The organism is Arthrobacter sp. P1_B11 (assembly GCF_056406715.1).
The window spans coordinates 1-57,527 of record NZ_JBFTZQ010000029.1; the positions used below are offsets into that span (position 1 = coordinate 1).

Consider the following 57,527-nt stretch of genomic DNA (forward strand, 5'->3'; position numbering starts at 1 on the left):
CTCGAATACAAGCTGGAGGTCTGGGACTCGCCCAACTCCGCCGGCGTGATCATCGACGCCATCCGCGCCGCCAAGATCGGCTTGGACCGCGGTATCGGCGGGCCGCTCCTGTCGGCTTCGAGCTACTTCATGAAGTCCCCGCCGGAGCAGTTCAATGACGACCTCGCCCGTGAAAAGGTCGAGGCCTTCATCCGCGGCGACCTCGAGCGCTAAACCCCGGACCCTCCGTCAGTTCCTGCAGGTCTTGACCCGACGCTCCCTCAGATCCTGCGGGCTTCATCCGGACGCTCCATCAGCTTTTGCAGGTTTCCACGCGACGCTCCCTCACTTTCGGTGGGGGAGCGTCGGTGCTTAGGCGGGATGCGGACCAGCAGAGGAAGCAACTGCCGGCGGCGAGCTGCGGAGGTTACCCCGCCAAGGCTTGGAGCCGGGCAGGGCGTTGTTCCGCGGCGGCGTGGTAGCTTTCCAGCGTGATGGCGGCGGTCCGCTGCCAGCCGGAGTTTTCGGCGCGGATGGAGGCGGCGCGGCCAATGTGGTCGCGGGTGGCGGGGTCGTCGTAGAGGGCTTCCAGCGCGTCGGCCCAGTCGGCGGCGCGGTGGCCGTCCACCAGCAGCCCGGTCCGTTCGTGGCTGACGGCGCGGGTCAGCCCGCCAACGCGGGTGGCGACCACGGGGGTGCCGCAGGCCTGCGCTTCGAGGGCGACGAGGCCGAAGGATTCGCTGTAAGAGGGCATGACGACGACGTCGGCGGCGCGGTACCAGGCGGCCAGTTCGGACGCGCCGACCGGCGGGTGGTGGGTGACGACGTCGTCCAGTCCGGCGGCGCTGACGAGGGATTTGAGGTTGAAGTCCTTGGCGCCGCTGAGCTCGCCGAGGACGGTGAGTTTCAGGTCGATGTCTGGGCGGCGCTGGCGGAGCAGGGCGGCGGCCTTGAGCAGGATCTGCGGGCCTTTGAGCCGCTGGATCCGGCCGGCGAAGAGCAGGTGGAACGTGCCCGGCCCGATGCCGTGGGCGGTGCGGGAGCGGGCGCGGAACGCCGGCGTGAAGACGGACAGGTCGACGCCGGGGGGTGCGACGTCGATGTGGTCGAAGTCGGCTCCGTAGTGGGAGACGAGTTCGGCGGCTTCGGCGGTGGTGTTGGCAATCAGCCGGGTGGCGCCGTCCACGATCCGGTGTTCGCCGTCCTCCCGGCGGCGGGGTTCGGGTTCCTCACCGGACTGCAGCAGGAGGTTTTTGACCTTGGCCATGGTGTGCATGGTGTGCACCAGCGGCACGTTCCACAGTGCGGAAAGTTCCAGGCCGGCGCTACCGGAGACCCAGTAGTGGGAGTGTATGAGGTCGTAGCGGCCGTGGGGCTGCCGGGCGCGGATGCGTTCGATTTCGGCGACCATGGCGTGCAGCAGTTCGGGGAGTTCCTCTTTGGGGAGTTTGCGGGGCGGACCGGCCAGGACGTTGTGGACGCAGACGCCGGGATCGGGGTGTTCGACGGCGGGCTGGCCGGCGGCGGTGGACCGGGTGAAGATTTCCACTTCGATGCCGGATTCGGCCAGGGCCGAGGCGAGGCCCCGGACGTAGACGTTCATGCCGCCGGCGTCCCCGGAACCGGGCTGTTCCATGGGGGAGGTGTGCAGCGACAGGAAAGCCACGCGCTTGATCAAGGACATGTCCCTCCTTTCTGCTTTGCGAAGTACCGCTTTATGAAGTGGTACACGAACGGCCCCCATCTACAGGACGGGGGCCGTTCGGCTGTTTTGCCCAGTCTTACTGGGATACCTTGGCGAGGTTTTCGCGTTCGGCGGCGATGGTGGTGCTGTCGCCGTGGCCGGTCCGGACCACCGTTTCCGCGGGGAGGGTGAGGAGCCGTTCGCGTATGGAGGTCAGGATGGTCGGGTAGTCGCTGTAGGAGCGGCCGGTGGCACCGGGGCCGCCGTTGAACAGGGTGTCCCCGGTGAACACCGTTCCCTCCTGTTCGAGGAGGAAGCAAGTGGAGCCCGGCGAGTGGCCGGGCGTGTGGATCGCCTTCAGGGTGGCCCCGCCCACGGTAAATTCGTCCCCATCGCTGATGCTGCGGTCGGGGGTGGTCCCGGGGTAGACCTGTTCCCAGAGGACTTGGTCCTCCGGGTTCAGCCAGATGGGTGCGGCGACGGCGCCGGCGACGTCGCGGGCGGCGCCGATGTGGTCGTTGTGCGCGTGCGTGAGCAGGATGGCCAGGACCTTCCGGCCACGCACCTGGCTGATGATCGCAGCGGCGTCGTGCGGGGAATCAATGATCACGCACTCGTTCTCGTTGCCCACGATCCAGACGTTGTTGTTCACGTCCCATGTCCCGCCGTCGAGCGAGAAGGTCCCCGAGGTGACCAGGTTTTCGATCGTGACACTCATGCGGAGGCACCTGCCGTCTGGATGCCTTCGACAGTCTGGATGTCCTGGGCGGGCTGGATTTCGACGACGGAGCGCAGGACCTTGCCTTCGTGCATTTTGTCGAAGGCATCCTCGACCTGGTCGATGGTGATGCGTTCGGAGACGAACGCGTCCAGGTCCAGGTTGCCCTGCTTGTAATGGGAGACGAGCATGGGGAAGTCGCGAGAGGGCAGGCAGTCCCCGTACCAGGAGGACTTCAGCGACCCGCCCCGGCCAAAGACATCCAGCAGCGGCAACTCCAGCTGCATGTCCGGCGTCGGGACGCCGACAAGGACCACTCTGCCGGCCAGGTCCCGGGCGTAGAACGCCTGCTTATAGGTTTCGGGGCGTCCGACGGCCTCGATCACGACGTCGGCCCCGTTCCCGCCGGTCAGCGCCCGGATCGCCTCCACTGGGTCGGAGGTGCGGGAGTTCACGCCATGGGTCGCGCCCAGGGATCTGGCCATCTCGATCTTGTTCTCATCGATGTCCACTGCGATGATCGTGGTGGCCCCGGCCAGCTTCGCGCCGGCGATCGCGGCAATGCCCACGCCGCCGCAGCCGATCACGGCCACCGATTCGCCGCGCTTGACCTCCCCGGTGTTGATCGCCGCCCCGATGCCGGCCATCACCCCGCAGCCCAGCAAACCCACCGCGGCCGGGTCGACGTCCTCATCGACCTTGGTGCACTGCCCGGCAGCGACCAGTGTCTTCTCCGCGAACGCCCCGATCCCCAGGGCCGGGGACAGTTCGGTTCCGTCCTCCAGCGTCATCTTCTGGGTGGCGTTGGCGGTGTTGAAACAATACTGCGGCTGGCCCTTCGAACACGCCCGGCACTGCCCGCACACCGCACGCCAGTTCAGGATCACCCGGTCACCCGGGGCCACCTCGGTCACACCTTCACCCACGGCGGAGACCACGCCGGTGGCCTCGTGGCCCAGCAGGTACGGGAACTCGTCCCCAATGCCGCCCAGCTTGTAATGCAGGTCCGTGTGGCACACCCCGCACGTTAAGACATCCACCAGGGCCTCCCCTGGCCCCGGATCCGGGACCAGGATCGTTTCCACCGACACCGGAGCGTTCTTCTCCCTGACAACAACTGCCTTCACTTTATGAACCATGATCTGGGTGTTCCTTTCGAGTGTTCTGCGGCTGGCACAGTTGACACATCGCTTTTTCGCAGGCGCCTGGCGCTGTCTATGCGGGGGAGCGGGTGGTGGCCGGAGGTCTTCTGATTCGGCGTCAGCGGCTTTTTGGGAGCGACTGATTTACCTGATATTTGTGAGTTATATAACTAATATATAAGTGATCGTATGCGCCCGAACTTGGCTGCGTCAACGTGCTCGAGGCAATCGGGAAAGCCGGACGCAGCCGTCAGTCGGTCTCGGGGCCGGAACAGAAAAAGCAGCCGTGGTAGTCGCAGTCATCAACGGAGGAAGCTTCATCTGATTCCGTTTCAACCTTTGCCACTGTGGACGCCGATGGTGCCATGTGAGTGCCTTTCCTAGTTTGGGACGCGCTCGTAGACGCGGAGAGTTAGCCGCCCGCAAAGGGCGGGAGAACGTCAAGGACGTCCTCCGAATTCAGGGCTGTTGACCGGTCGCGGACAGCCACTTCGTTACGGAGGAAGCTGCTCCTGGACAGAACCCCGTCAAGTTGCGGAGCGCCGGCAGTGGGCTGCGGGCGGTCTGCCGCAAGTATGGCGGACAGGAGTTCGTCCAGCGTTGACCCCGGCGCGAGGTCGAAGTGTTCCTCCGCCATGCCGGCCGCCGCTGCCGCAGCGGCAAAGTAACGGACCAGTACTGCCAAATTAGCCTCCTATGGCGCTCATGGTTCGGTCCGGCTGGACAAAGTCTTGCGCCCCCAAGCCTGTGTGTTCCATGCCGTGGGCTTTGGGCTTGATCCACATGGCGTCCTCCCACCGCCGCACAAGCTCGTCCTCGGGTGCACCTTCCCGCAGGAGGCCCAGGAGGTCGAACTCCTGGCGCGAGAAGAGGCAGCTCATGATCGTGCCCTCGGCCGTCATGCGGGTCCGCCGGCAGTCCGAGCAGAACGGCTCCGTGACGGAGGCGATGATTCCCACCGTGCCCAGCACCGGACCGGCGGGTCCGCCGGTGGCCGGGTCCCGACGTCGGACGCGGAAGCGTTCGGCGGGCGCGCCGTCACGATCCCCGGGATCGGAAGCCAGCACGAACACTGTTCCCAGGATTTCCCGGATTTCCGTTGCTGTGATCATGTCGCGCCGGGACCAGCCATGGTCGGCGTCCAGCGGCATTTGCTCGATAAACCTCAGCTCATGACCGAATTCAAGGGCCCAAGCCAGCAGCGCTGGTGCTTCGGCGTCGTTGATGCCGCGCATGAGTACGGCATTGATCTTGATTGGGCCGAGGCCGGCGGACGAGGCTGCCTGGACCCCGGCCAGCACCCTGCCCAGGTAAGGGCGCCGGGTAATTTTGGTGAAGGTCTCTTGGTGCAGGGAGTCCAGGGAGATATTGACCCGTGTGAGGCCGGCGTCCCTCAGCAACTCGGCTTTCTTGTCCAGTCCCAGACCATTGGTTGTCATGGAGATCGGAAGGTCAGGGTGGCGGCAGCGGAGCGCGCTGACAATGTCCACGAGGTCCCCGCGGACCAGAGGTTCGCCGCCCGTCAGGCGCAGCTCCCTGACTCCGAGCCGATCGACGCCGATCCCCACGATCCGCACGATCTCTTCGGCGGTCATGACCGCCGGCTTGGGAAGCCATTCCAGGCCTTCCGCAGGCATACAGTACGTGCATCGGAGATTGCACTTGTCCGTCACGGACAGTCTCATGTCGGTGGCCCGGCGGCCAAAACGGTCGAACAGTCCCGAAGGCTGCCCTTGCGGCCGCCGCGGCGGGATCTTCATCCGGTTGTAGGGGGCCTCTTGGCGCAACACCGGCAAGCCAAGTTGAACGGTCATCAGTGGTGGCTTCGAGCTGATGACCGGGTGGTTACCGCGGCGACTGTGCCGATTGTTGCGGACATTGCGCTTTCCCTTTCTGGGTCCGACGTTCTTGCAGGGGCGCGTCAGTGCGGCCGGATCCCGATCCGAGGTGGTACCGGGATCCGGCCGCGTTGTACTTAGCGCCGCTTGTCCCCGGCAGGATCAAGCTCACTCTTGGAGCACCGTTCATCACATTCATGCTTGGTCACCAGATCGAACTGGACGCCGCCATGCTGTTCGACTCCACTGCGGATGGAGCGCTCGACGACGGATGTGACCAGCCGCCTGCGCAGTGACAGCGGGTCCCTGCGCAGATCCCTTGTCAGGGCAAAACACATCAGGAACATCACAAGCACGAAGGGCAGCGCTGAGACGATGGTGATCCGTTGCAGTCCGGCAAGCGCCTCGGCAGGCTTGTCGCCGCCGGCAAGGAGCATCACAGATGCGACGGCGCCGGTGAGGGCACCCCAGAAGATAACGACTCCCCGGCGTGGCTCTTCAGCGCCGTCGGAGCTCAGTGAACCCATCACGATGGAGGCCGCGTCGGCACCCGTGACGAAGAAGATCGCCACCAGGACCATCGCCAGGATGGAGACCGCGGCGGCAATGGCGTTGGGCAAGGGCAGGTGGTGGAGCAGATCGAACAGCGCACCATCGAAGGAAATCGTGGGAGTTCCGTCGACGATCTTGGCCAGGCCATCGCCGGTGTCCGGTGTGGCATCAGCTGTGGACTGGATATGGATGGCGGCGCCGCCGAAGATGCCGAACCAGATCACGCTGACGACGCTGGGGACCAGCAGGACACCAGTGACGAACTGGCGGATGGTGCGGCCGCGGCTGATGCGGGCGATGAACAGGCCCACGAAGGGAGTCCAGGAGACCCACCAGGCCCAGTAGAAGATGGTCCAGCCGGACATCCATGTGCGCAGGGCATCGTCGCCGACGGCCTCGGTCCGGGAGGCCATCTCGGCCAGGTCCCGGGCATAGTCGCCGACGGCCGCCGGAATCAGGTTCAGGATGAAAAGCGTTGGCCCGGCCACGAAGACGATGACCGCAAGGAGTGCGGCCAGGACCATGTTGATGTTGGACAGCCACTGGATTCCGCGGCTGATGCCGGAGACTGCCGAGGCCACGAAGCAGGCTGTGAGAATGGCAACGATCACCACGAGCACGGGGGTGGCAAGTTGGCCGCCGATCCAGCCGTTGGACGCCATGCCGCTGCCGATCTGCAGCGCTCCGAGTCCGAGCGATGCTGCCGTTCCGAAGAGTGTGGCGAAGATGGCCAGCATGTTGATGAGCTTGCCGATGGGACCTTCCACCCTGCGGATGCCGAACAGGGACGTGAAGACGGAGGAAATGAGTTGCTTGCGGCCGAGGCGGTAGGACCCGTAGGCCATGGCAACGCCCACCACCGCGTACATGGCCCACGGGTGCAGGGTCCAGTGGAAGATCGAAGTTGCCATTGCCGTTTGGACCGCCGCGGGAGTCTGGCCGTCAACGGTGCCCGGTGGCGGGGAGATGTAGTGGTACAGCGGCTCGGCCACGCCGTAGAACATGAGCCCGATGCCCATGCCTGCCGCGAACATCATCGAGACCCACGAGACCATGGAGTACTCGGGCTTTTCCGCGTCTTTCCCCAGCGGAATGTTCCCGAAGCGGCTGACCGCCAGCCACAGCACATAGACCACGAATAGGGACGAGAGGGAAACGAACATCCAGCCGGTGTTTTCCATGACCCAGTCAAGGACCACCTGGGAAGTGGCGGCCAGGTTCTCCCTGCCGGCAAATCCCCAGATGACAAAGGCCAGTGTGAGCAGTCCGGCGACGCCGAAGACTACCTTGTCGATGCCTCCCTTCCGGAACAGCTGGCTGCTGCGCCGCGCTTCTTCGTGTTCTGATTCGGTTTCCCGCAGGGCCTGAAGGATTTGCAGGTCTTCCTGGGGAGGTTCAGGCTCTCGTTCCAACGCCGGGTCCACCCCGGAGTCCCGACTGTCTTCGCTGCTTTCATCGATAGTGACGTCACTATTGATTGTCATGAGGTTCCTTAATTGAATAAGTGGGACGGCGGCCGTGGCCGCCGGCGGTTAGCCCGGCGGCAGGTCCGGCTCGTCCTCGGATTCGATTGTCGCCGTCGACAATCTTGATTTCGTGAATGCGGACCAGCAGTTCCGCCGGGGGAGGGGCGACGGATCCTCTGCTCGTTTAGTTCCGCAGTAATCAACACGCATCGTCTTCAGCAACAGAGTGCGCTAGCTCACACGCAATTGTCAAGGAATTCCTTGGCCTGGCGTCATCCTTGACAGTCGACATGTCACACATCACGCTGTTGCTTATCGCGGTTGTTGTTGCGCATAAAGCAGTTAGGAAGCGAGTGGGTTATGCAGACACTTGCGATCGTGGGCGCCTCACTGGCCGGCCTTTCGGCGGTCAGGGCAGCCCGCGCTCAGGGCTTCTCCGGACGGTTGGTCACCCTTGGCGATGAGCATCACCGCCCCTATGACAGGCCGCCCCTGTCCAAGGAATTCCTCCTCGGCACCATCACGGCCGAAGATCTGTTTCTCGAGACGGACGACCACGGACTGAACGCTGAGTGGCTTCTTGGCGGCGGCGCTAGCGGTGCAGGCGCTGCTGGATAGCGATGCTCAACCACCGGTCCGGGTCATCGGCGCGTGTAGCCCATGTTGGCACTGATCCGCAGGCCAGCCTGCCCGAGGCCCTCGACGAGGCCCGGCGTTTTCTCCGGATCGAAGCGGAATGCGGGGCCGGAGATGCTGACCGCGCCGATCACCGTCCCCAAGTGGTTGTAGACCGGAACCGCCATGGAGTTCAGACCGATTTCAAACTCTTCCCTGACCACCGCATGGCCGTGGTGGGCGACGTCCAGAAGTTGCTTTTCAAGCTTGTCGCGGCTGGTGATGGTCCGCGGGGTGCGGGCCGGCAGTCCGGTCTCAGTCAGGATCCTTTCCCGTTCTTCCACCGGCAGTGCCGCCAGCAGAACTTTCCCGCTCGATGTCGCGTGCAAGGGGGTCAGGCTCCCCACCCAGTCATAGGTAGCCAGAGTTGACGGTCCCATGGCCTGGTCCACGTTCACCGCGTAATTGGACCGGAGCACGGCAAGGTTCACCGTCTCCTTGAACTCCTCGGCCAGGCTTTCGAGCACAGGGCGTGCCTCGCGGACCAGGCTCAGCCGGCCGGGAATGGAACTGGCCAGGCGCAGGATGCCAAAGCCCAGCTGATACTTGCCCCGTTCGCTGTTCTGGTGGACCATCTCCCTGCCCACCAGGGAGCCGAGCAGCCTGGAGGCAGTGGACTTGTGAATGCCCATTTCCTCGGCGATCTCACTCACGCCAGCATGGCCTTCGCGGGCCAGGATCTCCAGGACAACGAGGGCCCTGTCTACAGACTGGACACCGCCATGCTGGCCGCCCTCGCCCTCGCTGTCGGCATCGGATTCAGGGTCATTGTTCGAAGCCATGATCCATACTCTCAAAGTAGTGTCGGCGGTCTGCTTTCCAGGGAGACCGCGGGGACAGGCCTCTCGGCCAATCCCCCGTTTTGATCCTATGCCGGGAAGTGTGACGAAGCCGACATTGCGTTGAGGCGGTTAACGCTCAGCGCAGGTCAAGGCGCATAAGCACCCGCGGGAAGCCATTGAGGACGGAGCCGGTGTCGGCGGCCTTGGTGAAACCTGCATCCTCGAAGAGTTTGCGTGTACCGACATAGGCCATGGTGAGGTCCACCTTCCTGCCCTGGTTGTCCACCGGATAGCCCTCGATGGCGGGCGCGCCGAACGAGCGTGCGAATTCGACGGCACCCTGCAGCAGCACATGGGAAATTCCCCACCCGCGGTACCCCGGGCGCACCCGGATACACCACACGGCCCACACGTCGAGGTCGTCCACGTGAGGGATCCGGCGGTTGCGTGCGAAGCTGGTGTCGGCGCGCGGATGGACACCGGCCCATCCAACTGCCTCCCCGCCGTCGTACGCCAGCACCCCGGGCGGCGGGTCCTGCGCCACCAGTTCCTGCACGAGCTCCCCGCGGGCAGTGCCCCGCAGCTCAACGTTTTGCTTTGACGGAATGCGGTAGCTCAGGCACCAGCACACGGTTGCGTCGGGCCGCTTGGGCCCCACCACCGCTTTCACGTCCTCGAACTGCGTCGCCGGACGGACCTCGATCGCCATGCGGCCACCTTGCCACCGCTCTCGGGTGGAGGCAAGCGCGGAAAGACGACTTAGCGCAGGCCGTTGCTGTGCGCCAAGGCGATCGCTTCAGTGCGCGAAGTGGCGCCGAGCTTGCGGTAGATGTTGCGGAGGTGGAACTTCACGGTGTTTTCGCTGACGTGCAGCTTGGCCGCGATCGCCCGGTTCCGTTGCCCGGCGGCCAGCAGCTGCAGGACCTCCAGCTCCCGGTCACCCAGGTTCCAGGCGGCGACGTCGGGCAGTTTGCGGCCGGGCGGGTCCAGCGGAAGGGTGACAGCGACGTCGGCACCCCAGCCCTGCATCAGGTCGATCGTCATCTGGCCGTCCAGGACCTCCACCCGTTGCGTCAGGCGGGCGATGCTGGGAGCCTCTGCGGAGAGGCTGCCCAGGCCGTCATCGCGGACGTTGATGAGCAGGTTCTCGCCGTCGCAATCCCACTGGGTACGGATGCGGCGCACATCCGGCTGTTCAACCATGGCGAGCACGAGGCCACGGACGATGGCCCGGGCGGCATGCGCCACTTCCCCGGGAAGGGCGCGGCCGTTGACTGGGGGCTCGATGAACTGGACGTCGATGCCGCTGAAATGCATCAGCGGGCGGAGATCTTCGCGGAGGCGCTGGAAGGCCGTGGCAACAGGTTCTTCGACCTGTTCCGTGGTGCGGTCATTGAGCGTCCGCAGTTCCACCAGGGCCTTGGCGGCGACATCTGTGGCGGACTTCCGGGCTGCACCGTCCGCGAGGGCGGGGGAGCGCAGGGCGGCAAGCAATGTCTCCAGCGTGGTTGAGTGCCGGTCAACCAGTTCCGCCGTCACCCTGACCCGTTCGGCGGACGCCGCACGGGACTCGATAAGGTACGACGGCGGTGCATCCGCCACCTTTTCGCGGATACGCTCGGCCGCGAGATCCCACAGGTAACGGACCAGCCACGGCACCGTAAGCTCCTGCCCGGGAAGCCCCGCACCGCTTTCTCCTGTGGCGGACTGGGGATCGGTCAGAACCAGCAACGCGTTTGTGGGCGACGGCAGGGCAAGGATGGGACGTTCCCGGCCCCCGATCGGTGCCCGGCCCTGCCAAGTTTCGCCCCCGTCCAGCGACGCTCTGACGGCATCCAGTTCGGCGATGGAGACCTGGCTGATGACGGACTCGTCACCGGACTTTTTCTGTGGCCGGCCTGTGCAGTCTTCCGTAAAGATCACGAGGGCACTGCTCCGCAGGTACGGGAGGGTGGCCCGGTGGAGTTTCTGCGCGATCTGGGCCAGCGGCGCCGAGGACAGGGACGCGATCGCCTCAAGCAGGGGTTTCACGCCTTCGGACGTCTCAGGCGTTGGGGGAGGGGTGGCGGCTTCGGTAGTGACTGGCACCCGTCCATTGTATAGAAATCCGCGGCGCCGCCTATCCCTTTGGGTGGGAAAGACCGTCCGATCATGCCGTAGTGCCCGCCCGTTTAGCAATCGAAGATGGAAGGGCAAGAACGTCCCGAAGGAGATAACCCATGAGTGTCATGACGGGCACCGATCCCGCCACGCTGGCAGGAACGTCCACCGCAGTTCCGGCAGCATCGGTCACCAGGAACCAGCTCCTGGTCCTGGACGAGATCCAGCGGACAGCTGCCCGCGTGGATCCGGAGCAGGTTGCCGCCCTGGCATCTGAGATCCGGCGCGGCCAGCGGATCTTCGTCACCGGCGCCGGGCGAAGCGGCCTCGTCCTGAAGATGGCGGCCATGCGGCTCATGCACCTGGGACTGACAGTGCACGTGGTGGGCGAGACCACAGCACCCGCCGTCCGCTCCGGAGACGTGCTGCTCGCCGCCTCCGGTTCCGGCACCACATCGAGCGTCGTCAAGGCAGCACAGACCGCTGCCGCCCAGGGCGCGCGGGTGGCTGTCTACACCACGAACCCGGGTTCCCCACTCGCGGAGGCGGCCTCCGCCGTCGTCGTAATCCCGGGGGTGCAGAAGACGGACCACGGATCAGCAGTCTCGCGCCAGTACTCCGGCAGCCTGTTCGAGCAGGTGCTGTTCACCACGACGGAAGCGGTGTTCCAGAGTCTTTGGGATGAAGACGCCGCTGCTCCGGAAGACCTCTGGCTGCGCCACGCAAACCTCGAGTAACCCCCGAAACGCCAACAAACCACCTGAACCACTCAACAAACCAAGGAAGAACACATGAAACTGCAAGTCGCCATCGACCTCCTCACCACCGAAGCCGCCCTCGAACTGGCCGGCAAGGTTGCCGAACACGTGGACATCATCGAACTCGGCACGCCCTTGGTGAAGAGCGAAGGGCTTTCCGCCGTTACCGCCATCAAGAACGCCCACCCGGACAAGATCGTCTTCGCGGACCTGAAGACCATGGACGCCGGAGAACTCGAAGCCGACATCGCCTTCAAGGCCGGCGCTGACCTGATCACCGTGCTCGGCGCCGCCGACGACTCCACCATTGCCGGTGCCGTCAAGGCAGCCAAGGCCCACAACAAGGGCGTCGTCGTCGACCTGATCGGCGTGGCGGACAAGGTCACCCGTGCCAAGGAAGTCCGCGCGCTGGGTGCGAAATTCGTAGAGATGCACGCCGGCCTGGATGAGCAGGCCAAGCCCGGCTACAACCTGAACGTGCTGCTGAGCGCCGGGGAGGAAGCACGCGTGCCGTTCTCCGTGGCCGGCGGAGTGAACCTCTCCACCATCGAGGCCGTCCAGCGGGCGGGCGCCGACGTGGCCGTCGCCGGCGGTGCCATCTACAGCGCCGCGGACCCCGAGCTGGCCGCGAAGGAACTGCGCGCAGCGATCATCTAGCAGGAGCTTCCGGGAAACCCCGACGGCGGTCCGCATCTCTTCGGTGCCGGCCGCCGTTCTGGTGTTGGCCGAGGTTCTGGTGCCGACTGCCGGCCTCCGGGTGCCGTTCCTTCCCGGGCGGCGCCGTGGCACACTGTATGAACTATCGAATGGCTGGGGGATCCAAGTCAGGAGATTGTCATGCGCAGTCTGATCCAACCCTGCACTTCAGGCCTTCGGCTGGCGGTGAGCAACTCATGATGATCGGCTGGGCGTACCTCGCAGCGGCAATCATGACCGTGGACTCGCTGTTGCTGGGATTGCTGCTGATGAACGTGAAATGGCCGAAACGCCGGAAGTGATCCGGTGAGAGCTAGGTCCCGGAATCCTGATCAGCTGCATGGACTCCTCCAGGTGCGCGGACGGACTGCATGAAGGCGACCGGCGAGGTTGGGGAAAGCCTCCGCTGTTGTTCAGTTCCGACGCTGAGGGACATGGATGCCGACGGCGACAGTTACGTGGCCGCCGACCCCCTGCGCATCGTCGGTTGCACTCACAGCTTCCTGACAGTTTCCGAACAGCGGTGCCATATCCCGCTGCCGCATCTTTGTATGAGGGGGCTGAACCTGACGCCGCCCTTAGCCACAAGCCGTTTCGCGCGGCGGATCGAGGAGACACCACATGTCACGAACCAAAAGAATCACGCTCGGCGTTGCGGCCGGAGCCCTGGCACTGTTTGCCGGACGCTCTCTCACTTCCTGCCGCGTCAGCTGAAACGCTCTCTCACTCGTGAGAGAGCGTTTCGGTTTTTATGGCGGTAAGTGAGAGAGCGTCTGGCGGGGTGATGCTGCCTAGAGGACCTTGCGGATGGTCTCCTCGAAGCTCGTGACGTGGTGCAAAGCGAGTTCACCGGCCTTGTCCGCGTCCCCTTCGGCCACCGCATTGAGGAGCTCCACGTGCTCGGTGATGTGGCCGCTCACTGAGGGGACCTTGTCCAGGACCAGGCACCAGATGCGGGTTGCCAGGTTGTCGTAGCGGATCAGGGTGTCTTCGAGGTGCGGGTTCGCGGCCGCCTTGTAGATCAGGCGGTGCACCGTGAGGTCGTACTTCATAAGCTCACGGGATTCTGCAGGGCTCGGATCCAGTTCCGCGATTGTTGTGGCCACGCGCAGTAATTCGCGGCGCATCGCGGCGTTTGCCCTCTTCGCGGCGCGGCGGGCCGCCAGCGGCTCCAGCAGTTCCCGAATTTCCGAGACGTCGGCCAACTCCGTGAAGTCCACAGTGGTGGCAAATGTTCCCCGCCGCGGATAGGACACCACAAGGTGGTCCACCTCCAGCCGCTTGATCGCCTCGCGCACGGGCGTGCGGCCGAAGCCGAGCTCCGCGGCCAACTGCCCGTCGTTGATGGGTTCGCCGGGCCGGATTTCAAGCATGATCAGCTTGTCGCGCAACTGCCGGTACGCTGCCTCGGCCTGGGACAGTACTTCGTCCTCGGCGGACGGCAAAGCGGGAAGTGCATTCACGGCGCGGCTCCGTTCCTCGGTGCTGGGGTCCTCTTACCTACTGCGGCCCGAGATTCAAATGGAAGCTCAGTGCCACTTTGCTTCCGGCTATTGACTCTCTTGTGATCTCAATCATACCATTGTCATCACACTGATATATCAGTTATAGACGAAATGGTATTTCAAAGGAGCATCCGTGGTTGAGCAGTTGAATGAGCGACTTTCCGCAGTCGATCCAGAGGTCGAGCAGGCCGTTGCCCGCGAGCTGGTCCGCCAGCAGTCCACCCTCGAGATGATCGCCTCGGAGAACTTTGCTCCGGCGGCCGTCATGGAGGCGCAGGGCTCGGTCCTGACCAACAAGTACGCCGAGGGCTACCCCGGGAAGCGCTACTACGGCGGCTGCGAGCACGTTGACGTGATCGAGCAGCTCGCCATTGACCGGGTCAAGGCCCTGTTCGGTGCCGAGTTCGCCAACGTCCAGCCGCACTCGGGCGCCCAGGCCAATGCCGCGGCAATGTTCGCCCTGCTGAACCCGGGCGACACCATCATGGGTCTGGATCTTGCACACGGCGGCCACCTCACCCACGGCATGCGCATCAACTTCTCCGGCAAGCTCTATAACGTGGTCCCCTACCACGTGCGCGAATCCGACTTCCGCGTGGACATGGCCGAAGTCGAAGCCCTGGCCCTGCAGCACCGCCCGCGGCTCATCGTCGCAGGTTGGTCGGCCTACTCCCGCCAGCTCGACTTCGCCGAGTTCCGCCGGATCGCTGACCTGGTGGACGCGTACCTGATGGTGGACATGGCGCACTTCGCCGGCCTCGTGGCGGCAGGGCTGCACCCGAACCCGGTGCCGTACGCCGACGTCGTCACCACCACTACGCACAAGACCCTGGGCGGCCCGCGCGGCGGAGTCATCCTCGCCAAGGAGGAGTACGCCCGCAAGATCAACAGCGCCGTGTTCCCCGGCCAGCAGGGCGGCCCGCTGGAGCACGTCATCGCCGCCAAGGCAGTGGCCTTCAAGCTGGCCGCAACCCCCGAATTCAAGGAACGCCAGGAACGCGTCCTCGAGGGAGCCAAGCTGCTGGCAGCCCGGCTCCTCCAGGAGGACGTCGCCGCCGCCGGCATCTCGGTGGTCAACGGCGGCACCGATGTCCACTTGGTCCTCGTGGACCTGCGCAACTCGGAACTGGACGGCCAGCAGGCCGAAGACGCCCTGCACCGGATCGGCATCACTGTCAACCGCAACGCCGTCCCGTTCGACCCCCGCCCGCCGATGGTCTCCTCCGGTCTCCGGATCGGAACGCCTGCACTGGCCACCCGGGGCTTCGGCGCAGCGGAATTCACCGAAGTGGCGGACATCATCGCCACGGCGCTCATCGCCGCGGCGACCGGCGGCGAAACCGCCGGCGGACCGCTCAGCGAGGACACCGCCGTCGAACTCGGCGCCCGGGTCACGGCGCTCGCCGACCAGTTTCCCCTCTACCCGCATCTGAACGACGGCACCGAGATTGCCGACTTCGAGGCAGACATGATTGGAGCAGCCCAGTGAGCACGCAGCAGCTTCCGGAACACCCGGACTTCCTCTGGCGCAACCCGGAGCCCAAGTCCTCCTACGACGCAGTGATCGTGGGCGGCGGCGGGCACGGGCTGGCCACCGCATACTTCCTGGCCAAGAACCACGGCATGACCAACATCGCCGTCCTGGAAAAGGGCTGGCTCGCCGGCGGCAACATGGCCCGGAACACCACCATCATCCGTTCCAACTACCTCTGGGACGAGAGCGCGGCCATCTACGAGCACGCCCTGAAGCTCTGGGAAATCCTGCCGGAGGAGCTCGAATACGACTTCCTGTTCAGCCAGCGCGGGGTCATGAACCTCGCCCACACGTTGGGTGACGTCCGCGAGAGCATCCGGCGCGTGGGCGCGAACAAGCTCAACGGCGTGGACGCCGAATGGCTGGAGCCGGACCAGGTCAAGGAACTGTGCCCCATCCTGAACATCAGCGACAACATCCGCTACCCCGTCATGGGCGCCACCTACCAGCCGCGCGCGGGCATCGCCAAGCACGACCACGTGGCCTGGGCCTTCGCCCGCAAATGCGACGAACTGGGCGTGGACATCATCCAGAACTGTGAGGTCACCGGCTTCCTCAAGGACGGCAACCGTGTAGTGGGCGTCAAGACCAACCGCGGCACCATCAACACCGAAAAGGTGGGCCTGTGCGCGGCCGGACACAGCTCGGTCCTGGCGGAAATGGCCGGTTTCCGGCTCCCCATCCAGTCGCACCCGCTGCAGGCGCTGGTGTCCGAACTGCACGAACCGGTTCACCCCACGGTGGTCATGTCCAACCACGTGCACGTCTACGTCTCCCAGGCCCACAAGGGTGAACTGGTGATGGGCGCCGGCGTCGACTCCTACAACGGCTACGGCCAGCGCGGATCCTTCCACGTGATCGAGCACCAGATGGCCGCCGCCGTCGAACTGTTCCCCATCTTTGCCCGGGCGCATGTGCTCCGGACCTGGGGCGGGATTGTGGACACCACGCTGGACGCCTCGCCGATCGTGGGCACCACACCGGTGGAGAACATGTTCGTCAACTGCGGCTGGGGAACCGGCGGGTTCAAGGGAACGCCCGCTGCCGGACTCACGTTCGCACACACCATCGCCACGGGCGCACCGCACAAGCTGAACAGGCCGTTTGCGCTGGAACGCTTTGAAACCGGAGCCCTGATCGACGAACACGGCGCAGCCGCCGTCGCCCACTAGCCGCCGTCCACTAGAAAGAAGACGCACATGCTGCTTATCTCATGCCCCAACTGCGGCTCGCGCGACGAGACCGAGTTCCACTACGGCGGCCAGGCCCACGTGCCCTACCCGGAAAACCCGAACGAGCTGAACGACCGCGAATGGGCCGAATACCTGTTCTACCGCGACAACACCAAGGGCACCTTCGCCGAGCGCTGGCTTCACAGCACTGGCTGCCGCCAGTGGTTCAACATGCTCCGCGACACCGTCACCTACGACATCCACGCCGTCTACCCGATGGGCACGCCACGGCCGGCGACGGCGGTTCCCGCCGCTGCTGAAGTCGGCACCGCCAGCGTCGCCGCGGACAGCACCACCATCGGGAACGCCGCACCCAGCACCTCTGCAACCAGCATCGCCCCGGCCGATCCAGCCCCCAGCACCACCGCCCCGGAAGGAGCAACCAAGTGACTTCCCAGAACGCCCGCCTCGCCGCCGGCGGACGCATCGACCGCAGCATCTCCTGGCGTTTCACAGTGGACGGCGAGGAATTCACCGGCCACCCCGGCGACACGCTCGCCTCGGCCTTGCTCGCGAACGGCCGGATCACGGTCGGCAACTCGCTCTACGAGGACCGGCCCCGCGGCATCCTGGCAGCCGGCGTGGAGGAACCCAACGCCCTGGTCCGGATCGAACCGCGCTTCCCCGGCCACGTGGCCGAATCCATGCTCCCCGCCACCACCGTCACCCTGGTGGACGGCCTGAAGGCAGGCCTGCTGAACGGTCTGGGCCGGCTGGACCCGGAGGACGACCGCGCCGAGTACGACAAGAAATACGTCCACACGGACATCCTGGTGATCGGCGGCGGCCCCGCCGGCCTGGCCGCGGCCCGCGAAGCCGTGCGCACCGGCGCCCGCGTGATGCTGCTGGACGACCAGCCCGAACTGGGCGGCACGCTTCTCTCCGGATCCACGGCCCCCGGCCTGGCCGAGACCATCGAGGGCAAGCCCGCCCTCGAATGGGTGGCGGACGTCGAAGCCGAGCTCGTCTCCGGAGCCGAATGCACCGTCCTGAACCGCACCACGGCCTTCGGCGCCTACGACGCCAACTACGTCATCGCCGTCCAGAACCGCACCGACCACCTGTCCAGCCCGGCCGCCCCCGGTGTCTCCCGGCAGCGTATTTGGCACATCCGTGCTAATCAGGTCGTCCTTGCTCCCGGCGCCCACGAACGGCCGCTGGTGTTCGAGAACAACGACCGCCCCGGCATCATGCTCTCCTCGGCCGTGCGCAGCTACCTCAACCGCTACGCCGTCGCCGCCGGGCAGCGCGCGGTCATCAGTACTACCAACGACAGCGCCTACTCCCTGGCCGCGGACCTGCGGGCCGCCGGCGTCAAGGTGGCCGCCGTCGTCGACGCCCGTCCCCGCCTCACCCCGGTGGCCGCCGCCGCCGTCGAAGCCGGCACCCGTGTGCTGATCGGCAGCGCTGTGGCCGACACCGCCGCCGCAGAGGACGGCGACGGCCGGCTGACGGGGGTCACCGTCCGCAGCATCAACGACGACGGCGAACTCACCTCCGGCATCGAGGAGGTCGCCTGCGACCTGCTGGCAGTCTCCGGCGGCTGGAGCCCGCTGGTTCACCTCCACTCGCAGCGGCAGGGCAAGCTGCGCTGGGACGAGGACCTGGCGGCCTTCGTGCCGAGCAGCATGGTCCCGAACCAGCAGATTGTCGGCTCAGGCCGCGGCAGCTTCGAACTCGAGGACTGCCTCGCCGAGGGCATCTCGGCCGGAGCGTCGGCGGCGATCGCCGCCGGCTTTGGTTCCGCCGTCGAGCCTTCCGTTATCAGTGAGCCGAAAGCGTCCGGCCCCACCCGCCAGCTGTGGCTGGTCCCCGGGCAGACCGGCACGCCGGATGACTGGCACCACCACTTCGTCGACTTTCAGCGCGACCAGTCCGTGGCCGACGTTCTCCGCTCCACCGGGGCCGGCATGCGCTCCGTGGAGCACATCAAGCGCTACACCTCCATCAGCACCGCCAACGACCAGGGCAAGACCTCCGGCGTCAACGCGATCGGCGTCATCGCCGCCGCCCTCCGGCAGGCCGGCGAAGCGTCCCGGGGCATCGGCGACATCGGAACCACCACCTACCGGGCGCCGTTCACCCCCGTGGCCTTCGCGGCACTGGCCGGACGCCAGCGCGGCGAACTGTTTGACCCCGCCCGCGTCACGTCGATCCACCCGTGGCACGTGGCACAGGGAGCATTGTTCGAGGACGTAGGGCAGTGGAAGCGGCCCTGGTACTACCCGCAGTCCGGCGAGGACATGGACACCGCCGTGCTGCGCGAATGCGCCGCCGTCCGCGAATCCGTGGGTTTCATGGACGCCACCACCCTCGGCAAGATCGAAATCCGGGGCAAGGACGCCGGTGAATTCCTCAACCGGATCTACACCAACGCGTTCAAGAAGCTCGCACCCGGCTCCGCCCGCTACGGCGTCATGTGCATGGCGGACGGCATGATTTTCGACGACGGCGTGACCCTCCGCCTCGACGAGGACCGGTTCTTCATGACCACCACCACCGGCGGCGCCGCGAAGGTGCTGGACTGGCTGGAGGAGTGGCTGCAGACCGAATGGCCCGAACTGGACGTGCACTGCACCTCGGTGACCGAACAGTGGTCCACCATCGCCGTCGTCGGGCCCAAGTCCCGGGCGGTGATCGCGAAGGTGGCCCCCGAACTCGCCGCGGGCGGCGGGCTCGAGGCTGAAGCCTTCCCGTTCATGACCTTTCGCGAAACCACCCTCGCCTCCGGTGTCAGGGCGCGGATCTGCCGGATCTCGTTCTCCGGTGAACTGGCCTATGAAATCAATGTGCCGTCCTGGTACGGGCTGAACACCTGGGAAGCCGTGGCCGCCGCAGGCGCCGAATTCGACATCACCCCGTACGGCACCGAAACGATGCACGTGCTCCGGGCCGAGAAGGGTTACCCGATCGTCGGGCAGGACACCGACGGCACGGTCACCCCGCAGGACGCCGGGATGGAATGGGTGGTCTCCAAGGCCAAGGACTTCATCGGCAAACGCTCCTACGCCCGGGCTGACGCACAGCGTGAGGACCGCAAGCACCTGGTCAGCGTCCTTCCCGTGGACGGGTCACTCCGGCTGCCGGAGGGCACCCAGCTGGTGGAGAAGGGCATCACCACGAACCCCGCCTACGGGCCCGTGCCCATGCAGGGCTTCGTGACCTCGAGCTACCACAGCGCCGCGCTCGGCAGGTCGTTCGCACTGGCACTGATCAAGAACGGCCGCAACCGCATCGGCGAGACCCTCGTGGCCGCCGCCGGCGACCAGCTGGTTGATGTCGTCGTCGCCGAAACCGTACTTTTTGACCCCGAAGGGACCCGTAAAGATGGCTAACACCGCAGCACTCACAGGCATCAATGGACTCCGGGAAATCCGCCGCAGCCCGGCCTCCCACCTGGCCCAGGCACTCGAAGCCGGCTCCGTGCCAGGGGCAGTCGTCCTCAAGGAGGGCCCGTTCCAGACCATGGCCGGCGTCCGCGTCGCCCCCAGCTCCGAGGAAGGCGCCAGGATCGCGTCCGTCGCCGGCGGCCTGCCGGCACGCTGCGGCGAGGTCACCGGCAGGGACGGCGTCAGCGTCCTGTGGCTCGGCCCGTCCGAATTCCTTGTGGTGGCCCCCGAAGAGGCCCACGACTCCCTGGGCGGGGACCTGATCGGCTCGCTCACCGCAGCCCTGGGCGATGCCCCGGGACAGGTGGTGGACTTGTCCGCCAACCGCACCACGTTCGAGCTCTCCGGCCCCCGGGCCCGCGCCGTGCTGGAGAAAGGCTGCGCCCTGGACCTGCACCCGCGGAGCTTCACGCCGGGAACGGCCCTGACCACGGAGGTGGGGAACATTCCGGTCACCCTCCTGAAGACCGGGGACGACAGCTTCCGGCTGTTCCCGCGGGCTTCGTTCGCGGACTTCCTGGGCCGCTGGCTCCTGGATGCCATGAGGGAGTTCGCTTCCCCCGAGGTGCCCTGATGGCGCTCAGCGCCCTGGACCTGTTCTCTGTTGGCATCGGGCCGTCGTCGTCGCACACGGTCGGCCCGATGCGGGCGGCGAAGCTGTTCGCCGAAGGACTCAAAGGTGATGGCCACCTGAGCTCCACCACAAGGGTCCAGGCCGAACTGTTCGGATCGCTCGGCGCCACCGGCCGGGGCCACGGCTCCGACAAGGCCGTGGTGCTGGGCCTCCAGGGCCTGGACCCGGAAACGGTGAACACCTCCACGGCCGACGACCAGGTGGCCGCGGCCGCCCTCGACGCCGAACTCCGGATCGGCGGGGACCACAGGGTGGACTTCAACTGGGACGAGGACGTGGTGCTGCACCGCCGCAAGTCCCTGCCCGCGCACCCCAACGGCATGACCTTCCGGGCGCTGGACCATGCCGGCGCCGTGCTGAGCGAACGGAGCTTCTATTCCATCGGCGGCGGCTTCGTGGTTGACGGCGCCGTTGGTCCCGGCGACAACGTGGTGGCCGACGACACCGTCCTCCCCTTCCCCTTCACCACGGCCGACGAACTCCTGGAGATCTGCCGCCGCGAAAGCATGTCCATCTCCGACGTCATGCTCGCCAACGAACTCGTGTGGCGCAGCGAAGCGGAGCTCCGGGAGAAGCTGCTGGCACTCTGGGCCGTCATGCGCGAATGCGTCGACAACGGCTGCACCGCGGAAGGAATCCTTCCCGGCGGTCTGAACGTAAGGCGCCGGGCGCCGTCGTTATTCAACACCCTGACCGCGGACACCGGCGTCACCGATCCGCTCCGGGCCATGGAATGGGTAAACCTCTTCGCCCTCGCCGTCAACGAGGAAAACGCCGCCGGCGGGCGGATCGTCACCGCCCCCACCAACGGCGCGGCCGGGATCGTGCCGGCGGTGCTGCACTACTACGTCAAGTTTGTTCCGGGAGCCGACGACGACGGTGTGGTCCGCTTCCTGCTGGCGGCGGCCGCCGTCGGGATTCTTTTCAAGATCAACGCCTCCATCTCCGGCGCTGAAGTGGGCTGCCAGGGCGAAGTGGGCTCGGCCTGCTCCATGGCGGCCGCCGGGCTGTGCGAGGTCCTCGGCGGCACCCCCGAACAGGTGGAAAACGCCGCCGAGGTGGGGATCGAACACAACCTTGGCCTGACCTGCGATCCAGTGGGCGGCCTGGTGCAGATCCCCTGCATCGAACGGAATGCGATCGCCAGCGTGAAGGCGATCAACGCCGCGCGGCTGGCGCTGCACGGCGACGGCAGCCACAAGGTGTCGCTGGATAAAGCCATCAAAACCATGCGTGAGACAGGAGCGGACATGAAAACCAAATACAAGGAGACCTCCCGCGGGGGCCTCGCCGTGAATGTGATCGAGTGCTGAGCCATGACTGCCATCGAGACTGAATCCTTTACCGGTCCGACCGCGACCACCGTGGAGCATGTCCTCACGCTGGACTGCCGGGAGTCGCCTGGCATTGTGCACGCCGTCTCCGGCTTCCTGTTGGAACACGGCTGCGACATCATCGACAACCAGCAGTTCGGCGAGCGCTCCGAAGGGCACTTCTTCATGCGGGTGCACTTTGCGTCCGACGGCGATGTGTCCACCGCGGACACCCTGCGGGCCGCTTTTGGCCCGGTGGCGGAACGCTTCGGGATGAGCTGGCGGCTGGAGCCGCACGGCTCCAAGCGGCGCGTGCTGATCATGGTGTCGAAGTTCGGGCACTGCCTCAACGACCTGCTGTTCCGCGCCAGGATCGGCGAACTTCCGGTGGAGGTGGTGGCCGTTGTTTCGAACCACACCGACCACCAGACCCTCGTGGAATGGCACGGGATCCCGTTCTTCCACGTGCCCGTCACCGCCGCCACCAAGCCTTTTGCGGAGGCCCGGCTGCTGGAGCTTGTGGACGAGTTCGATGTGGAACTGGTGGTGCTGGCGCGCTACATGCAGGTCCTCAGCGACGCGCTCACCCGCAAGCTGGACGGGCGTGCCATCAACATCCACCACTCATTCCTGCCCAGCTTCAAGGGCGCCAAGCCTTACCACCAGGCCTACGCCCGCGGGGTGAAAACGGTGGGGGCTACAGCACACTACGTCAACGGCGAGCTCGACGAGGGGCCCATCATCTCCCAGCAGGTGGTGGAGGTTGACCACACGTACGGCCCGGAGGACCTGGTTGCCGCCGGCCGCGACACCGAATGCAAGGCGCTCAGCAACGCCGTCCGCTGGCACTGCGAGGGCCGCGTGATCCTGCAGGGCAACAGGACAGTGGTGCTCCGCTAGCAGGACGCTCTCTCACTTCCTGTCGCTTAAGCCGGGACGCTCTCTCACTTCCCGTCGCTTGAGCCGGGACGCGCTCTCACTTCCTTGGGGGAAGTGCGAGAGCGTCCCTATTTTTGTTGCGAAAGGTGAGAGAGCGTCCATCCCGCCGGGGCTACAGGACGGCCAGCCGGGTGGCCAGATGCAGGGCTGCGAGCCGGCCGGTTCCCCGCGGATCTCCGCCGCACAATTCAAAAATCCGCTGCAGCCGGTGATGCATCGACTGCCGCTCCACGTGAAGTTCCCTCGCGGCCTGCGCCGTATTGCAGCCGGAGTCGAGCCAGATGGCCAGGGTTGTCAGCAGCTGGGAGTTCCGCCGCTCGTCGTGCTCCAGTACGGGTCCAAGTTGCTGGCGCACAAAGTCCTGCCGTGCCCCCTGGTCCAGGTGCTGCACAGCCATTCGCTCCACGGCGAGGTTTTCGACGTCGACCACCACACCTGCGGATTCCGACGGCAGCCTCGCCGCTCGGAGTGATGCGTTCACCACCAGGTCCAGGGCGCATTTCGCCTCCGACAGCGACCACGGTGCGTTTATGATCCCGGCAGCCAGGGGGCCCACCGCCGTCATGGTTCCGGCCTCCACAGGGAGTTCCTGCAAGGCCGCCACGAGTTCCGCCCGTGCGGCGGAGGCGCCGTCAATAGGAAGGGCTGCGAGGGCAAGAAGCTCTGAATTATCCACATAGCTGGCGCTCTGCTGGGCTGAGCGCTTCAGGATCTTGTCCATTGCGGCGCGTAACTGTTGGGACGTGGACGTCCTGACGACGATGGCGACCACAGTTGCCGAGGCCGGAATCCCGGCAGTCGGAGAGAGCTGTTGCAGCCGCCAGGGCTGACTGCCGGAGCTGACAGCGCGCAGCAGCGCGGTCCCTGCGACCTCTTTCAGGCCGGGTGGCATCCGTTGCAGCAGCGCCAGCGAAAGGATGTCAACGCACCGCCCGCCGGCAACGCGTGCCAAATTGACGTCGCCATGGGCCGGGACATTGATTGCCAGCCTGGCGGAGGGCACGCCGCGGACGGGGACGTCGATATTGATCGGCGTTCCATCCGTGCCGGTCCCCACCGCGTTTTCGCGCCGTTCGTCGGGCCCGGAACCGTCCGCCGGAATGGAACCGGCGGAACCGTCACTTGCCGGGGCGGCGGTTCCCAGTGTCACACCGGACACCGACGAGAGTTCCAGCGTCGCTTCAATGATCCCGGCCAGCACGGCGAGAATCCGGTCCAGGCTGCTCCCGTGGGCCAGTTCCACGGCCATGGCGTGGCTGGCCTCGTCCGCGCGGCGCAGGTGTGCCACCGATTCGCTGACCAGCATCGAGTTGATGGCCTGCATGATGCCCACGAACGGCACTACTTTGCGGAATTCAATGAGGGGCAGCCCGGCTTCTTCGGCGGCCCGGATCATCGAGGACGGAAGCGACGCGAGGGTCTGGCCTGTCTCCACGGCCAGGGCGCCGACGCCGCGTTCAGCCAGCTGTCGGACGTACTCCACGCGCCGGCCGTCCGTGGCTGAGACCAGGGCATCACCCCCGGTGAGAAGCAGTTCACCGCCGCTAAGTAACGGCGCAATGTCCAGTACCTCACTCGAATGGACCCAGCGCAGTTGTGTACCCGACGCTGCACCTGCCCCGGCGCGGATCACGGGATCAGCGGCCGTGAGGGTGGGGTGCTTAAGCACGTCGGCTAGCAATACAGGCATTACGATCCGTAACGTAGATGAGCGTTGTGTTGTACACATAGTATCTTGTTGACTGTGGCCTGTGACACATAATCTGGCGGTATCCCCCTTCCCCCTACGGAGGCCCCCATGCACAACCACTCCACTGCAGCCGCGGACGGCCCAGTGCCGGCAGCCGACAATGATGTCGAAGCCTGGCTCCAGCCCATTCCGGAATCCCAGCGGACCAGGAAAGTCTCCGGACAGTTCTGGATCTGGGCCGGCGCCAACCTGGCACCCATCAACTGGGTCCTCGGCGCCCTCGGCATCCACCTCGGGCTCGGCTTTGCCGACACCGTCACTGTCCTTGTCTTGGGCAACCTCATCGGAATGCTGCTGTTCGGTTGCTTTGTACTGCTCGGCCAGAAGACCGGCGCCACCGGCATGGTGCTGGCCCGCGCGGCGTTCGGCCGGCGCGGAAACTACTTGCCCGCCTCCATCCAGGCGCTGCTGGTGATCGGCTGGTGCGCAGTGAACACCTGGATCATCCTGGACCTCGTGATGGCCCTCTTCGGGACGCTCGGCTGGGTCGACCCGACAGCCCACAACTACGGATGGAAGATCGGCGTCGCCACCACCATCATGGCAGCGCAGGTGGCCATCGCCTGGTTCGGCTACAAGGCCATTGCCGCGTTTGAAAAATGGACCGTACCGCCAACCATCATCATCCTCGCGGTGATGTCCGCCGTCGCCTGGTTCGGGATGAAGATCAACTGGTCCTACGCAGGACCGGCCGGCAATATCCTCGAAGGCTCGGAGCGGATCGCCGCGATGAGCGCGGTCATGACGGCGATCGGCATTGGCTGGGGGATCACCTGGTTCACGTACGCCGCCGACTACTCCCGGTTCGTCAGCACCGAAGTGCCAAAGCGCAAGGTCTACCTCGCGTCGGTCCTCGGCCAGTTCATCCCCGTCGTCTGGCTCGGAATCCTGGGAGCCAGCCTCGCCACCAACAGCGGCGAGATCGACCCCGGAAAGCTCATAGTCCAGAACTTCGGGGTCATGGCGCTCCCGGTGCTCCTGATGGTCCTGCACGGGCCCATCGCCACCAACATCCTGAACATCTACACCTTCTCCGTCGCCACTCAGGCGCTCGACATCACCATCAGCCGCCGCAAGCTGAACCTGTTCGTCGGCGTCTTCTCGCTGGCCGCCGTCGTATTCTTCATCTTCCAGGAGGACTTCGCCTCTGTCCTGGATGCATGGCTGATYGGGCTCGTGGCCTGGGTGGCTGCCTGGGGCGGCGTCATGCTTGTGCATTATTTCTGGATCGAGAAGCGCTGGCCAGCCGACGGCGGACGGCTGTTCGACAGTGTGGGCACCGGGCGGCTCCCCGGCATCAACTGGGCCGGCGTTGTATCCCTCCTGGTCGGCATCTTCGCCACCTGGCTGTTCATGTACGGGCTGATCCCGGTGATGCAGGGCCCCATCGCCGTGGCCTTGGGCGGCTGGGACCTGTCCTGGCTCGCGGGTGGCCTCAGCAGCGCCGCGTGCTACGCGGTTCTTGGCCCCCGGGTCCACCGCAGGTTTCTGGCCGATGCCGGATCGCAGCCGGTCCCGGCAGCCGTCCCGGAGACAGTAGCCCTCCCGTCAACAACCACTGCCGCCCTCTAGAAAGGAACGGACCATGGAATTCCCTGCCTTCGCAGACTCCGCCCATCCCATCACCTGGCCCGAAGGGTACCGGGCAGCCGCCTCGTTCACGTTCGACGTCGACGCCGAATCGTGCACCATCGCCCATGACCCCGCCAGCACGCGCCGGATGTCGCTCATGACGCACCAGTCGTACGGGCCCAAGGTTGCGGTCCCCAGGCTGTTGCAGATCCTCGAACGGCAGGACATCCAGGCCACGTTCTTCATCCCGGGTTTTACCGCGGAAAGCTACCCCGACGTGGTGCGCCGGATCGCGGATGCAGGACATGAGATCGCCCACCACGGCTACCTCCACGAACCCATGCAGGGCATCGACGCCGACACCGAGGCGCGGTACATCGACCGCGGGCTGGAAGCACTGGCCAACGTTGCGGGCGTGCGGCCGGTCGGCTACCGCGCTCCCTGGTGGGAGCTGAACTGGCACTCGCCGGCTCTGCTGGCTGACCGCGGCTTCCTCTACGACTCAAGCCTGCTCGACGGCGACGCACCGTACCGCTTCAGCGTCGCCGACGGCGACTCCAGGGATCTGGTCGAAATACCTGTTGACTGGGCACTGGACGACTGGGAGCAGTACGCCTTCTATCCGGGGGTGACCGGCAGCGGAGTCATTGAAAGCCCCGCCAAGGTCCTCGAAATGTGGACGCTGGAGGCAGAGGCACACCATGCGGCCGGGAGCTGTTTCGTGCTGACGAACCATCCGTTCATCTCCGGCCGGCCCTCAAAGGCGGTGGCCTTGGAGCAGCTGATCAACCGAGTCAAAGCCATGGACGGGATGTGGGTCACCACCATGGCCAAAATCGCCGAGCACACGCGGGACACCGTGACTGAAGTCCATAGCCACGCGCGCATTGCGGTTCCGGGCTTTCCCGACGCCGGCGCCCGCTTCACCCCGGCGCAGGTCCGGCAGCCGGAGCTGACCGCCGGCCCGTAACACGGCTGAGCCCAGGCAGCCCTCTCTCACCACCCGTCGCTTAAACCGGAACGCTCTCTCACCACCAGTCGCTTAAACCGGAACGCTCTGTCACCACCCGTCGCTTAAACCGGAACGCTCTCTCACCAGATGAGAGAGCGTTCCGGTTTTTGTTGCAGGAGGTGAGAGAGCGTCGGCCTGGAACGTGCGGGAGGTGAGAGAGCGTTTAGACGCCCAGGGATTCCTTCAGCGCCTGGACGTGGCCCTGGGCCTTGACCTGGTACTGGGCGAGGCGCACCTTGCCCTCGGGATCAAGAACCACGGTGGAGCGGACGATGCCCTCGCGGACCTCCCCGTCCACGAGCTTCTCGCCCCAGGCGCCGTAGGCCAGTGCGACGGAGTGGTCCTCGTCGGCCAGCAGCGGGAAGGTCAGGGCGAAGTCGCCGGTGAAGTGGGACAGCTTGTCCGGGGCGTCGGGGGAGACGCCCAGGACCTCGTAGCCGGAGCCCTGGAAGGTGGCCAGGTTGTCGCGGAAGTCGCAGGCCTCGGTGGTGCAGCCGGGGGTGGCCGCCTCGGGGTAGAAGTACACGATGACGTTCTTGCCCCGGTAATCGGCCAGCGAGGTCTGCTTGCCTTCAGCGTCCGGCAGGGTGAAGTCCGGGGCCTGGGTTCCGGGCTGGAGCTTGGTGGTCAGTTTGGGGCTCATGGCATTCCTTCGGATGGATCTTGCGAAACAAAAGCTGGTGGAAGAATCAAGGGCTGAATTGGATAACAGCCTAGCTAGATACTGTATTCCGCCGGGCCGCGGACGGTGGCGCCCGGGCCGGGGATGAACTGGTAGCCGCCGCCCCGCACCGTGGCGATCGCGTGCCGGCCGCCGCGCAGTTTCCGCCGCACCCGGCCCACGTAGACGTCGATGGAGCGGGTGGCCGCCCCGGGGCTGTCGAACGATTCCAGGAACACCCGCAGCTCCTCGCGGCCGATGGCGCGCGAGCAGTTTTCCACGAGGTAACGCAGCAGCTTGAACTCGACGCCGGTGAGCGGCACCGGCCTGCCGTCCAGCAGCACCTCGCCTTTCGCGAGGTCCACGGCGACCCTGCTGACGGGGCCGCCCGACGGCGGGAGGTGGGGTGCGCCGCCGTCGTCCAGTTGCGGGGAGTCCTCCGGGGAGGACGACAACGGCGCGGGAGTGCCGCCGTCGGGCGTCCCGCGGGGTGCCCCCTCCCCTGGGGGCTTCCCGGACGGGAACGAACCGGCGGCGGACGTTGCAGCTCCGGCGGCAGGCCAGTGGACTTCCGCCTCCGGAGCAATCTTCAGGGCACGCGCGAGCACCAGCTCGGCGGCGCGGGTGAGAACAGCCTCATCAATGTCCTGCCCGGGCCCGGCGGTTACCCAGACGGCCAAGCCCCGCGCCTTGAACCCGGGCGCGCCTGAGCTCCGGTCCGGGACGGCAGTGAGGTGCGGGCGCCCGCCGACGCTGCCGCCGGCCGGGTTCCCGCGCGGCGTATGGGCATGGACGGCCATGACGGAACGCCTCAGACGCCGCCGCGGCGGATCAGTTTGCCGCTGGGCGTCTGGCCGTCCACCACGCTGCCACGCAGGAACGTCTTGCGGACAACACCGGAGAGGGCCTTGCCGTCGTACGGGGTGATGGGGTTCTTGTGCTTGAGCTTGGAGACGTCCACCACGAACGCCTCGTCGGGGGCGAAGACGGAGAAGTCGGCGTCGTAACCGAGGGCGAGCTGGCCCTTGTTGGACAGCCGCGCCAGGGCTGCCGGCTTTTCGGCCATCCAGGACACCACCTGCTCCAGGGGGATGCCGCGGTGCCGCGCCTCGGTCCAGATCAGGGACAGCCCCAGCTGCAGTGAGGAGACGCCGCCCCAGGCCACGGCGAAGTCGCCGTTTTCCAGGTCCTTCAGGTCAAGCGTCGAAGGCGAGTGGTCAGAGACGATGCAGTCGATGGTGCCGTCCTGCAGGCCCTTCCAGAGCAGCTCGCGGTTGGAGGCTTCGCGGATGGGCGGGCAGCACTTGTAGGCGGTGGCGCCGTCGGGGATCTCCTCGGCCATGAGCGTGAGGTAGTGCGGGCACGTCTCCACGGTGAGGTGGACGCCGTCGCGCTTTGCGCTTGCGATCATGGGCAGCGCGTCCGAGGAGGAGAGGTGCAGGATGTGCGCGCGGGCGCCGGTCCAGCGGGCCCGCTCGATGACCTCGGCGATGGCCTTGTTCTCGGCACCGCGGGGGCGGGACGCCAGGAACGTGGAGTAGTGGTCGCCGCCCGGATGCGGTGCGCGGTCAATGGCGTGCGAGTCTTCGGCATGGACGATCATGAGCGAATCGAAGGACTTGAGTTCGGCCATGTCCTCCTCCATCTCATCCGCCTCCAGATGCGGGAACTCGTCCACGCCGGAGTGCAGCAGGAAGCACTTGAAGCCGAACACGCCCTCGTCATGGAGCGGGCGCAGGTCCGCCTTGTTGCCGGGCACGGCGCCGCCCCAGAACCCGACGTCGACAAACGCCTGGTCCTCGGCCACTTCGCGCTTGAGCTTGAGGCCCTCCACCGTGGTGGTGGGCGGGATGCTGTTCAGCGGCATGTCGATGATGGTGGTCACGCCGCCTCCCGCGGCCGCGCGGGTGGCGGACGCGAAGCCCTCCCATTCGGTGCGGCCGGGCTCGTTGACGTGGACGTGGGTGTCCACGAGGCCGGGAATGAGGATTTCGTCGTCGGCGAGTTCAATGATCTCCCGGCCGGACAGGCCGTTGCCGAACGGTTCGAGGGCGACGATCTTGCCGCCCCGCACGCCCACCTCACGCGCGGCGATGCCGGCGGTGGTGAGGACGCGCTGGCCCCGGATGACGAGGTCAAAGCTTTCTTCAGACATTGAGGGGCTCCTTTGTGCGGGCGCTGTTCGCCGGGGCGGTGGCGGCGGGGACCGGGTTCGCCAGCTCCGCGCCGATGCGCTGTCCCAATTGTTCAAGCAGGGGTCCTGCTTGGGCTATACATATTTCTACCTTGGCCTCCAGCGCGGTCAGTGGGTAGACCTGCCGGAAGCCGGATTCCTGCTGCTGTTCTGCGGTCAGCGTGGTGCGGCCGCAGACGGCGACCACCGGCACGCCGGCGGCAGCGGCGGCGCGGGCCACGCCCATGGGCGTCTTGCCCAGCAGGCTTTGCTCGTCCAGACTGCCTTCGCCGGTGATCACCAGGTCGGCGCCGGCCAGCCGGGTGGCCAGTTCAGTGAATTCAAGCACGACGTCGATGCCCGGCCTGCGCGTCGCGGCCAGGGCCGCTATGGCCGCGTAGCCAACGCCGCCGGCCGCTCCGGCCCCCGGCGCGTCCGCGGCTTTCAGTGCGCGCGGGCCGATTTCCCGGGCGAGGACGCGGACGAAGTTGGCCAGGGCGCTGTCCAGTGTTGCCACATCGGCAGGGGTGGCGCCCTTCTGCGGTCCGAAGATCGCAGCGGCACCTTCCGCACCCAGCAGGGGGTTGTCCACATCGCTGGCCAGGACGAAACGGGTCTCGTCCAGGCGTGCGTCGAAGCCGGAGAAGTCAATGCTCGCCAGGTCCGCCAGTGCGGCACCGCCAAGCGGGAGTTCGTTGCCGTCGGCGTCGAACAGTATGGCGCCGAGGCCCTGCAGGACCCCCGCTCCGCCGTCGGTGTTGGCGCTGCCGCCGACGCCCAAAATGATCTGCCGGCAGCCGGCGTCCAGGGCGGACCGGATGAGTTCGCCGGTGCCGAGGCTCGTGGCGGCCTTGGCGCTGGCGGAATCCGGCTGGCCGCCGGTCCCTCCAGCGCCATTGGCCTTGCCGCCGGTTCCTCCAGCGCCATCGGGGAGGACCGCGAGCCCGGAGGCCGCGGCCATCTCGATGACGGCCTCCCGTCCGCGGACCGCAAACTCGGCAGTCAGCGGCTGCCCGGTGGGGCCGCTGACAACGGCGCTGCGGCGGGTGAAGCCGGAGCCGACGGCGGCGTCCAAGGTGCCCTCGCCGCCGTCGGCCACGGGAATCCGGAGTACCTCAAGGGGACCCTGCCCCGCGATGCGGAAGCCCGCCTGCAGCCCCCTTTCCAGGTGCCGGGCGACGTCCGGGGCGGAGAGCGAGCCCTTGAACTTGTCCGGCGCGATCACTATGCGCATTGCAGTGCCTGTCTTTTAGTGTTGAGCGCCGCGGCTTAGGGCTGCAGGGCCAGGATGGCGGTGGGGGCGTCCTCGCGCGTCTCGGCCAGCTCCTCGAACTCGTTGATGGCGTTGATCTCGGTGCCCATGGAGATGTTGGTGATCTTCTCCAGGATGACCTCAACCACCACGGGAACCTGGAACTCGCCCATGAGGGCCTTGGCCTTGTCGAACGCGGAGCCCAGGTCGTTGGGGTCTTCCACCCGGATGGCCTTGCAGCCCAGGCCCTCGGCCACCTTGATGTGGTCCACGCCGTAGCCCGCTGCGGTAGCGGAGGAATCAGTGGAGTTGATGTTCTCGAAGGCCAGGGACACGTTCTGTTCCATCTTGAAGCCGCGCTGCGACTGCCGGATCAGGCCCAGGTAGGAGTTGTTCACCACCACGTGGATGTACGGCAGGTTGAACTGCGCGCCCACGGCCAGTTCCTCGATCATGAACTGGAAGTCGTAGTCGCCGGACAGCGCAACCACGGTCTCGTCCGGCTTGCCGCGCACCACGCCCAGGGCCGCCGGTGCGGTCCAGCCCAGCGGGCCGGCCTGGCCGGCGTTGATCCACTTGCGCGGGCCGAAGACGTGCAGCATTTGGGCGCCGGCGATCTGGGACAGGCCGATGGTGGACACGTAGGTGGTGTCCTGGCCGAAGGAGCGGTTCATCTCCTCGTACACGCGCTGCGGCTTGATGGGGATGTTCTCGAAGTGCGTCTTGCGGTGCAGGGTGGCCTTGCGCTCGGCACATTCGGCAACCCAGCCGGAGTAGTCCGGCAGGGTCTTGGCGGCCTGGCGTTCGCGGGCCAGTTCCAGCAGCCCGTCCAGAGCCGCGCCGGCGTCCGACGCGATGCCGAAGTCCGGGGAGAACACGCGGCCGATCTGGGTGGGCTCGATGTCGATGTGCACGAACTTGCGGCCCTCGGTGTAGGTGTCCAGACCGCCGGTGTGGCGGTTGGCCCAGCGGTTGCCGATCCCGATCACGAAGTCGCTCTGCAGGTAGGTTTCATTGCCATAGCGGTGCGAGGTCTGCAGGCCCACCATGCCGGCCATCAGCGGGTGGTTGTCCGGGATGGTGCCCCAGCCCATCAGGGTGGGGATGACCGGAACGTTCAGCAGTTCGGCCAGTTCCACCAGCTGGGCGGAGGCGCCGGCGTTGATGATGCCGCCGCCGGCCACGATCAGCGGGTGCTGGGCCGCGGTGAGCATGTCCAGGGCCTTTTCCAGCTGCTTGCGGCTGGCCTTGGGCTTCTCGACGGGCAGCGGCTCGTAGGTGTCGATGTCGAATTCGATCTCGGTCATCTGCACGTCGATCGGCAAGTCCAGCAGCACGGGGCCGGGTCGGCCGGAGCGCATCAGCTGGAAGGCCTTCTGGAAGGCGCCCGGAACCTGGCCCGGCTCCAGGATGGTCATGGCCATCTTCGTGACCGGCTTGGCGATCGACTCGATGTCCACGGCCTGGAAGTCTTCCTTGTGCAGCTTGGCCACGGGGGCCTGGCCGGTGATGCAGAGCATCGGAATGGAGTCGGCCCAGGCCGCGTACAGGCCGGTGATCATGTCGGTGCCGGCGGGGCCGGAGGTGCCGATGCAGATGCCGATGTTGCCGTCCTTGGCCCGGCTGTAGCCGTCAGCCATGTGGCTGGCGCCTTCAACGTGGCGGGCCAGGGTGTGGCGGATGCCCCCGTGGGCCCTCATGGCCGAGTAGAACGGGTTGATTGCCGCGCCTGGCAGGCCGAACGCCTCGGTGGCGCCCTCCTTTTCCAGGATGGCGACGGCTGCGTCTACGGTGCGCATCTTCGTCATGGTGTGCTCCTTGAAAGTCTGTGGGTTGCCCGCTGTGGGCTGAATTTTTGGGTGTGTTTAGGGAGCCGCCGTCGTTGATGCACGACGGCGGTTGCCCGGTTTTGCTTGTTGAGTCCGCCCTGTGGGCGGCTGGCCTACTGGCGGCCTGGGTTACTTCCGGCCGCTGAGCTGCAGGACCTGCTTGAAGAGGCCTGAGTGATCGAGTCCGCCGTCGCCCTGGTTGACGGTGGCGGCAACGAGCTGTGCGACGACGGCGCCAAGGGGAACGGCGACGTTGGCTTCGCGGGCGGCGGAGGTGACGATGCCGAGGTCCTTGTGGTGGAGGGCAAGGCGGAAGCCGGGGTCGAAGTTGCGGTCCAGCATCTTCTGGCCCTTCTGGTCCAGGACCTTGGAGCCGGCCAGGCCGCCGCCAAGGACCTTGAGTGCTGCATCGGTGTCCACGCCGTAGGCCTCAAGGAAGGCGATGGCCTCGCCGAGGACTTCGATGTTGACGGCCACGATCAGCTGGTTGGCTGCCTTGACGGTCTGGCCGGAGCCGGCGGGGCCGACGTGGACGATGGTCTTGCCGACGGCGTTGAGGACGTCCTGTGCTGCGTCGAAGTCGGCCGCGTCGCCGCCCACCATGATGGACAGGGCGGCGTCGATGGCGCCCTGCTCGCCGCCGGAGACCGGGGCGTCGAGCGGGCGGATGCCTGCTGCGACCGCGTCCTCGGAGAGGCGCTTGGCAACGTCCGGGCGGATGCTGGAAGCGTCGATCCACAGGGTGCCCTTCTTCGCGTTGGCGAAGATGCCGTCCTTGCCGCTGACGACGCCCTCAACATCGGGGGAGTCCGGGACCATGGTGATGACGACGTCGGCGTCCTTGACGGCGTCCGCGATGCTCGTGGCACCCTTGCCGCCCTCGGAGACGAGCTTGTCGATCTTGTTCTGGCTGCGGTTGAAACCGGTGACCGCGTGGCCGGCCTTGACGAGGTTGATGGCCATGGGGAGGCCCATGATTCCGAGTCCGATGACTGCAACGTTGCTCATGATGGTTCTCTTTCTGAAGTCTGTGGTGGTTCTGGTGGCCGAGCCTGTCGGGACCTAGTTGGAAGCGTGCTGGCGGATGGCCCAGCTAAAGGCTGTTTCCGCCGGTTCCTTATATTCGAGACCGATGTAGCCCTCGTAGCCGAGTTCGCGGCTGCGGGCGATCCATTCGCCGAGGGGGAGCTGCCCGGTTCCGGGAGCCCCGCGGCCGGGGTTGTCGGCGATCTGGATGTGGCCGAAGTCCTTGGCGTGCTTTTCGATGACGGCGTCGACGTCGTCCCCGTTGACGGCCAGGTGGTAGAAGTCGGCGAGGAGCTTAATGTTCTCGGCGCCGGATTCTTCCCGGACCCGGCTGATCACCCGAAGGGCGTCTGCGGCGGCGAGGAGGGGGTACTTGGGGGCGCCGCTGACCGGTTCGAGGAGGACGGTGCCGCCGATGCGGGCGACGCCGGCAGCCGCCGTTGCGAGGTTTTCGGCGCCGATGGCGTCCTGCTTTTCGGGCGATTCGCCGTCGATGCGGTTGCCGTAGAGGGCGTTGAAGGCCTTGCAGCCGAGGCGCTTGCCGATGCCGGCTACAACGTCGATGTTGTCCTGGAACTCGCGGGATCGTGCTGGCCAGGAGGTGAGGCCGCGGTCGCCGCCGGGCATGTTGCCGGCGTTGAAGTTCAGGCCCGTGAGCTGCACGCCGGCGTCGTTGATGGCGTTCTCGAACTCGGTGACCTGGGCGTCGGCGGGGACAGAGGTGTCAAAGGGCCACCAGAATTCGACGGCGTCGAAGCCGGCAGCCTTCGCTGCGGCGGGGCGCTCCAAGAGCGGCAGTTCCGTCAGCAGGATGGAGCAGTTCACGGTGTACGTCATTGTCTTTGTTCCTTGCGGGTCCGGTGGTGGCGTCTTTGCTGAGCAGTGCTGGCTTCCTCGGCTATTTCGTATTGTGGAAGTTATATTCTGCTGTATGAAAAGTGTAGGACGGGGCGGGTGCCGGCGTCAACCGTTGCGGACCGTCCGGCAGGCTGATGCCGGAGACGGCACTGCGGAACCCCTGTTTGAACAGCCGATTCGCTTCTAGAATTGTTGTGGGGCCGACGGCAGAGCCCCGGTGAGCCGGGGTGCCTTCCCAAGCGCCGCCGGCCCTTATTGATTCCGATCCGGTCACACTACGGACACGGCTCTTCCGGGCCGGGCGCGGGCGTGTGACGATACGGGCATGAGCGAAGAACTTATGGCGGCGGCACCCTCCGGCGGTGGCGCTCCCCGTAATAGAACGGCCGGACTATTCCATCCCGAAGGCTCCGAGGCGACGCGGAAGATGCGCGAGCAGGCTCGGCGGCGGCGGGAAGCTGAAGCGAAGCTGCAGCTCCACCTGATGCAAAACCACAACAAGATCGCAGGCTCACCCGACCCGGCACTCTGAAGGGGCCGGTGAATCCAGGCAGGGCAACAGCGGCCACCCAGGCGCATTGAGGCGTTTGGGTGGCCGCTGTTCCGTTTGCACACCGGGTCCGGTCGCTGGGACCTTGACCGTACTAGACACGCAGATGCGCCGCTTCGAACGTCGTGGACCCCGGGCCCGGCGCGGGTAGCCTGTTGGGTGCTCCGAGTGCCCGATAGTCCCAGCCAGCGGCGCGGTATGCCACGGCGTCAAGCGCGTGCCGGCCGTCAACGATGTTGCGCAGCTGCACTAGCTCGCCCAGCGCAGCCGGGTCAGCGCGCCGGAAGATGTCCCATTCGGTCAGGACTGCCACGATTTCGGCCCCGGTCACGGCCTCCTCCAGCGAATTCGCGTAAGCGAGGTCCGGATAGCTCCGGCGGGCGTTCTCCATCGCCTTGGGGTCGAAGACCGTGACCTTGGCGCCGCTCTGGTGGAGCATGCGGGCAACGTCAAGGGCCGGGGCGTCGCGGATATCGTCAGAGTCGGGTTTGAAGGCGGCGCCCAAAACGGTCACGCGCACGCCCGCCAGGTCGCCGCACGCCATTTCGGTGATGAGGTCCACGGTCCGCTGGCGGCGCCGTTGGTTGATGGCGTCCACTTCCTGCAGGAAGCCGACCGCCTGCCCTACGCCGAGTTCCCTGGCCCGGTGCGTGAAGGCCCGGATATCCTTCGGCAGGCAGCCCCCGCCGAACCCCAGGCCCGGCTTGAGGAAGCGGCCGCCGATGCGGTTGTCGTAGGACAACGCCTTCGCCAGGAGACTGACGTCCGCGCCCGTGGCCTCGCAGATTTCCGCCATCGCATTGATGTACGAGATCTTGGTGGCAAGGAAGGAGTTCGCTGCCGCCTTGACCAGTTCGGCGGTGGCAAGGTCTGTAATCACCACCGGAGTGCCCTCGGTGATGATCGGGGCATAGCATTCGGCGAGCCGGTCCCGTGCCCATGCGGAGGGCACTCCGAAGACCAGCCGGTCCGGGTGCAGGGTGTCCTCCACCGCGTGGCCTTCGCGCAGGAATTCCGGGTTCCAGGCCAGCTCCGCCAGCGTGCCGGCCGGCGCGCTGGCCTGGATGTTGGCCGTGAGCCGCTCCGCCGTGCCGATCGGAACGGTGGATTTTCCCGCGATGAGGCAATGCCGTCCCAGCTCCGGGGCGAGGCGCTCGAGTGCCGCGTCCACATAGCGGAGGTCGGCGGCAGGGGAATCGGGTTCCTGCGGTGTGCCGACGCACAGGAAATGGACATCAGCATCCCTGGCCGCGGAGAAGTCGCTGGTGAACCTCAGCCTGCCGCTTTCCAGCATCTTCCGCAGGAGCTTCTTGAGGCCCGGCTCGAAAAACGGCAGCTGCCCCTCGGACAGGGCTCGTACCTTGGCTTCGTCGACGTCGATCCCCGTCACGCGGTGGCCCAGCAGTGCCATGCACACGGCGTGGGTTGCGCCGAGGTATCCCGTCCCGATGACGGTAAGGGAAAGGCTGGTAAACACCGGGGCGCCGGTGGAGAGGGAAAAGCCGGACGACGGCGGAACATCCGCGGCGCCGTGCGCCCGCCGAGAGGAACTGCTCATGTCAGGCTCCAATCTGTGCTCAATACCGGGACGGGTTCGCGATCCGGGGACGGGCTGGGGAAGGGCTTCACCAGGTAGCGCGTCGCACGTGCCCCCCAGGGTGGGCGGAAGGAGTAAAGGCAGGCCATGCGGAGGCGCGCGCAGGCACAATACGCGGCGAACCGTTCGGGCGCGACGTGCAGTTCTTCGGCTACGGCCATGATCTCGCCGTGGGCAATGGCATAGCGCCGCGTTGTCAGAAGCTTCTGGCACAACCGCAGCTCAAGGTTCACGGCGAGATTGGCGAGGTCCAGTGCAGGCTCGGCCTGGCAGGCTTCGTCAAAGTCCAGCAACCCGGGCGTGCCGCTTCCTCCCCGCCCCAGCAGTTGCTTGTCATGCAGGTCCCCATGCGCCCAGCGGAACGGATCGGGGCGCGTGGCCATGAGCCCGGTGATGGCATTCTCGGCCTGTGCAACGAGGCCGGTGCGGGCTGCTGCAGCTTCCGGGACGCCTTCGCTTTGCAGGAGCCAGAGATCGATCCAGCGCCGGAGATTGGCCACTTCGGCCGCGGGTGGGTGCAGTGGCAGTCCCGCTACGCTGCTGCGGAAATCGGCACTGTTGGCGACGTCAACTGTTTGCAGCCAGGCCAGTGACCATTCGCGCCACATCCGTGCAAAGGAGGCGTCCGTAACGGTCGCATGGTCCTGCCCGAGCTCATAATATGAGCGCCCCGGAATACTGCTGAAGACGACCACCGAGCGCCGGCTCTCCAGTAGCAAAGGGGCTGTGATGCAGCCTGAGGTCAGGGGCGCGGTGGCCAGGGTATGGTTCCTGGCTGCCGTCTCTGCCGGGCCGGGTCGGAAGACTTTTATGTACCGGCTGCCGGCGTGGACTACGGCGCGTTTGTGGGCGCGATGGGCCACGACTTCTCCCTTGGGGGCCTCCTTTGCGAGCGCGGGAAGCCGTGGGTCCTTCTCCGGTACCGGCTCAAAGATTCCGTGCCGCAGATGGGCCGCGCGGACACCCGGAATCCCAGGGGACCGGATTTCCAGGACGTAGTCGCCGCCTTCGGGTCCGGGCCAGGCACGGCGGACCAGCCAATCCCTGCCCCCGGCATCGGTGACGCGGGACGGTATAGCAGGGTGCCAGCTCATGCGATCAACTCCAGGGCCCGGCGGAGGTGCCAGGCTATGTCGGCGGCCCATTCGGGGGACCGGTCCCGGAACGGATCCACGCTGCCTTTGAACAACCGGACGGCGGCCCAGGCATCGAGGTCCTTTTGCCGGAACCGTCCGCCTGCTTGAACATAGCCTTCGGTCAGACAGGCGGTCTTCGCACCGCCCGCGCCGTGGGTGCTCGCGGCTGCAGCACCGGGCGCCGCCAGAGTAGCTTCCTCCACGGCAGCGAACGATCCCAGATCGGCTTCGGCGGAGCCAGGGTGGGCCCGGTCGAAGTCGATGATGCGGACGTCCGATCCGCCCACGAGCACCTGATCGGCCGAGAAGTCGCCGTGGACGGGGACGCTGGTGCGCTCTTCGCGGTGGCCCAGCAGGCCGGGTAGGCCGCTCTCCAGTTTCCGCGCGTGCCCCTCCAGTTCGGGGACGAGCGCAGTCACCATGGCGCGGGTCGCGGCCAGCTGTCTGATCAGATCATCAAACCAGTCACCGGGAGCGGCATCGGGACGGACGTGCAGGCCGTGCAGCCGGGCGAGAGCCTCCCCGGCGCGATGGGCACCGCCGGCCGCGTGCGCGTCGTCGAGTCCGGCCAGGTCACCTCCGCCCCATACTGGGCTGGCGCCAACTCCGTGACGTGCGCACTCCGGGTCACCGAGTTGCGGCAGGAGCGGGACGCCGTGCTCGTAGAGGCGCTGCTGAAAATCCAGCTGCCGTTCGGCGTCGGCCGCATTGGCCGCTATCTTGATCACGACGGGGGCCGCGGGATCCGGGATCATCAGTACGAGTCGCCGTTCGGGCTTGTAGCGCAGCACGCTGGCCGCACCGGCCAGATGGCCGTCGGGCGGAAGCCAGTCGACGCCCAGACGCTCCACGCCGTGCTTGCGGAGCCAGGCAAGGTTGCGGCGCAGCTTCCAGTCGTCGGCTATATCGCCGGTGGCGACGAGGGCACCCGGCTGACGGGGGTCGGGCCGGAGCACCCTGATGTTCCCCTCGCGCGACTTGGAGGCCTGTTCGCGATGGAGGAGCTGACCGCTTCCCTCCTCGGTCTTGGTCAGGGCCCAGCCGTAATCGAAGCTGCCGTTCCGGGTCCGGCGGAAAGCAACCAGCAAGGAAGTACATGGTTTGTAGCGGACCCTCGTCACCCGGACAGTTTCGCCGAGGAGCGCGGACAGATTGCCGTTGTCCAGCAGGTAGGGCAAACCTGCCAGGCCACTGTCCCGGCTGGCCAGGGCCCGGTCCGGATCCCGGAGGGCAGACGCAGCTGCGGTCATGGCACTTCCAGCCTTTCAAGCGGCCGCCCCGGGTCCTGATCGCCCATCCAGCGTGCGAAACGCGTCTCCGGATCCTGCAGAAGTTCATCCGGCCGTCCCTCCTCGACGATGCGGCCGTCCTCGAGCCAGATGACGCGGTCGCAGGAGCGGGCGGAATGCTCATCGTGGGTGATCGTAATCGAGGTGCGGTCCCGGGTGAGGGCAGCCAGGGCCTCCAGAACCGACTCCCGTGAGGCAGGATCCAAGCCTGCAGTCGCTTCGTCGAGTATCACAATGGGTGCCTGCCGGAGGATGGCCCGGGCGATGGCGATTCGTTGGCGCTGGCCTCCCGAGAGATCCTTTGCCGCTTCACCCAAGACGGTGTCGTAGCCCTCAGGCAGGGAACGGATGAAGGCGTCTGCCTGGGCCAGGGCGGCGGCGTTCTCGATTTCCTCGTCCGTGGCATCCAGGCGGCCAAACCTGATGTTGTCCCGGACCGTGGTGCCAAAGAGAACGGAATCCTGGAGCAGGATTGAAACGTGCGAGCGCACGGACGCGATCTTCAACTCCCTGAGGTCGCTGCCGCCGACCAGCACTGCCCCCGACGTTGGGTCGATCATTCGCAGGATGAGGCTGGCCAGGGTTGATTTGCCGGCGCCGGAGGGGCCGAGGATGGCCAGGTGTTCGCCGGCCGGGACGCTGAGGTTTATTCCGTGCAGCACGGTGGTTCCCTCGCCGTGGCCGGCGGTCACGTCGTCGAACACAATGTCGGGATGGGCGCTCGAAAGCACGCAGGCGTCGGCGGCCTCGGGGAGATCGGTCTGCGCCTCCAGGAGATCTGCCACCCGTTCCCCAGACGCCGTGGCGCGGGCGATCCGGCTGGTTTGCTTGGCCAGGTCCTTGAGGGGTTTCATCCCGGTCTTCAGATAGGTCAGGAAGACCACCAGGTCTCCTGGTGTGATCGAGTGGTCCAGCACGCGCATGCCGCCCCCGGCCAGGACGATCGCCGTGGCCACGCCAATCAGTACGTCCGTGCGGCGTTCAAGTGCCGCGGCCAGCCGCAGGGCCACCACTCCCGTTCCCAGGGTCTGCTTGTTGCTGGACCGGAAGTCGTCGCTGATGGTGTCCTCAAGGCCGTAGGCCTGGACTTCACGCATGGCATTCAGGGTCTGGGCGGCGGTGGTTGCCAGGGCGCCCTCACCTTTGCGGGACCTGCGGGCGGCCACCGTTATTGATGGCGAACTTCTGTGTGACAGCAGCACGAACGCGCCGCCGGCAAAGAACACGACGAGTGCGAGCAGCGGATCAAGCCACACCATGATGCCCGTCATGGCCACCAGAGTGACCATGTTGCCCAGCAGCGGCAGCCCTGCGGTAACGGCCACTTCCTGCAGCCGGGAGACGTCGCCCACCAGGCGCTGGACTGTGTCTCCGGAGGAGGCGCGGGTGTGGTGCCTCATGGAGAGGCTCTGCACATGGCGGAAGGTCCGCGCGCGAAGGTCGGCAGCGATCCTGGATCCAATCAGGGCGAAGGCGATCGCGGACCAGTAGTTGGCGATGGCCCGCACCACGCTGATGACCACAATTGCTCCGCCGCACAATAGGAGGGTTTCCAGGCTTGCGTCCATTGAGGGTCCGGGTTTGCGCAGCGTGGCGCCGAGTGACCGCGACACGGCGTCAACCACGAGTTTTACGGGCCAGGGCTCCAGCAGCCGGAAGAGGACATCGGCCGCAAGGGCCACGAAACCGCCGGCCATCAGGAGCCGGTGTCCCTTGAGATGCGGGCGCACGCAGCGGAGCGTCCGCCGGAGTCCGGACTCCGGCTTGGGGTCGCGGCCCGGCGCCCCGCGGCCGCCCGCATGTCGGGCAGTTGTGCTCATCGCAATGCCGCCTTTGGTTCGGCCGTCAAGGCTTCGGTGATGGTCGAAAGCACGTGGTTCCAGCTGAAGCGGCGCTCGGCGTCGGTCCGGGCCTGGCGGCCCAGGCTTGCGCGCAGCACCGGCTCAGCCGCCAGCCGCGTCAGCGCGGAGGCGAGCCCGGAGGTATCGGCGCCCGGAACCAGCAACCCGGTGCGGCCGTGCTCCAGGATGGACGGGATCTGGCCGACGGACGTTGCGATGATCGGCATAGCCGCCGCCATGTACTCGTAGATCTTCAGCGGTGAGAAGTAGTCTTCCCGGCCGGCGTCCTCGGGAGGGTACGGGGCCATGGCGGCGTCGCATTCATGAAGCAGGCGGGGCACGGTCCCCGGGGGAACTGCCCCGGTAAATTCCGTCTCCACCCCGAGCGTGGCTGCAAGGCGTTCAAGGTTGTCCCGCTCCGGCCCGTCTCCGATCATCCGCACGGTCCAGCGGTCCGGGTCGGCGGAGCGGGTGTTGGCGATTGCGACGGCGTGGAGCAGGTCCGGGACGCCGTGCCAGGGCTTCAGCGTCCCCACGAAGGCCACGGTGAGATGACCGGAATGCCGCCGTCCGGGGCGCCGGGGAGTGATGCGTTCAACGTTGACGCCGTTCGGAGCCAGCACGGTCCTCGCCGCGGGCACCCGGCCGCGGACCCAGCGGACCACAGGTTCTGAGACGCAGGAAACCACCTGCGCCGCACCCGCATTGTGGCGCAGGATTGCTTCGGCCGTTTCCGCGTCCAGCAGCTGGCGGTACCGCCGCTGCTCTTCAATGAGGGGTGCATTGACTTCGAGGACGGCCGGAACGCCAAGGGCCTGGGAAACAAGGGACAGGGCCGGGCTGAACAGCGAGTATCTCTCGTAGAACAAGTCGCAGCCGTCACTCAGGACTGTGTCTGCGAGATCCAGCGCCGCATCCTGGAGAGCACGCTCCGGGTGTATGCCGGGCCCCCGGCGCGGCTGGTTTTCGACGACGTCGAGATCGGCAAGGTCCGCCGGGCGGTCCTCTCCGCGGCGGGTGCAGTAGAGGGTGACGTCGTCCCCTGCATTGCGCCAGGCCCTGATGATCTCCTGCACGTGAACGGAGGAGCCTTTGGTGCCAAAGACGGGGACTCCGCGGTCGGCGCAGAGGTAGGCCACGTGCATCATGCCACCTTCCTTTCCGAAAGGGCCAGGGACCGGAGCAGCTCCACCTGCCGGCGGACGTCGTAATCCTGTTCGATCAGGGCGCGGGCATTGCGGGACAGGGCAAGCCGGTCCGTTCCGGGCGCGCTGATCCGGCGGATTGCCCGGGCCAGGGCGTGCGGGCTTCCGGGAATTGCCAGAATCCCGGTTTGGCCATCATGGATCGCTTCGGGGATGCCTGTGACCGAGGTGCTGATGCAGGGCACGCCAGTTGCCATCGCCTCCAGCAAGACAGTAGGCATGCCGTCGGCGTTGCCGTCCGCGCCGATGACGCACGGGGCCACGAAAACGTCGGAGGAGTCAAGCAGTTCGAGGACCTCGTCCTGGGTCTGCGGTCCGATCAGCCTGACGTGGTTGCCGAGCCTGAGTCGTTCAATGGTGTTCTGCAGTTCCTCGGTAAGCTCGCCGGCGCCCGCGATCTGCACGTCGAGGTGAAAGCCCTGGCCCACGAGCTCTGCGGCGGCAGGCAACAGGTGCTGGAAACCTTTCTTTTCCACCAACCGGCCGACGGCGGCCACGCGCAAGGTAGTACCGATGGGGCGTGGCTCCCGGTAGGGGAAACGATTCAGTTCCAGGCCGTTGCGCACCAGATGGAGGCGGGAGGTGGCAGCGGGAAACAGGCGGCGGAGGTAACGGAAGTTGTACTGGCTGATGGTCACGGCGTGATGGGCCTCTTCCAGCTTCACCCGCAGCTCGTCGGCCTGGACTGACTCATGGAAGATGTCGACTGCGTGGGCCGTGAACGAGAACGGAAGACCGACGAGGGCCGCGGCGAGTCGCGCAACGCTGGTGGCCGCGTTGGCAAAATGGACGTGAAGATGCCTGATGTTCCGCTGCGAAAGGGCAGTTGCGAGGTTGATCGCCTGCGCAGCTTCGGTGCATTCGGCCGCGGTCAGTTGGCCCAGGTTGCGCGAAAGGGCTGCGGACAGGCCGGCTGTATCCGCGGCCCTGAAGTTCTCCCATAGCTCGGACGCCTTGAGCGGCCGGTCAATGTAGGTGACCGGAGCCTTGACCCGGGCAAGCTCGGGATGGAAGCGGGGGTCGTTGGGCTGGAGAAGTGAGAAGATTTCGATCCGGTCCCCGGCTGCCTCCCGGGCGAGGATTTCGGAAACGATGAAGGTCTCGGAGAATCGCGGATACATTTTCAGCACGTAGGCGATGGCCGGTTCAGACTGCAGCACGTGCCGCCCCTTCCCTGATGGTCTCCGCCCGCGAGCCGGCCGGCTGGAGGACCGGCTGCAGGAGGGCGGCTGCCAGCTGAGGCACACGGGCGAGCCCGTTGAGGTGCGCCAGCCGCCGGTCCACCTTGGTGCCGAGGCTTTGTGCCAGCCAGGCCGCCAGGATGGCAGGCGTCAGCGTGCCCATGTCGTGGCGGTCCAGATAGCCGGCCCGGGCCAGGGAGGCGGCCCTGATCTGCTGCTCGGAGCGGGAGTGGTTCCGGGGGACGATCAGCGCAGGCACGCTGGTGCTCAGGAGCTCGCACACCGTGTTGTATCCGCCCATGGAAACAACCGCCTGAGCATTCCGCATGTGCAGGACCATGTCGTCCAGGGCTTCGACCACCCGGACGCCGGGCGTGGCGTGCCGCCGCAGGTCGGCCAGCTCAGGCCCCGGCATCTGCGGACCCGCAACGATGAGGTGTCCGATTCCGGCTGGGAGCGCGGCGGCGGCGGCGATGCTCGCCAAGGCGTGACCATCGGCACCGCCTCCGACCGTTGTCAGGAAATAGGGGCCAGACATGCAGATTTTCCCGGATCCGGGCGGCCTGCCGGTCGCCAGGTAGCCCGTGTATCGGATCATGCTCCGGAGGGACTCGGGAATCTCGCCGGCGGCAAGTGGGTCATGGACTGCGGGGTCGCCGTAAATCCAGACTGCGTCAAAAAGGTCTTTGACGAGCTGTGCGCCGCCGGCACTGTCCCATTCTGCGAGGGCAGTCTCCGGGGAATCCAGCACCTCGCGAAGTCCCAGCACAACCTGCGCCGGAGTCAGGGCACGGGCACGGCGCAGCGCAGCCTCCAGTTCGCGGTGAATGCCAGTGGGATGGCGGTCAACCACGATCAGGTCGGGGCGGAAACCTCCCAGTACTGCTTCCAGCAGGGCGGCCCGCAGGGATACAAGGTCCTGCATGGGGACCGCCAGGTTTCGCGGATGGTAGCCGTCAGGACCCTTCTCGACGCCCGGCAGAATAACCCAGTCCCAGCCCGCCGGAACCTGGAAGCCCGGTGCAAGGGCCGTCCCGGAAATGAGGACGCCGGTTACTGGCCGGCCGGTGAGGCCGGGAAGCTGATTGCTTAGGGCGTGCGCCAGCGCCAGATTGCGGCGGACGTGTCCCAAGCCAAGCGAATCATGGGAATAGAGCGCAACTCTTAACTTTTTCAATGGGCCCCCACGGCCTACTGAATTCGCCCCCCACAGCCAACCGAATTCTCGGTGACGATTACTTTGGTCTAGCCAGCCCTTAAGAAAGGCGCGACCAGCGATAAAAATTATTAGACAACTCTCATAATTTGCCCTAAATGTACTGATGCCCGCGTAGGCTGCCGGTCAACGTCGTTAGAGCTGCCCCAAGAAAGTAATACAGAGCAGCCACAAGAAAGTACGACGCACCCTTGGGAAACCAACCAGTCAGGCGTGGAGCTCCGGAGGGGGCCGGCTGCGGTCCTGCCGGGTCTCTTTCCGTTGTGGCAAAGGCGACGGCGAGCAGCTGATGACAGTGGCAGCGGGAGTTGCCGCGATCTGCAGGGCAGAGTCCCGCAGCCAGGCGTCGTCGCCTTGCATGCCGTCAGTGCTGCGCGCTTGCAGCGGCTCACTGGACGCGTCAAAGAAATACGCGACCGGCGGGTAACCATGAACTGCCGGGCTCGGCGCCAGTCCCGAGATGGTGGCGGCGCCGTGGTGGTTATTGAATGCAGAGTTTCGGGCCAGGCCCTGAGTGGACGCCCCCAGGAACACAACGAGTGCGAGGACTGCCATCACCGTGGCGGGCTGCAGACGTTTTCGCTGGTGTCCGCCCGCGGCGGACGCCAACTGTCTGAAGAGGGTGTGCATAAATACCCCCGACGAGAGGAGGGTGCGAGATGTGTCCCACGTTGCCACCGCTTGTCGTGTAGGTCAATCCTAAAAATTTATCGTTCAACTTTTCTTTCTCGGCCACCTGACGTCGAAAGCAAAAAGAGCGACGGCGGGAGGTCCCGCCGTCGCTCCAGTGCGTTCGTTTGGGGAACAGGCTGTGGAATTCAGCCGGCCGTGCTGCCCCTAATGCTGGCCGAGATTTCCACCCATGGGCGGGACGGTGCCCGGGCCGCGGTCAGCGGTCTCGTCGCGATCCGCAGCGCTCTGGGTGTCACTGGCGGCTGTTTCGTCCGAATCGCCGTCGTCGTCAATGAGGCCGTTGGTCTGGTCGAAGGGATGGGCGATCGTCTCGTCGGCCAGCGCCGAGCTGTCCGCACCGGTTACCGGAGCCGTGCCGGTCACTTCAGGCGTCCCGGCGGTGCCTACTGTCTCGGTGTACACCGGCGTCACCGCCGGGGTCGCCGTGTGGTCGGGGACTCGCACTGTGGCGTCCGAATCGCTGCTGCGGGTGGCTGCGACGGCTCCTGCCGCTGCCGCCGCGGCAACGCCGACCCCCGCGGCGAGCTTGCCGGATACTCCGGCCTTGCCGCTGTCGCCGCGCGACATAGCAGCATGTTCGACGCCGGGTGTGCCGACGGAGGCGCCTTCGTTGACGGAACCCCGCCAGGCGCCGCTGGCATACCCTTCGTCTTCGATGAACTCCTTGAACTTCTGGAGATCGGACTCGGCCTGGCGATCCACCACGTTGAGCTTGTCACCGATCTTTTCCACCAAGCCCTCGGGCTCGTAGTCAATGAAGAGCCGGACGGACGTCTGCCCGCCGCCCACATCCTCGAACTCGACCGATCCGGCGTTTGTGGCACCCTCGGTGGCGGCCCAGGCGACCTTGCGGTCCGGGATCTGCTCGAGGATTTCCGCTTCCCATTTCCGCTTGACGCCGGCGATGTCGGCCACCCACTCAAGGCGGTCGTCACTCAGCTGGGTCACGCTCTTCACGCCGCCCATGAACTGGGGAAAGTCCTCGAACTGGGTCCACTGGTTGTAGGCCGTGCTGACCGGCACATTGACCAGAATTCGTTTTTCAACCCTCGTGCTCACAGTGTCTCCTTTTGTCGACTTGAACAGGCACCGACGAACAAGAACACAATTCGTCAGCATGCTTACCATATCGGCCTGAACCGTTAGCTGGCCAGAGCCGTCCTCCGGCCGTAAGTGAAAGGGAGCCCCTGCGCGAATCCTGTGGACTCAAGCGCGGAGGCTCCCTGGCGCTCCGGTCTGGGGGGAAAGACGGAGAGCTTGGAATCAATGTACAGCCGGGTGGAGGCTTATCAGGGCATATTTAGGACATCTTGACTAAACCTTGAGCCGAATCACATCTATGCCCCGCGCGAAGAGAGGAAGGCGACGGCGCGCAGCCGGCGGGCATCCGCTAATCCTCGCTGCCCGCGGTGTCCACCACGCAGAAACGGTTGCCTTCCGGATCGGCAAGGATCACGTAGTCCGCGTCCGCCGGCCGCTTGCTCCACTCAACACGGGTGGCTCCGAGACCGAGGAGGCGCTGCACTTCGCCGCCCTGGTCCTCGGCGTACAGGTCCAGGTGGATCCGCGGCGGGATGCGGGCCGACGACGGGACCCGGTCCAGCGAGATGCACGTGCCCACGCCGTCCGGCGGCTGGAGGATCACAAAATCCTCATCCGCCGCCCTTCGCGGTTCGTAGCCCAAGGCTGCCTGCCAGAAGGCCATCTGGCGCGGGAGGTCATCAACGCGGATCACGATGGAGCCGATGCTCAGCATGCGGCCAACGTACACCCGCCCAGGGGCTCCGCAAAGCTGTTGCCTCCGGCCGCTCCGTTAGGCTGGCGACAGAGAACACCCGGCAGGCCGCCCTCCCATGTGACCGACCTGCCCCGAGCCGACGGAGCTGTTGGAGACCCATGACCCGGAAGATAACTGTGAGCCTGCCGGATGCGGCACTTCGCGAGTACCTGACGCCGAACGCGGCCGTCACGGTGTTTGAGTGGGACTTCGCGGGCGAGCCGCCGCAGCGCCAGATCGACATCGTGGTGCCGCCGTACATGGGCGGCCCGCAGGTCCTGCGGAATCTAGACGGCGTGGAGACGGCGCTGGTGCAGAGCCAGTCGATCGGGTTCGACGGTGTGGCGGAGGCGCTTCCGGCCGGACGGGTCTTTGCCAATGCCGCCGGAGTGCACGAAACGTCCACCGCGGAACTGGCCCTGGCCATGGTCCTGGCCAGCCAGCGGGAGTTCCCGCGCATCATGCGGAACCAGCAGGAGGGCGAGTGGGACACCAGGCCCACCGCAAGCCTGGCAGACCGCCGCGTCCTCATTGTCGGCTACGGCGGCGTGGGCAAGGCGATCGAACAGCGGCTCATCCCGTTTGAAACGAGCATCACGAGGGTGGCCAGCCGGCAGCGGACGGATGAGACGGGCGTCGTCCATGGCATCGCGGAACTGCCCGCGCTGCTGCCGGAACACGACATTGTAATTGTGGGGGTGCCGCTCGGCGACGCCACCAAGCACCTCATTGACGACGCTTTCCTGTCGGCAATGCCCGACGGCGCGCTGCTGGTGAACGTGGCCCGGGGCCCGGTGGCGGACACCGAAGCCCTGGTCCGCCACACGGCGTCCGGACGGATCCGTGCCGCCCTAGACGTCACGGATCCCGAGCCTCTGCCCCGGGACCACCCGCTCTGGGGCACACCCGGCGTCATCATCACCCCGCACGTGGGAGGGGCGAGCTCCGCGATGCGCCCGCGGATGGGGCGGCTGCTGCAGCGGCAGATCGACCTCATGCTGGCCGGGGAACCGCCGGTCAACGTGGTGCTGGGCGGCTGATGCGACCCGGTCCCACTCGGGCGGGTCCTCTTCAGGCCGGGTCCTCGTTCGGCCCCGTCCCCGTCAGGGTCCGACCGCGGACCGCCTCGGAGCGTCGGGCTCCAGGCCGGGGACTGGAGACTCGTGCCGGCCCCGCCGGAAAAACCGGTTGGCGGCAGGAGTCCACATCAGCGCGGCACCGGCCAGCGTCAGGGCCAGCCCGGCCAGGATGAGGCCCGAGAGGTCTAGCGGCGCTCCCAGCGCGGAAAGACCGGCGACCACGGTCAGGAGGATGCGGGCCCAGCCCGCGCCCCTCAGCAGCTCGATCGCGGCCCACACCTGCAGGGCGGTCAGCGGCACCGCGAACGCCACCATGTACGGCACCGCCCAATCGGGCGTGGACTGGCCGAAGTCGATGCGTGCCACCTCCAAAACAGCCGGCAGGAAGCCTGCAGCCACGGCGCTGGCGAGCCAGAACGCCGCCGACGACCTAATGACTGCCGGTATGTCACCGGGCACGCCGGAATCCAAACGCTGTTCCCCCAATGAAGTCCCCAATCTTCAACATGCGATGTACCGCGGATGTCCGGCGGTGTTTCACAGCCTACAGGTGACGGAATCCGCGGCCCTGTCAAGTGTGGAAGGAGGGCGCCAACACGTCCCCAGCCTCGCGACGTACACTGTCCAAATCAGTGTGCGTGATGTGCCTGCGTGAGGTGGAGCCCGGATGCTCTGGAAGCTGCTCGTTGAGTACCTGCGGCCGCAGCGGCGGCTGCTGATCGCCGTCGTCGTTTTCCAGCTGGCGCAGTCCATCGCTTCCTTGTACCTGCCCACGCTGAATGCGGACATCATCGATGAAGGTGTGGCGAAGGGCGACACCGGCTACATCCTGCGGGTGGGCAGCCTGATGCTGTTCATCACGCTGCTGCAGATCGCGTGCGCGGTGACGGCCGTGTACTTCGGGGCGAAGGCGGCGATGGGCCTGGGGCGTGACCTGCGCGGGGCCATCTTCGGCCGGGTGGGTGAGTTCTCCGAGCAGGAGGTCACCCGGTTCGGTGCCCCGAGCCTCATCACGCGCTCCACCAACGACGTCCAGCAGGTCCAGCAGCTCGTCCTGATGTCCGCCACGCTCATGGTCGCGGCACCAATGCTCAGCATCGGCGGTGTGATCATGGCCGTCCGGCAGGATGCCCAGCTGTCCTGGCTGATCGCCGTCAGCGTCCCGGCACTGCTGATCGGCGTCGGACTGATCATTACGCGGATGGTGCCGCTGTTCCGGAAGATGCAGGTCCGGATCGACACCGTGAACCGGGTGCTCCGCGAACAGCTCACCGGCATCCGTGTGGTGCGGGCGTTCGTGCGCGAGGACATCGAGACCGCCCGGTTCGCGCGGGCCAACGCGGACGTGACCGACACGGCCCTGCGCGCCGGGCGGCTGATGGCGCTCGCGTTCCCGGTGGTGATGCTGGTGCTCAACGTCTCCAGCGTGGCCGTGATCTGGTTCGGCTCGTTCCGGATTGAGGACGGGTCCATGCAGGTGGGCACCCTGATTGCCTTCCTCAGTTATCTGCTGCAGATCCTGATGTCCGTCATGATGGCCACATTCATGGCGGTGATGATCCCCCGCGCTGCGGTCTCCGCGGACCGGATCGGGGAGGTGCTGAACACAGAGTCAAGCGTGCGCCCGCCGACGCACCCCGTGGGTTTTGGCGCCGATCGGGATTTTGGTGAAGACGGCGTTGCCCGGCGTCGCCCGCGAAGGGGCGAGCTGGAAATGCACGACGTCGGATTTGCCTACCCTGGTGCCGAGCAGCCTGTCCTCAGCGGGATCGGCTTTACGGCCCGCTCGGGGCAGACGACGGCGATCATCGGCAGCACCGGGTCGGGAAAGACCACGCTGGTGAACCTGATGCCGCGGCTCTTCGACGCCACCGCCGGTTCGGTGCGGTTCGGCGGCGTGGACGTGCGGGAGCTGCACCCGGACCTGCTGTGGGGGCACATCGGCCTGGTCCCGCAGCGGCCCTACCTGTTCTCCGGCACCGTGCGCAGCAACCTGCTCTACGGCAAGCCCGATGCCACCGAGGACGAGCTGTGGCGCGCCCTGGCCACGGCCCAGGCACACAGTTTCGTCCGGGAGATGGAGGGCGGCCTGGATGCGCCCATCTCGCAGGGCGGCACCAACGTCTCCGGCGGCCAGCGGCAGCGGCTCGCCATCGCCCGGGCCCTGGTGAAGAGGCCCGAGCTGTACATCTTTGACGACTCGTTCTCCTCGCTGGACACCGCGACGGACGCCCGCCTGCGGCAGGCCCTCAAGCACGACACCTCCGGAGCCACGCTGGTGATCATCGCCCAGCGGGTGTCCAGCATCGTGGATGCAGACCAGATCCTGGTGCTCGACGACGGCCGGATCGTCGGGCGCGGAACGCACGGGGAGCTGCTGGAGACGTCCGAGACGTACCGGGAGATCGTCTCCTCCCAGCTGGCGGCGGAGGAGGCGGCATGAGCACCTCAAGCCGGACCGGAACCGGCAGCGGAACGGGAGCACCCGCCGTCGGACGTATTCCCGCGGGCGGGACAGGAGAGAGGCCCGCGGGGCCGCCCCGGCCGCCGATGGGCCCGGGCAGGGGCGGGCCGTTTGCCGGGATGAATGTCCCGGCGGAGAAGGCGATGAACTTCTGGCCGTCGGCCAGGCGGCTGCTGGGCACGCTGCGCCCGGAGCGGCTGTGGCTGGCGCTGGTCCTGGCGCTTGCCGTGGCGAGTGTGGCGTTCTCGGTGATCGGGCCGCGGCTGCTGGGGGAGGGCACCAACCTGATCTTCGCCGGCGTCGTGTCGAAAAACCTGCCGGCCGGGGTGAGCAAGGACGAGGTGATCGCGCGACTGCGGGCGGCCGGCCAGGATTCGCAGGCGGACATGATCGGCGCGATGACGCTGACACCGGGGACGGGGATCGACTTCGCAGCGCTGGCCAGCGTGCTGGAGTGGGCGCTGGCGCTGTATGTGCTGGCGTCGGCGTTCGGCTGGATCCAGGCGTATGTGCTCAACGGTGTGGTGCAGCGGACGGTGTACCGGCTGCGCGAGCGGATCGAGGCGAAGATCAACAGGCTGCCGCTGCGGTATTTCGATTCAGTCCAACGAGGTGAGCTGCTCAGCCGGGTGACGAACGACGTGGACAACATCTCGCAGAGCCTGCAGCAGTCGATCTCCCAGGCGGTGACGTCGCTGCTCACGGTGGTGGGCGTGCTGGTGATGATGTTCCTGCTTTCGCCGGTGCTGGCGTTGATTGCGCTGGTGACGGTGCCGCTGACGCTGGTGACCACGGCGCTGATCGCCAAGCGCTCGCAGAAGCTGTTCGTGGCGCAGTGGAAGCACACGGGGGAGCTGAACGGCCAGATCGAGGAGACGTACACGGGGCACGCGCTGGTGAAGGTGTTCGGCCGGCAGCGGGAGGTGGAGGAGCGGTTCCGGCAGAAGAATGTGGAGCTGTTCGAGGCGAGCTTCGGCGCGCAGTTCATCAGCGGCCTGATCATGCCGGCGCTGACGTTCATCGGGAACCTGGTGTACGTGGGGATCGCCGTGGTGGGCGGGCTGCAGGTGGCGTCCGGGGCGATGCAGCTGGGCGACGTGCAGGCGTTCATCCAGTACTCGCGGCAGTTCACGCAGCCGCTGGCCCAGCTGGGGTCGATGGCCAATCTGCTGCAGTCAGGGGTGGCGTCGGCGGAACGGGTGTTCGAGCTGTTGGATACGGAGGAGCAGAGCCCCGATCCGGCTGTTGCCGTGGCGCCGGAGTCGGTGCGGGGCCGGCTGGTGTTCGATAACGTGTCCTTCTCCTATTCTGTTGACAAGCCGCTGATTTCGGACCTGAGCCTGGTGGCCGAGCCCGGGCAGACCGTGGCGATAGTGGGGCCCACCGGGGCCGGCAAGACCACGCTGGTGAACCTGATGATGCGGTTCTACGAGCTGGATGCGGGGCGGATAACGCTCGACGGCGTGGACGTCACCCTGATGACGCGCAACGAGCTGCGCTCGCGGATGGGCATGGTGCTGCAGGACACGTGGCTGTTCGGCGGGACGGTCCGGGACAACATCGCGTACGGCCGGCCTGGTGCTTCGGAAGCCGAGATTCTGGAGGCCGCGCAGGCGACGTACGTGGACCGGTTCGTGCGCTCGCTGCCGGAGGGCTACGACACGGTGCTCGACGACGAGGGTTCCAATGTGTCCGCCGGCGAGAAGCAGCTGCTGACGATTGCGCGCGCGTTCCTTGCCCGGCCTTCTGTGTTGATCTTGGACGAGGCGACGAGCTCGGTGGACACCCGCACCGAGGTGCTGGTGCAGAAGGCGATGAGTGCGTTGCGGTCCGACCGGACGAGCTTCGTGATCGCCCACCGCCTCTCCACGATCCGCGACGCCGACCTCATCCTGGTGATGGAGGCCGGGCAGATCGTGGAGCAGGGGACGCATGCTTCCTTGCTGGCGGCCGGCGGGGCGTACTCGGCGCTGTATGAGGCGCAGTTCGCGGCTCCTGTGGCGGAGGTTTAAGGGTTGGCGTCGTCTCGAAAGCCGAGGGTTGGAAGAGCGGCTGGTGAGTCTCGGCCGCCCGCAGTTCATGGCTCAAACCATTGGCTGGCGCCTCCGCCAGTCCAAGGAATTGATTCCAGGGACTGGCCCTCCCCCGTTCCAGCGTCTGCCGACGACGATACCGGTACATTTTGGCTGATTCAGCGGGCATGGCCGGACAAGACACCAGGAGAATTTGTACTGGAGGTTTTGACTCCGGGACGGCCCGGCGTCAGGGGAGCTCATCTGCGTCACGGGCAGTTCGAACTTATCCCGTTGGACGATCCGGGGCTGCCCGCCTTGCGGGGGGAAGCGGAGCGGGGGGAATTGATTTCGTACTGGCCCCACCACCAGGCGGTCGTCCGGGCGGAGGGCCGCTACATAAAGATCTTCGAGCCAGGCGGCGCCGTCGTACCGGCCGAGCGCTGTGCACAAATGGACGTCCTGCTGGACGCCGGCAACTTCACAACACCCAGAATTCTCCGTCAGAGTTCCCAGGAGGACGTCATCGTTTTCAGCGCCATCGAGGGACAGACTCTGAACGAGCTGGGCCAGGTGGAGGCCGCCGTCTGCGATCAAGAGTTCGCCAGGGCGTGGGAGAAATGGTCGCGCGCCTGGGTCACGGAACTGAACGGCTCCTATGGTCCCGCGGCACAGAGCGTTCTCTACAGCCTTCCGCTCCGTTCAGCAGAGTGGGAAGCCACGAAGGCGTGGCGACGGGTGGACGACTGGTTGCGGCACAATGAAAACGTCCCCGAGTTGTCGTCTCAGCGCGATGCCTTGCGTGCCGCTGCAGAGCAAGTGGCCACGAACCTGCTTCGGACAACACCGGATCCTCTGGTATGGGCCCACGGAGACCTTTACGACAGGCAAATCATCGTTCCTGCCGACGAAATGCCGCCCGGATTGCTGGACTTCGACAGTACGGCCCAACACGAGGCCGCCCGGGATCTGGCCGGCCTGGACGTCCGACTGGAGCTTCATCTGCGAAATAACCGCATGACGCCCGAAAGATATCTGACGGCTCACAGGCAGGTGCTGGCCGCCGCCGAGGAACTGCACGTCAGCCCGGCCCGGTTCGATGCGTACTCGGACGCCTTCTGGCTCCGTCTGGCACTTTCTCCGTTACCTGGACGCTTCTCCCTGGCCATCGCCGTCCTCGCGGAACGCGCGGCACGGGAGCTGAGACAGTGAGCCCCCCGGCAGATGACGGCTCCACCCGCAGCGACAGCCGTCCACGATCCTCGACGCCGACCTCATCCTGGTGATGGAGGCCGGGCAGATCGTGGAGCAGGAGAATGCATGCTGAGTTGTTGGCGGCCGGCGGGGCGTACTCGGCGCTGTTCGCGGCTCCAGTGGCGGAGGTTTAAGGGTCTGGGGTCTGGGGTCAGCGTCGGCGTTGGTCTTGGTGCGCCTGGGCTACGAAGTGCTCAACCCGACGATCCGGAACAAGCCAGATCAGCGCCACCACGGTATAGACCGCAACTCCCAGTAACGGCTGTACTGCGCTCAGCGCAAGGCCCGTCAAATAGATCAGCGGGGACGCCTTGCCTTTCCAGTCCCTGCCGACGGCCCGGGCGAGGGCACCCTCCCTGCCCTGATGGCGGATGAGGGTCTGCTGCAGGATGAAGTAGGCGATGGCCGCGCAGAGGAGGTTGATCCCATATACAAGAACCGGGACCTGTAAAAACCCGGACTCGTCCATCCAACGGGTGCTGAACGGGAAGAGCGAGAGCCAGAACAAGAGGTGCAGGTTCGCCCAGAGGATCCCGCCGTTTACTCGGTCGGCCAAGTGGATCATGTGGTGGTGGTTGTTCCAGTAGATGCCCACGTAAACGAAACTGAGCAGGTAGCTGAGGAAGGTGGGCAGCACAGCGGCCAACCCCTGCCAGGTCGGTTCGTGCGGCACACGCAGCTCGAGCACCATGATGGTGATGATGATGGCCAGTACGCCATCGCTGAATGCCTCCAGCCGATTCTTGTTCACAAAGTTCCCTTCATCAGCGCCTCATCCCAGCTTTACGTAGTACCGGATATGAGCTTCCCCTACTTTGCCTTGGTCGAGGCCGTTGCGTCGATTGACTGCCGAGGCATCCATGAGCCCGGCACGCGCAGCACCCCAACCGCCGCCACCAAATAAGGCACCGGATCCGCGTCCGACCCCGCAGCCCACTGCATCCAGGCCTCGAACGTCGCCCCGAGATAAGCGGCGCACAGATACCCAGCAACATCCTCGCTGATTCCAGCCGATATCAGGCAAGCGCGCGTCCGCTCCCGCTGCGGCGCCAGCGACTCGTAGCTCCGGCTGGCCAGTTCGGGGTGTTCAGCGATCAGGCGAAGCCGGCCGCGCGTGACCTCCAGGTCAGGGAGAACAGCAACTCCAGCGACAGCCGCATCTCGCAGCCCCGCCAGCATGTCGCCGTCGGAAGCGCCCGCAACGCTAAAGGAATCCAAAACCCGCCCCGATGCCTCGATCACCGGCTCCATTCCGCCCCAGATGAGTTCGGCCTTGCTGGAGAAGTAGCGGTATAGGCTCTTGCGCCCGATCCCCGCCTCGCGCGCGATGTCCCCCATGGAGGTCTGCTCGTAGCCGCGCTCGGCGAACAGCCGCAGCGCGATGGCGGCCACGGCGTTGGGATCAATCGTCACCGGGCGACCGGTGGAGCGCGGAACGGCGGTCTTCAAAGCATCCGAAGGCATCCCACCAGTATTCACCCTTACATAATGACACAGAGTGTCATAAGGTGGATCGCACCACGATCAGCAACGTCTGGAAGGACATCATGGGCAACGGAGCTACATGGCAGGAAGCCGCCACCAGCGGCCGCTTCGCCGGCAAGACCGTCATCGTCACCGGGGCGGCCTCCGGCATCGGCCAGGCCACCGCCCTGCGCGTCGCCAAGGAAGGCGGCCGCGTCATCGCCGCCGACATCAGCAAGGAACGCCTGGATGACCTGGTAGCCGAGAACGCCGGACTGGACCTGGTCCCCGTGGCCGGCGACATCTCCACCGAGGAGACCGTGGCCGCCGTCGTCGCCGCCGCCGGCGGACAGGTCGATGCGCTGGCGAACGTCGCCGGCATCATGGACAACTTCGCCCCCATCCACGAAGTGGACGACGACCTCTGGGAGCGCGTCTTCCGGATCAACGTCACCGCCCTCATGCGCCTGACCCGCGCCGTGGTGCCGATGATGCTCGACGCCGGCACCGGCTCGGTGGTCAACGTCGCCTCCGAGGCCGGCCTGCGCGGGTCCGCCGCCGGCGCGGCCTACACCGCGTCTAAGCACGCCGTCGTCGGCCTGACCAAGAACTCGGCCGTGATGTACGGGCCCAAGGGCCTGCGCTTCAACGCCGTGGCCCCCGGCCCCACCATCACCAACATCGTGGCCAACTGGGGATCCCAGCTCGCGGCCGAACGCCTCGGCCCGCTGATGCAGGCCACCGTCCCCACGCCCGCCACCGCGGCGCAGCTCGCCGCCTCGATCACCTTCCTGCTCAGCGACGACGGCACCAACATCAACGGCGCGATCCTCGCGTCCGACGGCGGCTGGTCGGCGCTGTAGGGGAGCGGCACCAAACGCAAACGGACGACGGCGGGACATCCCGCCGTCGTCCGCTCACCGTCGCTGCGCACAGCAGATGCCGGCGGCGAATAGGCTCCCACGAGTACCGGGCGAGACCAGGTTGGTGAACCTGATGATGCGGTTCTACGAGCTGGATGCGGGGCGGATAACGCTCGACGGCGAGCACGGATCCGTGGCTGTTCGGCGGATCGACCCGGGACAACATTGCGTACGGGCGCCCTTCGGCTACAGAGGTGGAGATCCTAGGGGCCGCGCGGGCCATGTACGTGGACCGGTTCGTGCACTCGCTGCCGGAGGGCTACGACACCGTGCTGGAGAACGAGGGTTCTAACGTGTCGGCGGCGAGAAGCAGCTGCTGACGATTGCCCGGGCGTTCCTGGCACGGCCGTCTGTTTCGATTTTGGATGAAGCGACTTCTTCTGTGGACACCCGGACCGAGGTGCTGGTGCAGAAGGCGATGAGTGCCTTGCGCTCGGACCGGACAAGCTTCATGATCGCGCACCGCCTGTCCACCATCCGCGACGCCGACCTCATCCTGGTGATGAAAGCCGGGCAGATCGTGGAGCAGGGGCCCACACTTCGTTGTTGGCTGCGGGTGAAGCGTACTCGGCGCTGTATGCGGCACAGTTCGCGGCTCCTGTGGCGGAGGTTTAGCGCGGCTGGCGTATCAGTATTGTCAGGTTGAGCTCTAAGCGCCTCTTGAGCTGTGTCAGAAAAAGGGGAATCACACCCTATGCTGACGCCCATTCGGCTTCTTACCTGACGTCAGGTTGGGGTGTAGTTCATTTTGGATATGAGGGTCCGCCGCACTACGCC

49 protein-coding genes and 3 pseudogenes are annotated in these 57,527 nt (G+C 66.3%); 21 read left to right on the forward strand and 31 right to left on the reverse strand.

Annotated elements, in window-relative coordinates; translation table 11 throughout:
* A pseudogene (locus AC1D14_RS18590) lies at positions 1-213 on the forward strand (inositol-3-phosphate synthase); the annotation flags it as partial.
* A 193-nt stretch (positions 214-406) separates the two neighbouring features.
* Here AC1D14_RS18590 and mshA read toward each other — a convergent pair.
* The 6 genes from mshA to AC1D14_RS18620 form a co-directional block, all read right to left on the reverse strand.
* Positions 407-1,663: a D-inositol-3-phosphate glycosyltransferase gene (gene mshA, locus AC1D14_RS18595; RefSeq protein WP_476882291.1), complete on the reverse strand. Its 1,257-nt coding sequence runs from the start codon at positions 1,661-1,663 to the stop codon at positions 407-409.
* A gap of 97 nt (positions 1,664-1,760) precedes the next feature.
* On the reverse strand, positions 1,761-2,381 hold the full coding sequence (locus AC1D14_RS18600) for an MBL fold metallo-hydrolase (protein WP_476968948.1): 621 nt from the start codon (positions 2,379-2,381) through the stop codon (positions 1,761-1,763).
* Entirely contained in the window at positions 2,378-3,520 is a 1,143-nt protein-coding gene (locus tag AC1D14_RS18605; RefSeq protein ID WP_476968949.1) for an S-(hydroxymethyl)mycothiol dehydrogenase, read from the reverse strand. The genes AC1D14_RS18600 and AC1D14_RS18605 overlap by 4 nt, the downstream gene beginning before the upstream one ends.
* Before the next feature lie 415 nt (positions 3,521-3,935).
* A complete protein-coding gene (locus tag AC1D14_RS18610) occupies positions 3,936-4,208 on the reverse strand; it encodes a MoaD/ThiS family protein (RefSeq protein ID WP_290369749.1) in 273 nt (90 codons plus the stop codon).
* Position 4,209: 1 nt separating this feature from the next.
* Complete coding sequence (moaA, locus tag AC1D14_RS18615) at positions 4,210-5,337, reverse strand: GTP 3',8-cyclase MoaA (RefSeq protein ID WP_476968950.1); 1,128 nt, start codon at positions 5,335-5,337, stop codon at positions 4,210-4,212.
* 161 nt (positions 5,338-5,498) lie between these two features.
* Entirely contained in the window at positions 5,499-7,397 is a 1,899-nt protein-coding gene (locus AC1D14_RS18620) for a BCCT family transporter (RefSeq protein ID WP_476968951.1), read from the reverse strand.
* A gap of 342 nt (positions 7,398-7,739) precedes the next feature.
* Between AC1D14_RS18620 and AC1D14_RS18625 the strand changes: the two genes are divergently transcribed.
* Positions 7,740-7,997 (forward strand): FAD-dependent oxidoreductase, encoded by a 258-nt coding sequence (locus AC1D14_RS18625; protein ID WP_290369747.1) that lies wholly within the window; start codon positions 7,740-7,742, stop codon positions 7,995-7,997.
* A gap of 23 nt (positions 7,998-8,020) precedes the next feature.
* Here AC1D14_RS18625 and AC1D14_RS18630 read toward each other — a convergent pair whose 3' ends face one another.
* From AC1D14_RS18630 to AC1D14_RS18640, 3 genes are all read right to left on the reverse strand, one after another.
* A complete protein-coding gene (locus tag AC1D14_RS18630; protein ID WP_230118475.1) occupies positions 8,021-8,836 on the reverse strand; it encodes an IclR family transcriptional regulator in 816 nt (271 codons plus the stop codon).
* 136 nt (positions 8,837-8,972) lie between these two features.
* On the reverse strand, positions 8,973-9,545 hold the full coding sequence (locus AC1D14_RS18635) for a GNAT family N-acetyltransferase (RefSeq protein WP_230118472.1): 573 nt from the start codon (positions 9,543-9,545) through the stop codon (positions 8,973-8,975).
* 50 nt (positions 9,546-9,595) lie between these two features.
* Positions 9,596-10,924 (reverse strand): helix-turn-helix transcriptional regulator, encoded by a 1,329-nt coding sequence (locus tag AC1D14_RS18640; protein ID WP_476882288.1) that lies wholly within the window; start codon positions 10,922-10,924, stop codon positions 9,596-9,598.
* Positions 10,925-11,055: 131 nt separating this feature from the next.
* Here AC1D14_RS18640 and hxlB point away from each other — a divergent pair, with 131 nt between their 5' ends.
* Both hxlB and hxlA read left to right on the forward strand, forming a co-directional pair.
* Positions 11,056-11,673 carry a 6-phospho-3-hexuloisomerase gene (hxlB, locus tag AC1D14_RS18645; protein ID WP_230118470.1) on the forward strand — a complete coding sequence of 206 codons (618 nt, stop codon included), beginning with the start codon at positions 11,056-11,058 and terminating at the stop codon, positions 11,671-11,673.
* A gap of 54 nt (positions 11,674-11,727) precedes the next feature.
* Positions 11,728-12,351, forward strand: coding sequence for a 3-hexulose-6-phosphate synthase (gene hxlA / locus AC1D14_RS18650; RefSeq protein ID WP_230118469.1), 624 nt, complete (start codon positions 11,728-11,730; stop codon positions 12,349-12,351).
* A gap of 830 nt (positions 12,352-13,181) precedes the next feature.
* On the opposite strand, the gene AC1D14_RS18655 is transcribed toward hxlA, so the two are convergent.
* On the reverse strand, positions 13,182-13,853 hold the full coding sequence (locus AC1D14_RS18655; protein WP_230118468.1) for a GntR family transcriptional regulator: 672 nt from the start codon (positions 13,851-13,853) through the stop codon (positions 13,182-13,184).
* A gap of 175 nt (positions 13,854-14,028) precedes the next feature.
* Here AC1D14_RS18655 and glyA point away from each other — a divergent pair, with 175 nt between their 5' ends.
* The 7 genes from glyA to purU are packed head-to-tail and all read left to right on the forward strand — an operon-like array spanning position 14,029 to position 22,897.
* Positions 14,029-15,384, forward strand: coding sequence for a serine hydroxymethyltransferase (glyA, locus tag AC1D14_RS18660; protein ID WP_290369746.1), 1,356 nt, complete (start codon positions 14,029-14,031; stop codon positions 15,382-15,384).
* Positions 15,381-16,601: a sarcosine oxidase subunit beta family protein gene (locus tag AC1D14_RS18665; RefSeq protein WP_230118467.1), complete on the forward strand. Its 1,221-nt coding sequence runs from the start codon at positions 15,381-15,383 to the stop codon at positions 16,599-16,601. The genes glyA and AC1D14_RS18665 overlap by 4 nt, the downstream gene beginning before the upstream one ends.
* A 27-nt stretch (positions 16,602-16,628) precedes the next feature.
* Positions 16,629-17,051, forward strand: coding sequence for a sarcosine oxidase subunit delta (locus AC1D14_RS18670; RefSeq protein WP_476968952.1), 423 nt, complete (start codon positions 16,629-16,631; stop codon positions 17,049-17,051).
* A complete protein-coding gene (locus AC1D14_RS18675; RefSeq protein ID WP_476968953.1) occupies positions 17,048-19,996 on the forward strand; it encodes a sarcosine oxidase subunit alpha family protein in 2,949 nt (982 codons plus the stop codon). The genes AC1D14_RS18670 and AC1D14_RS18675 overlap by 4 nt, the downstream gene beginning before the upstream one ends.
* On the forward strand, positions 19,989-20,624 hold the full coding sequence (locus AC1D14_RS18680) for a sarcosine oxidase subunit gamma (RefSeq protein WP_476882284.1): 636 nt from the start codon (positions 19,989-19,991) through the stop codon (positions 20,622-20,624). Before AC1D14_RS18675 ends, AC1D14_RS18680 begins: the two co-directional genes overlap by 8 nt.
* Positions 20,624-21,997 (forward strand): L-serine ammonia-lyase, encoded by a 1,374-nt coding sequence (locus AC1D14_RS18685; RefSeq protein ID WP_476968954.1) that lies wholly within the window; start codon positions 20,624-20,626, stop codon positions 21,995-21,997. The genes AC1D14_RS18680 and AC1D14_RS18685 overlap by 1 nt, the downstream gene beginning before the upstream one ends.
* A gap of 3 nt (positions 21,998-22,000) precedes the next feature.
* On the forward strand, positions 22,001-22,897 hold the full coding sequence (gene purU / locus AC1D14_RS18690; RefSeq protein WP_476968955.1) for a formyltetrahydrofolate deformylase: 897 nt from the start codon (positions 22,001-22,003) through the stop codon (positions 22,895-22,897).
* A gap of 151 nt (positions 22,898-23,048) precedes the next feature.
* On the opposite strand, the gene AC1D14_RS18695 is transcribed toward purU, so the two are convergent.
* Positions 23,049-24,626 (reverse strand): PucR family transcriptional regulator, encoded by a 1,578-nt coding sequence (locus AC1D14_RS18695; RefSeq protein ID WP_476968956.1) that lies wholly within the window; start codon positions 24,624-24,626, stop codon positions 23,049-23,051.
* 108 nt (positions 24,627-24,734) lie between these two features.
* Here AC1D14_RS18695 and AC1D14_RS18700 point away from each other — a divergent pair, with 108 nt between their 5' ends.
* The gene (locus AC1D14_RS18700) at positions 24,735-26,258 is read left to right on the forward strand and encodes a purine-cytosine permease family protein (protein WP_476882282.1); all 1,524 of its coding nucleotides are present in this window, start codon (positions 24,735-24,737) and stop codon (positions 26,256-26,258) included.
* A 13-nt stretch (positions 26,259-26,271) separates the two neighbouring features.
* Positions 26,272-27,228 carry a polysaccharide deacetylase family protein gene (locus AC1D14_RS18705; RefSeq protein ID WP_230118455.1) on the forward strand — a complete coding sequence of 319 codons (957 nt, stop codon included), beginning with the start codon at positions 26,272-26,274 and terminating at the stop codon, positions 27,226-27,228.
* A 205-nt stretch (positions 27,229-27,433) separates the two neighbouring features.
* On the opposite strand, the gene bcp is transcribed toward AC1D14_RS18705, so the two are convergent.
* The 7 genes from bcp to AC1D14_RS18740 form a co-directional block, all read right to left on the reverse strand.
* Positions 27,434-27,913, reverse strand: a complete 480-nt coding sequence (gene bcp / locus AC1D14_RS18710; protein WP_230118453.1) for a thioredoxin-dependent thiol peroxidase — start codon at positions 27,911-27,913, stop codon at positions 27,434-27,436.
* Positions 27,914-27,987: 74 nt separating this feature from the next.
* Positions 27,988-28,731, reverse strand: coding sequence for a winged helix-turn-helix domain-containing protein (locus tag AC1D14_RS18715; RefSeq protein ID WP_476968957.1), 744 nt, complete (start codon positions 28,729-28,731; stop codon positions 27,988-27,990).
* Positions 28,732-28,742: 11 nt separating this feature from the next.
* The gene (gene allB, locus AC1D14_RS18720; RefSeq protein WP_476968958.1) at positions 28,743-30,086 is read right to left on the reverse strand and encodes an allantoinase AllB; all 1,344 of its coding nucleotides are present in this window, start codon (positions 30,084-30,086) and stop codon (positions 28,743-28,745) included.
* Positions 30,079-31,338, reverse strand: a complete 1,260-nt coding sequence (locus AC1D14_RS18725) for a glycerate kinase (RefSeq protein ID WP_476968959.1) — start codon at positions 31,336-31,338, stop codon at positions 30,079-30,081. The genes allB and AC1D14_RS18725 overlap by 8 nt, the downstream gene beginning before the upstream one ends.
* Before the next feature lie 35 nt (positions 31,339-31,373).
* Positions 31,374-33,164 (reverse strand): glyoxylate carboligase, encoded by a 1,791-nt coding sequence (gcl, locus tag AC1D14_RS18730; protein ID WP_230118445.1) that lies wholly within the window; start codon positions 33,162-33,164, stop codon positions 31,374-31,376.
* A gap of 150 nt (positions 33,165-33,314) precedes the next feature.
* Positions 33,315-34,193, reverse strand: a complete 879-nt coding sequence (locus AC1D14_RS18735) for a 2-hydroxy-3-oxopropionate reductase (protein ID WP_476968960.1) — start codon at positions 34,191-34,193, stop codon at positions 33,315-33,317.
* Positions 34,194-34,247: 54 nt separating this feature from the next.
* A complete protein-coding gene (locus AC1D14_RS18740; RefSeq protein WP_476968961.1) occupies positions 34,248-35,048 on the reverse strand; it encodes a hydroxypyruvate isomerase family protein in 801 nt (266 codons plus the stop codon).
* Positions 35,049-35,394: 346 nt separating this feature from the next.
* Here AC1D14_RS18740 and AC1D14_RS18745 point away from each other — a divergent pair, with 346 nt between their 5' ends.
* Positions 35,395-35,601, forward strand: a complete 207-nt coding sequence (locus AC1D14_RS18745; protein WP_476876641.1) for a hypothetical protein — start codon at positions 35,395-35,397, stop codon at positions 35,599-35,601.
* Between the two features lie 112 nt (positions 35,602-35,713).
* On the opposite strand, the gene AC1D14_RS18750 is transcribed toward AC1D14_RS18745, so the two are convergent.
* The 10 genes from AC1D14_RS18750 to AC1D14_RS18795 all read right to left on the reverse strand — a co-directional run bounded on the left by AC1D14_RS18750 (position 35,714) and on the right by AC1D14_RS18795 (position 47,533).
* Positions 35,714-37,177 (reverse strand): UDP-glucose dehydrogenase family protein, encoded by a 1,464-nt coding sequence (locus tag AC1D14_RS18750; protein ID WP_476968962.1) that lies wholly within the window; start codon positions 37,175-37,177, stop codon positions 35,714-35,716.
* Positions 37,174-38,310 (reverse strand): phosphotransferase, encoded by a 1,137-nt coding sequence (locus tag AC1D14_RS18755; protein ID WP_476968963.1) that lies wholly within the window; start codon positions 38,308-38,310, stop codon positions 37,174-37,176. Before AC1D14_RS18755 ends, AC1D14_RS18750 begins: the two co-directional genes overlap by 4 nt.
* Positions 38,307-39,602: a phosphotransferase family protein gene (locus tag AC1D14_RS18760; protein WP_476968964.1), complete on the reverse strand. Its 1,296-nt coding sequence runs from the start codon at positions 39,600-39,602 to the stop codon at positions 38,307-38,309. The genes AC1D14_RS18755 and AC1D14_RS18760 overlap by 4 nt, the downstream gene beginning before the upstream one ends.
* Positions 39,599-41,461 carry an ABC transporter ATP-binding protein gene (locus AC1D14_RS18765; protein WP_476882276.1) on the reverse strand — a complete coding sequence of 621 codons (1,863 nt, stop codon included), beginning with the start codon at positions 41,459-41,461 and terminating at the stop codon, positions 39,599-39,601. The genes AC1D14_RS18760 and AC1D14_RS18765 overlap by 4 nt, the downstream gene beginning before the upstream one ends.
* Positions 41,458-42,630, reverse strand: coding sequence for a glycosyltransferase family 4 protein (locus AC1D14_RS18770; RefSeq protein WP_476968965.1), 1,173 nt, complete (start codon positions 42,628-42,630; stop codon positions 41,458-41,460). Before AC1D14_RS18770 ends, AC1D14_RS18765 begins: the two co-directional genes overlap by 4 nt.
* Complete coding sequence (locus AC1D14_RS18775) at positions 42,627-43,847, reverse strand: glycosyltransferase family 4 protein (protein WP_230118434.1); 1,221 nt, start codon at positions 43,845-43,847, stop codon at positions 42,627-42,629. Before AC1D14_RS18775 ends, AC1D14_RS18770 begins: the two co-directional genes overlap by 4 nt.
* Entirely contained in the window at positions 43,834-45,000 is a 1,167-nt protein-coding gene (locus AC1D14_RS18780) for a glycosyltransferase family protein (RefSeq protein WP_476968966.1), read from the reverse strand. Before AC1D14_RS18780 ends, AC1D14_RS18775 begins: the two co-directional genes overlap by 14 nt.
* A 291-nt stretch (positions 45,001-45,291) precedes the next feature.
* Entirely contained in the window at positions 45,292-45,714 is a 423-nt protein-coding gene (locus AC1D14_RS18785; protein WP_230118430.1) for a hypothetical protein, read from the reverse strand.
* A gap of 207 nt (positions 45,715-45,921) precedes the next feature.
* Positions 45,922-46,836: an SRPBCC family protein gene (locus tag AC1D14_RS18790; RefSeq protein ID WP_476968967.1), complete on the reverse strand. Its 915-nt coding sequence runs from the start codon at positions 46,834-46,836 to the stop codon at positions 45,922-45,924.
* Positions 46,837-47,167: 331 nt separating this feature from the next.
* Positions 47,168-47,533 carry a VOC family protein gene (locus AC1D14_RS18795; protein WP_230118427.1) on the reverse strand — a complete coding sequence of 122 codons (366 nt, stop codon included), beginning with the start codon at positions 47,531-47,533 and terminating at the stop codon, positions 47,168-47,170.
* A gap of 140 nt (positions 47,534-47,673) precedes the next feature.
* On the opposite strand from AC1D14_RS18795, the gene AC1D14_RS18800 reads away from it, so the two are divergent.
* Positions 47,674-48,594, forward strand: coding sequence for a 2-hydroxyacid dehydrogenase (locus AC1D14_RS18800; RefSeq protein ID WP_230118424.1), 921 nt, complete (start codon positions 47,674-47,676; stop codon positions 48,592-48,594).
* 63 nt (positions 48,595-48,657) lie between these two features.
* On the opposite strand, the gene AC1D14_RS18805 is transcribed toward AC1D14_RS18800, so the two are convergent.
* Positions 48,658-49,092: a hypothetical protein gene (locus tag AC1D14_RS18805; RefSeq protein ID WP_476968968.1), complete on the reverse strand. Its 435-nt coding sequence runs from the start codon at positions 49,090-49,092 to the stop codon at positions 48,658-48,660.
* Between the two features lie 208 nt (positions 49,093-49,300).
* On the opposite strand from AC1D14_RS18805, the gene AC1D14_RS18810 reads away from it, so the two are divergent.
* From AC1D14_RS18810 to AC1D14_RS18825, 4 genes and pseudogenes are all read left to right on the forward strand, one after another.
* Positions 49,301-51,076: an ABC transporter ATP-binding protein gene (locus AC1D14_RS18810; RefSeq protein ID WP_476968969.1), complete on the forward strand. Its 1,776-nt coding sequence runs from the start codon at positions 49,301-49,303 to the stop codon at positions 51,074-51,076.
* The gene (locus AC1D14_RS18815) at positions 51,073-53,109 is read left to right on the forward strand and encodes an ABC transporter ATP-binding protein (protein ID WP_476882270.1); all 2,037 of its coding nucleotides are present in this window, start codon (positions 51,073-51,075) and stop codon (positions 53,107-53,109) included. The genes AC1D14_RS18810 and AC1D14_RS18815 overlap by 4 nt, the downstream gene beginning before the upstream one ends.
* A 345-nt stretch (positions 53,110-53,454) precedes the next feature.
* Positions 53,455-54,321, forward strand: a complete 867-nt coding sequence (locus tag AC1D14_RS18820; protein WP_476882269.1) for a phosphotransferase — start codon at positions 53,455-53,457, stop codon at positions 54,319-54,321.
* A gap of 40 nt (positions 54,322-54,361) precedes the next feature.
* Positions 54,362-54,497: pseudogene (locus AC1D14_RS18825) on the forward strand (ABC transporter ATP-binding protein); the annotation flags it as partial.
* A 17-nt stretch (positions 54,498-54,514) separates the two neighbouring features.
* Here the strand turns inward: AC1D14_RS18825 and AC1D14_RS18830 are convergent.
* Both AC1D14_RS18830 and AC1D14_RS18835 read right to left on the reverse strand, forming a co-directional pair.
* Positions 54,515-55,114, reverse strand: a complete 600-nt coding sequence (locus tag AC1D14_RS18830) for a TMEM175 family protein (protein ID WP_230118417.1) — start codon at positions 55,112-55,114, stop codon at positions 54,515-54,517.
* Between the two features lie 59 nt (positions 55,115-55,173).
* On the reverse strand, positions 55,174-55,827 hold the full coding sequence (locus tag AC1D14_RS18835) for a TetR/AcrR family transcriptional regulator (RefSeq protein WP_476968970.1): 654 nt from the start codon (positions 55,825-55,827) through the stop codon (positions 55,174-55,176).
* 83 nt (positions 55,828-55,910) lie between these two features.
* Between AC1D14_RS18835 and AC1D14_RS18840 the strand changes: the two genes are divergently transcribed.
* Complete coding sequence (locus AC1D14_RS18840) at positions 55,911-56,690, forward strand: SDR family NAD(P)-dependent oxidoreductase (RefSeq protein ID WP_476882292.1); 780 nt, start codon at positions 55,911-55,913, stop codon at positions 56,688-56,690.
* A 97-nt stretch (positions 56,691-56,787) separates the two neighbouring features.
* Positions 56,788-57,365: pseudogene (locus AC1D14_RS18845) on the forward strand (ATP-binding cassette domain-containing protein); the annotation flags it as partial.
* Positions 57,366-57,527 lie beyond the last annotated feature (162 nt).

Coding starts and splice junctions, on each gene's coding strand:
- mshA (WP_476882291.1), bottom strand. CDS start 1,663: ATGTCCTTGATCAAGCGCGTGGCTTTCCTGTCGCTGCACACCTCCCCC.
- AC1D14_RS18600 (WP_476968948.1), bottom strand. CDS start 2,381: ATGAGTGTCACGATCGAAAACCTGGTCACCTCGGGGACCTTCTCGCTC.
- AC1D14_RS18605 (WP_476968949.1), bottom strand. CDS start 3,520: ATGGTTCATAAAGTGAAGGCAGTTGTTGTCAGGGAGAAGAACGCTCCG.
- moaA (WP_476968950.1), bottom strand. CDS start 5,337: ATGACCGTTCAACTTGGCTTGCCGGTGTTGCGCCAAGAGGCCCCCTAC.
- AC1D14_RS18620 (WP_476968951.1), bottom strand. CDS start 7,397: ATGACAATCAATAGTGACGTCACTATCGATGAAAGCAGCGAAGACAGT.
- AC1D14_RS18625 (WP_290369747.1), top strand. CDS start 7,740: ATGCAGACACTTGCGATCGTGGGCGCCTCACTGGCCGGCCTTTCGGCG.
- AC1D14_RS18630 (WP_230118475.1), bottom strand. CDS start 8,836: ATGGCTTCGAACAATGACCCTGAATCCGATGCCGACAGCGAGGGCGAG.
- AC1D14_RS18635 (WP_230118472.1), bottom strand. CDS start 9,545: ATGGCGATCGAGGTCCGTCCGGCGACGCAGTTCGAGGACGTGAAAGCG.
- hxlB (WP_230118470.1), top strand. CDS start 11,056: ATGAGTGTCATGACGGGCACCGATCCCGCCACGCTGGCAGGAACGTCC.
- hxlA (WP_230118469.1), top strand. CDS start 11,728: ATGAAACTGCAAGTCGCCATCGACCTCCTCACCACCGAAGCCGCCCTC.
- AC1D14_RS18670 (WP_476968952.1), top strand. CDS start 16,629: ATGCTGCTTATCTCATGCCCCAACTGCGGCTCGCGCGACGAGACCGAG.
- AC1D14_RS18680 (WP_476882284.1), top strand. CDS start 19,989: ATGGCTAACACCGCAGCACTCACAGGCATCAATGGACTCCGGGAAATC.
- AC1D14_RS18685 (WP_476968954.1), top strand. CDS start 20,624: ATGGCGCTCAGCGCCCTGGACCTGTTCTCTGTTGGCATCGGGCCGTCG.
- purU (WP_476968955.1), top strand. CDS start 22,001: ATGACTGCCATCGAGACTGAATCCTTTACCGGTCCGACCGCGACCACC.
- AC1D14_RS18695 (WP_476968956.1), bottom strand. CDS start 24,626: ATGCCTGTATTGCTAGCCGACGTGCTTAAGCACCCCACCCTCACGGCC.
- AC1D14_RS18705 (WP_230118455.1), top strand. CDS start 26,272: ATGGAATTCCCTGCCTTCGCAGACTCCGCCCATCCCATCACCTGGCCC.
- bcp (WP_230118453.1), bottom strand. CDS start 27,913: ATGAGCCCCAAACTGACCACCAAGCTCCAGCCCGGAACCCAGGCCCCG.
- AC1D14_RS18715 (WP_476968957.1), bottom strand. CDS start 28,731: ATGGCCGTCCATGCCCATACGCCGCGCGGGAACCCGGCCGGCGGCAGC.
- allB (WP_476968958.1), bottom strand. CDS start 30,086: ATGTCTGAAGAAAGCTTTGACCTCGTCATCCGGGGCCAGCGCGTCCTC.
- AC1D14_RS18725 (WP_476968959.1), bottom strand. CDS start 31,338: ATGCGCATAGTGATCGCGCCGGACAAGTTCAAGGGCTCGCTCTCCGCC.
- gcl (WP_230118445.1), bottom strand. CDS start 33,164: ATGACGAAGATGCGCACCGTAGACGCAGCCGTCGCCATCCTGGAAAAG.
- AC1D14_RS18735 (WP_476968960.1), bottom strand. CDS start 34,193: ATGAGCAACGTTGCAGTCATCGGACTCGGAATCATGGGCCTCCCCATG.
- AC1D14_RS18740 (WP_476968961.1), bottom strand. CDS start 35,048: ATGACGTACACCGTGAACTGCTCCATCCTGCTGACGGAACTGCCGCTC.
- AC1D14_RS18745 (WP_476876641.1), top strand. CDS start 35,395: ATGAGCGAAGAACTTATGGCGGCGGCACCCTCCGGCGGTGGCGCTCCC.
- AC1D14_RS18750 (WP_476968962.1), bottom strand. CDS start 37,177: ATGAGCAGTTCCTCTCGGCGGGCGCACGGCGCCGCGGATGTTCCGCCG.
- AC1D14_RS18755 (WP_476968963.1), bottom strand. CDS start 38,310: ATGAGCTGGCACCCTGCTATACCGTCCCGCGTCACCGATGCCGGGGGC.
- AC1D14_RS18760 (WP_476968964.1), bottom strand. CDS start 39,602: ATGACCGCAGCTGCGTCTGCCCTCCGGGATCCGGACCGGGCCCTGGCC.
- AC1D14_RS18765 (WP_476882276.1), bottom strand. CDS start 41,461: ATGAGCACAACTGCCCGACATGCGGGCGGCCGCGGGGCGCCGGGCCGC.
- AC1D14_RS18770 (WP_476968965.1), bottom strand. CDS start 42,630: ATGATGCACGTGGCCTACCTCTGCGCCGACCGCGGAGTCCCCGTCTTT.
- AC1D14_RS18785 (WP_230118430.1), bottom strand. CDS start 45,714: ATGCACACCCTCTTCAGACAGTTGGCGTCCGCCGCGGGCGGACACCAG.
- AC1D14_RS18795 (WP_230118427.1), bottom strand. CDS start 47,533: ATGCTGAGCATCGGCTCCATCGTGATCCGCGTTGATGACCTCCCGCGC.
- AC1D14_RS18800 (WP_230118424.1), top strand. CDS start 47,674: ATGACCCGGAAGATAACTGTGAGCCTGCCGGATGCGGCACTTCGCGAG.
- AC1D14_RS18810 (WP_476968969.1), top strand. CDS start 49,301: ATGCTCTGGAAGCTGCTCGTTGAGTACCTGCGGCCGCAGCGGCGGCTG.
- AC1D14_RS18815 (WP_476882270.1), top strand. CDS start 51,073: ATGAGCACCTCAAGCCGGACCGGAACCGGCAGCGGAACGGGAGCACCC.
- AC1D14_RS18835 (WP_476968970.1), bottom strand. CDS start 55,827: ATGCCTTCGGATGCTTTGAAGACCGCCGTTCCGCGCTCCACCGGTCGC.
- AC1D14_RS18840 (WP_476882292.1), top strand. CDS start 55,911: ATGGGCAACGGAGCTACATGGCAGGAAGCCGCCACCAGCGGCCGCTTC.